General features: G+C 62.7%; 54 protein-coding genes and 1 tRNA gene (2 of these 55 only partly in view). 19 read left to right on the forward strand and 36 right to left on the reverse strand.

Annotated features, from left to right (window positions below; genetic code table 11):
- Positions 1-600, forward strand: the end of a protein-coding gene (locus BXE_RS16415) for an aromatic ring-hydroxylating dioxygenase subunit alpha (RefSeq protein WP_011255174.1). It extends 687 nt beyond the left edge of the window; only the last 600 of its 1,287 coding nucleotides appear in the window; its start codon lies off the left edge, out of view; it ends in the stop codon at positions 598-600.
- A 236-nt stretch (positions 601-836) separates the two neighbouring features.
- Here the strand turns inward: BXE_RS16415 and BXE_RS16420 are convergent, their stop codons facing one another.
- From BXE_RS16420 to BXE_RS16430, 3 genes are read right to left on the reverse strand one after another with little or no spacing between them, the layout of a single operon-like run.
- The gene (locus BXE_RS16420) at positions 837-2,126 is read right to left on the reverse strand and encodes an ISL3-like element ISPpu12 family transposase (protein ID WP_004574636.1); all 1,290 of its coding nucleotides are present in this window, start codon (positions 2,124-2,126) and stop codon (positions 837-839) included.
- Positions 2,127-2,147: 21 nt separating this feature from the next.
- Positions 2,148-2,660 (reverse strand): signal peptidase II, encoded by a 513-nt coding sequence (gene lspA / locus BXE_RS16425; protein WP_004863699.1) that lies wholly within the window; start codon positions 2,658-2,660, stop codon positions 2,148-2,150.
- A gap of 3 nt (positions 2,661-2,663) precedes the next feature.
- Complete coding sequence (locus tag BXE_RS16430) at positions 2,664-3,560, reverse strand: cation transporter (RefSeq protein ID WP_004574643.1); 897 nt, start codon at positions 3,558-3,560, stop codon at positions 2,664-2,666.
- A gap of 95 nt (positions 3,561-3,655) precedes the next feature.
- Here BXE_RS16430 and cadR point away from each other — a divergent pair, with 95 nt between their 5' ends.
- From cadR to BXE_RS16460, 6 genes are all read left to right on the forward strand, one after another.
- Entirely contained in the window at positions 3,656-4,063 is a 408-nt protein-coding gene (gene cadR / locus BXE_RS16435; RefSeq protein WP_011487781.1) for a Cd(II)/Pb(II)-responsive transcriptional regulator, read from the forward strand.
- A 298-nt stretch (positions 4,064-4,361) separates the two neighbouring features.
- Positions 4,362-5,624 (forward strand): anthranilate 1,2-dioxygenase large subunit AndAc, encoded by a 1,263-nt coding sequence (gene andAc, locus BXE_RS16440; RefSeq protein WP_011489367.1) that lies wholly within the window; start codon positions 4,362-4,364, stop codon positions 5,622-5,624.
- Between the two features lie 2 nt (positions 5,625-5,626).
- A complete protein-coding gene (andAd, locus tag BXE_RS16445; RefSeq protein WP_011489368.1) occupies positions 5,627-6,106 on the forward strand; it encodes an anthranilate 1,2-dioxygenase small subunit AndAd in 480 nt (159 codons plus the stop codon).
- Positions 6,107-6,203: 97 nt separating this feature from the next.
- Positions 6,204-7,181 (forward strand): PDR/VanB family oxidoreductase, encoded by a 978-nt coding sequence (locus BXE_RS16450; protein ID WP_011489369.1) that lies wholly within the window; start codon positions 6,204-6,206, stop codon positions 7,179-7,181.
- A gap of 204 nt (positions 7,182-7,385) precedes the next feature.
- A complete protein-coding gene (locus BXE_RS16455; protein ID WP_011489370.1) occupies positions 7,386-8,771 on the forward strand; it encodes an MFS transporter in 1,386 nt (461 codons plus the stop codon).
- Positions 8,772-8,874: 103 nt separating this feature from the next.
- Positions 8,875-9,177, forward strand: a complete 303-nt coding sequence (locus BXE_RS16460) for a YciI family protein (protein ID WP_029044453.1) — start codon at positions 8,875-8,877, stop codon at positions 9,175-9,177.
- A gap of 208 nt (positions 9,178-9,385) precedes the next feature.
- Here BXE_RS16460 and BXE_RS16465 read toward each other — a convergent pair whose 3' ends face one another.
- The 4 genes from BXE_RS16465 to uvrC all read right to left on the reverse strand — a co-directional run bounded on the left by BXE_RS16465 (position 9,386) and on the right by uvrC (position 14,785).
- The gene (locus BXE_RS16465; RefSeq protein WP_011489372.1) at positions 9,386-11,317 is read right to left on the reverse strand and encodes a tyrosine-type recombinase/integrase; all 1,932 of its coding nucleotides are present in this window, start codon (positions 11,315-11,317) and stop codon (positions 9,386-9,388) included.
- A gap of 226 nt (positions 11,318-11,543) precedes the next feature.
- A tRNA-Gly gene (locus BXE_RS16470) sits at positions 11,544-11,619 on the reverse strand.
- A 212-nt stretch (positions 11,620-11,831) separates the two neighbouring features.
- Entirely contained in the window at positions 11,832-12,425 is a 594-nt protein-coding gene (gene pgsA / locus BXE_RS16475) for a CDP-diacylglycerol--glycerol-3-phosphate 3-phosphatidyltransferase (RefSeq protein ID WP_038457506.1), read from the reverse strand.
- A 155-nt stretch (positions 12,426-12,580) separates the two neighbouring features.
- A complete protein-coding gene (uvrC, locus tag BXE_RS16480; RefSeq protein WP_038457504.1) occupies positions 12,581-14,785 on the reverse strand; it encodes an excinuclease ABC subunit UvrC in 2,205 nt (734 codons plus the stop codon).
- A 262-nt stretch (positions 14,786-15,047) separates the two neighbouring features.
- Here uvrC and earP point away from each other — a divergent pair, with 262 nt between their 5' ends.
- The 4 genes from earP to BXE_RS16500 all read left to right on the forward strand — a co-directional run bounded on the left by earP (position 15,048) and on the right by BXE_RS16500 (position 19,372).
- Positions 15,048-16,241 carry an elongation factor P maturation arginine rhamnosyltransferase EarP gene (gene earP / locus BXE_RS16485; RefSeq protein ID WP_011489375.1) on the forward strand — a complete coding sequence of 398 codons (1,194 nt, stop codon included), beginning with the start codon at positions 15,048-15,050 and terminating at the stop codon, positions 16,239-16,241.
- Positions 16,242-16,641: 400 nt separating this feature from the next.
- Positions 16,642-17,199 (forward strand): elongation factor P, encoded by a 558-nt coding sequence (gene efp, locus BXE_RS16490; RefSeq protein ID WP_011489376.1) that lies wholly within the window; start codon positions 16,642-16,644, stop codon positions 17,197-17,199.
- A 281-nt stretch (positions 17,200-17,480) separates the two neighbouring features.
- Complete coding sequence (locus tag BXE_RS16495) at positions 17,481-17,687, forward strand: CsbD family protein (protein WP_011489377.1); 207 nt, start codon at positions 17,481-17,483, stop codon at positions 17,685-17,687.
- Positions 17,688-17,989: 302 nt separating this feature from the next.
- On the forward strand, positions 17,990-19,372 hold the full coding sequence (locus tag BXE_RS16500) for a sigma-54-dependent transcriptional regulator (RefSeq protein ID WP_011489378.1): 1,383 nt from the start codon (positions 17,990-17,992) through the stop codon (positions 19,370-19,372).
- Between the two features lie 109 nt (positions 19,373-19,481).
- Here the strand turns inward: BXE_RS16500 and nagZ are convergent, their stop codons facing one another.
- From nagZ to BXE_RS16610, 22 genes are all read right to left on the reverse strand, one after another.
- The gene (nagZ, locus tag BXE_RS16505) at positions 19,482-20,510 is read right to left on the reverse strand and encodes a beta-N-acetylhexosaminidase (RefSeq protein ID WP_011489379.1); all 1,029 of its coding nucleotides are present in this window, start codon (positions 20,508-20,510) and stop codon (positions 19,482-19,484) included.
- A gap of 70 nt (positions 20,511-20,580) precedes the next feature.
- Positions 20,581-21,030: a holo-ACP synthase gene (gene acpS, locus BXE_RS16510; RefSeq protein ID WP_038458624.1), complete on the reverse strand. Its 450-nt coding sequence runs from the start codon at positions 21,028-21,030 to the stop codon at positions 20,581-20,583.
- Between the two features lie 26 nt (positions 21,031-21,056).
- A complete protein-coding gene (gene pdxJ / locus BXE_RS16515) occupies positions 21,057-21,821 on the reverse strand; it encodes a pyridoxine 5'-phosphate synthase (RefSeq protein WP_011489381.1) in 765 nt (254 codons plus the stop codon).
- Positions 21,818-22,738 (reverse strand): DNA repair protein RecO, encoded by a 921-nt coding sequence (gene recO / locus BXE_RS16520; RefSeq protein WP_011489382.1) that lies wholly within the window; start codon positions 22,736-22,738, stop codon positions 21,818-21,820. The genes pdxJ and recO overlap by 4 nt, the downstream gene beginning before the upstream one ends.
- A complete protein-coding gene (gene era / locus BXE_RS16525; protein ID WP_011489383.1) occupies positions 22,725-23,624 on the reverse strand; it encodes a GTPase Era in 900 nt (299 codons plus the stop codon). Before era ends, recO begins: the two co-directional genes overlap by 14 nt.
- 54 nt (positions 23,625-23,678) lie before the next feature.
- Complete coding sequence (rnc, locus tag BXE_RS16530; protein WP_011489384.1) at positions 23,679-24,965, reverse strand: ribonuclease III; 1,287 nt, start codon at positions 24,963-24,965, stop codon at positions 23,679-23,681.
- A 186-nt stretch (positions 24,966-25,151) separates the two neighbouring features.
- On the reverse strand, positions 25,152-26,045 hold the full coding sequence (gene lepB / locus BXE_RS16535; RefSeq protein WP_011489385.1) for a signal peptidase I: 894 nt from the start codon (positions 26,043-26,045) through the stop codon (positions 25,152-25,154).
- An 18-nt stretch (positions 26,046-26,063) separates the two neighbouring features.
- Positions 26,064-27,857 carry a translation elongation factor 4 gene (gene lepA / locus BXE_RS16540; protein WP_011489386.1) on the reverse strand — a complete coding sequence of 598 codons (1,794 nt, stop codon included), beginning with the start codon at positions 27,855-27,857 and terminating at the stop codon, positions 26,064-26,066.
- A gap of 264 nt (positions 27,858-28,121) precedes the next feature.
- On the reverse strand, positions 28,122-28,385 hold the full coding sequence (locus BXE_RS16545; protein ID WP_011489387.1) for a glutaredoxin family protein: 264 nt from the start codon (positions 28,383-28,385) through the stop codon (positions 28,122-28,124).
- Complete coding sequence (locus BXE_RS16550) at positions 28,382-29,905, reverse strand: DegQ family serine endoprotease (protein ID WP_011489388.1); 1,524 nt, start codon at positions 29,903-29,905, stop codon at positions 28,382-28,384. The genes BXE_RS16545 and BXE_RS16550 overlap by 4 nt, the downstream gene beginning before the upstream one ends.
- A gap of 35 nt (positions 29,906-29,940) precedes the next feature.
- A complete protein-coding gene (locus tag BXE_RS16555) occupies positions 29,941-30,984 on the reverse strand; it encodes a MucB/RseB C-terminal domain-containing protein (protein ID WP_011489389.1) in 1,044 nt (347 codons plus the stop codon).
- Positions 30,985-30,988: 4 nt separating this feature from the next.
- Positions 30,989-31,621 (reverse strand): sigma-E factor negative regulatory protein, encoded by a 633-nt coding sequence (locus BXE_RS16560; RefSeq protein ID WP_038458616.1) that lies wholly within the window; start codon positions 31,619-31,621, stop codon positions 30,989-30,991.
- 83 nt (positions 31,622-31,704) lie between these two features.
- Positions 31,705-32,304, reverse strand: a complete 600-nt coding sequence (gene rpoE / locus BXE_RS16565) for an RNA polymerase sigma factor RpoE (protein ID WP_006051939.1) — start codon at positions 32,302-32,304, stop codon at positions 31,705-31,707.
- A gap of 101 nt (positions 32,305-32,405) precedes the next feature.
- On the reverse strand, positions 32,406-32,891 hold the full coding sequence (locus BXE_RS16570; protein WP_233518770.1) for a protein YgfX: 486 nt from the start codon (positions 32,889-32,891) through the stop codon (positions 32,406-32,408).
- Between the two features lie 14 nt (positions 32,892-32,905).
- Complete coding sequence (gene fabF / locus BXE_RS16575) at positions 32,906-34,144, reverse strand: beta-ketoacyl-ACP synthase II (RefSeq protein ID WP_038458611.1); 1,239 nt, start codon at positions 34,142-34,144, stop codon at positions 32,906-32,908.
- 339 nt (positions 34,145-34,483) lie between these two features.
- Positions 34,484-34,723, reverse strand: coding sequence for an acyl carrier protein (gene acpP, locus BXE_RS16580; RefSeq protein ID WP_004197638.1), 240 nt, complete (start codon positions 34,721-34,723; stop codon positions 34,484-34,486).
- 151 nt (positions 34,724-34,874) lie between these two features.
- Positions 34,875-35,624 carry a 3-oxoacyl-ACP reductase FabG gene (fabG, locus tag BXE_RS16585; RefSeq protein WP_011489393.1) on the reverse strand — a complete coding sequence of 250 codons (750 nt, stop codon included), beginning with the start codon at positions 35,622-35,624 and terminating at the stop codon, positions 34,875-34,877.
- 100 nt (positions 35,625-35,724) lie between these two features.
- Positions 35,725-36,660, reverse strand: coding sequence for an ACP S-malonyltransferase (gene fabD / locus BXE_RS16590; protein ID WP_011489394.1), 936 nt, complete (start codon positions 36,658-36,660; stop codon positions 35,725-35,727).
- A gap of 110 nt (positions 36,661-36,770) precedes the next feature.
- A complete protein-coding gene (locus BXE_RS16595) occupies positions 36,771-37,760 on the reverse strand; it encodes a beta-ketoacyl-ACP synthase III (protein WP_011489395.1) in 990 nt (329 codons plus the stop codon).
- Positions 37,760-38,866, reverse strand: a complete 1,107-nt coding sequence (gene plsX / locus BXE_RS16600) for a phosphate acyltransferase PlsX (protein ID WP_011489396.1) — start codon at positions 38,864-38,866, stop codon at positions 37,760-37,762. The genes BXE_RS16595 and plsX overlap by 1 nt, the downstream gene beginning before the upstream one ends.
- A gap of 172 nt (positions 38,867-39,038) precedes the next feature.
- Positions 39,039-39,218 carry a 50S ribosomal protein L32 gene (rpmF, locus tag BXE_RS16605; protein ID WP_006051932.1) on the reverse strand — a complete coding sequence of 60 codons (180 nt, stop codon included), beginning with the start codon at positions 39,216-39,218 and terminating at the stop codon, positions 39,039-39,041.
- 101 nt (positions 39,219-39,319) lie between these two features.
- Positions 39,320-39,973, reverse strand: coding sequence for a DUF177 domain-containing protein (locus BXE_RS16610; protein WP_011489397.1), 654 nt, complete (start codon positions 39,971-39,973; stop codon positions 39,320-39,322).
- A gap of 248 nt (positions 39,974-40,221) precedes the next feature.
- Between BXE_RS16610 and BXE_RS16615 the strand changes: the two genes are divergently transcribed.
- Entirely contained in the window at positions 40,222-40,839 is a 618-nt protein-coding gene (locus tag BXE_RS16615; protein WP_011489398.1) for a Maf-like protein, read from the forward strand.
- Positions 40,836-41,555, forward strand: a complete 720-nt coding sequence (locus BXE_RS16620) for an SAM-dependent methyltransferase (RefSeq protein WP_011489399.1) — start codon at positions 40,836-40,838, stop codon at positions 41,553-41,555. Before BXE_RS16615 ends, BXE_RS16620 begins: the two co-directional genes overlap by 4 nt.
- A 97-nt stretch (positions 41,556-41,652) precedes the next feature.
- Here BXE_RS16620 and BXE_RS16625 read toward each other — a convergent pair whose 3' ends face one another.
- From BXE_RS16625 to BXE_RS16640, 4 genes are read right to left on the reverse strand one after another with little or no spacing between them, the layout of a single operon-like run.
- Complete coding sequence (locus BXE_RS16625; RefSeq protein ID WP_011489400.1) at positions 41,653-42,657, reverse strand: S49 family peptidase; 1,005 nt, start codon at positions 42,655-42,657, stop codon at positions 41,653-41,655.
- A gap of 34 nt (positions 42,658-42,691) precedes the next feature.
- Positions 42,692-43,093, reverse strand: a complete 402-nt coding sequence (locus BXE_RS16630; protein WP_011489401.1) for a Rieske (2Fe-2S) protein — start codon at positions 43,091-43,093, stop codon at positions 42,692-42,694.
- A complete protein-coding gene (locus BXE_RS16635; protein WP_011489402.1) occupies positions 43,090-43,749 on the reverse strand; it encodes an HAD-IA family hydrolase in 660 nt (219 codons plus the stop codon). Before BXE_RS16635 ends, BXE_RS16630 begins: the two co-directional genes overlap by 4 nt.
- Complete coding sequence (locus BXE_RS16640; RefSeq protein WP_038457492.1) at positions 43,742-44,767, reverse strand: RluA family pseudouridine synthase; 1,026 nt, start codon at positions 44,765-44,767, stop codon at positions 43,742-43,744. The genes BXE_RS16635 and BXE_RS16640 overlap by 8 nt, the downstream gene beginning before the upstream one ends.
- A 732-nt stretch (positions 44,768-45,499) precedes the next feature.
- Here BXE_RS16640 and BXE_RS16645 point away from each other — a divergent pair.
- The 6 genes from BXE_RS16645 (at position 45,500) to BXE_RS16670 (ending at position 52,993) form a co-directional block, all read left to right on the forward strand.
- Positions 45,500-48,790: an Rne/Rng family ribonuclease gene (locus BXE_RS16645; protein ID WP_011489405.1), complete on the forward strand. Its 3,291-nt coding sequence runs from the start codon at positions 45,500-45,502 to the stop codon at positions 48,788-48,790.
- A 189-nt stretch (positions 48,791-48,979) separates the two neighbouring features.
- Positions 48,980-50,089: a GTP 3',8-cyclase MoaA gene (gene moaA, locus BXE_RS16650; protein WP_011489406.1), complete on the forward strand. Its 1,110-nt coding sequence runs from the start codon at positions 48,980-48,982 to the stop codon at positions 50,087-50,089.
- A gap of 10 nt (positions 50,090-50,099) precedes the next feature.
- Positions 50,100-50,714 (forward strand): molybdenum cofactor guanylyltransferase MobA, encoded by a 615-nt coding sequence (gene mobA, locus BXE_RS16655; RefSeq protein WP_011489407.1) that lies wholly within the window; start codon positions 50,100-50,102, stop codon positions 50,712-50,714.
- 74 nt (positions 50,715-50,788) lie between these two features.
- Entirely contained in the window at positions 50,789-52,090 is a 1,302-nt protein-coding gene (gene glp, locus BXE_RS16660; RefSeq protein ID WP_038458605.1) for a molybdopterin molybdotransferase MoeA, read from the forward strand.
- 103 nt (positions 52,091-52,193) lie between these two features.
- On the forward strand, positions 52,194-52,469 hold the full coding sequence (locus BXE_RS16665; protein ID WP_006053283.1) for a hypothetical protein: 276 nt from the start codon (positions 52,194-52,196) through the stop codon (positions 52,467-52,469).
- The gene (locus BXE_RS16670) at positions 52,469-52,993 is read left to right on the forward strand and encodes a GNAT family N-acetyltransferase (RefSeq protein WP_011489409.1); all 525 of its coding nucleotides are present in this window, start codon (positions 52,469-52,471) and stop codon (positions 52,991-52,993) included. The genes BXE_RS16665 and BXE_RS16670 overlap by 1 nt, the downstream gene beginning before the upstream one ends.
- A 10-nt stretch (positions 52,994-53,003) precedes the next feature.
- Here BXE_RS16670 and BXE_RS16675 read toward each other — a convergent pair whose 3' ends face one another.
- The 3 genes in view from BXE_RS16675 to BXE_RS16685 are tightly spaced (at most 42 nt apart) and all read right to left on the reverse strand, a layout consistent with a single transcriptional unit that may run on beyond the window.
- On the reverse strand, positions 53,004-54,449 hold the full coding sequence (locus BXE_RS16675; protein WP_011489410.1) for a DNA recombination protein RmuC: 1,446 nt from the start codon (positions 54,447-54,449) through the stop codon (positions 53,004-53,006).
- Positions 54,446-55,435, reverse strand: coding sequence for a 2-hydroxyacid dehydrogenase (locus BXE_RS16680; RefSeq protein WP_011489411.1), 990 nt, complete (start codon positions 55,433-55,435; stop codon positions 54,446-54,448). The genes BXE_RS16675 and BXE_RS16680 overlap by 4 nt, the downstream gene beginning before the upstream one ends.
- 42 nt (positions 55,436-55,477) lie before the next feature.
- A protein-coding gene (locus tag BXE_RS16685) for a sodium:proton antiporter (RefSeq protein WP_011489412.1) crosses the window boundary here: on the reverse strand, positions 55,478-56,452 show its 3' portion. The gene runs 456 nt beyond the window's last position; only the last 975 of its 1,431 coding nucleotides appear in the window; its start codon lies off the right edge, out of view; the stop codon is at positions 55,478-55,480.

Raw genomic sequence — 56,452 nt, forward strand, 5'->3', positions numbered from 1 at the left:
GAGTCCGCGTCGATACAGCTCGACAGGACGGGGCGGCATTGCTTGCTGGCAACCGAACTCCACACCGACGAGGAAGCCGCGGAGCATGCCAGCCAGGCTCAACACGCCTATAACCCGGAGTTCACCCTGCGAGACAGCTCGGTCGTGCAGAGCCAGCGGGAATTCGACGACAACATCAATCTGGTGGTGCTTTCGATCTTCCCGAACCTGGTGGTGCATCAACTGGGTAACGCGCTCTCGACCCGACACGTCATCCCCATTGGAGAAGACGAGTTCGAGATGGTCTGGACGCAGTTCGGCTTCGTCGACGACGACGAGGAGCTCGAACAACTGCGCATAACCCACGGCAATCTGATCGGCCCCTCCGGTTACGTTTCCCTGGAGGACGGCGACGCCATGGAGCGCGTTCAGCGTTCGGTCAGTCACGACAAGGACAGTACGTCGTTCATGGGCATGGTCGACCAGAACACGCGCTCCATGGACTATTTCGCGACAGAGAATCCGATCAAGGGCTTTTGGCAGTACTACCAGCAGACGCTGGGCCTGGATGCCGACTTCCATATCCCTGAACCGAGCCAAGCGGCCTCGAGTGGCGCCTAGAGCAAAACGCGGCGCGTTGCGTTGAAGAAACCAAGAGCAAAGCAACGCGCTATAACGTAGATGGAGGAGAGACCGGTGAAGAAGAAGCTACTATGCCTCTTGTTGATGGCCAGCCTGGCGGGCTGGAGCGTGCACGCATCGTCCAAGACGCTGCGAATGTTAAGCGGCTGGGATAAAAGGGTATACGGATTTAATGGTTGATGGGGCACCTTCACCCCATCAATCTGATACCACCCTCAGATGGTTGATAGATCGACTCCGTAGTTGAGTTCCTCTGCGAAGTCCGGCAGTCCGTAACCGATGGTTTTCTTGTAGAAAGGAGAGACCTTCGCAGTCGGTGCCTTCTTCTTGTGCTTCGTGGTGTAGAGCATTCGTGCCCGCATCACCTCGAAGGAGTAACCGCGCCCTTCACGGTTCTTGTCCTTGGCCAGTCGGTTGATGGACTCCGTGTAAGCGTTGGTGACGGGCATGTCCGTCTCGAAGTAGGTCATGGTCTCTTCGCGCCAGTTTCCCACTGCCCTGACCAGATCGCTCCAGACTTCCTTTTGGCCCTTCGGGATGGTGGCTATCCACTCGTCCAGGGCGGCTTCTGCCTGGAGCCGTGTGGTGGCGTCCCAGATGCCGTAGAAGCGCTCCTTGTGCTCGTAGGCGGCCAGCAGTTGCGGGAACGCGCCTGTCCAGGTCTCCATGATGAGGCGCTCCCGGTCTGAGACTTCGTGAGCGCGTTTCAGCAGGATTTTCCGGTCTCCCTTGAGAGTCCGGCTCTGGGACGGTTTCAGCTCCTTTCTGAGGCCCTTGCGCACTCTCTCTAGGGCATCGTTGGCCATGCGCACCACATGGAACTTATCGACCACGATACGGGCCTGGGGCAGCACAGCCTTGACCGCTGCCCGGTAGGGGTTCCACATGTCCATGCTGACGATCTCGACCTTCTGCCGGTCTTTCAGCTTCATCAGGTAGTTGGTCACCACGTCCTGGCGGCGGGTGGCCAGCAGGTCGAGCAGGGTTCGCTCCTCAATGTTGGTCAGAATGCAGCGGTAGCGCTTGTTCAGGTATAGCTCGTCAATGCCCAGGATGCGGGGCGTCTCGAAGCGGTGCCAGCGCCCCAGGAACTCGGCGCGGGCGTTGAAGATGTCGCGCACCGTCTTCTCGTCCAGGCCGGTCTGTGCCGCCACAAAGGTGTAGGGGTGGTTGAAGGATTCCTTCTCCACGTACTCATGCAGCCGCAGTGTCATACGGAATCCGTCCACCATCTCCGGTAGCTGGGGCCTGAATGTTGTCTTGCAGGCCCGGCAGGTGTATCGGCGGCGGACCACCCAGAGAGTGACCCGCTTGCCGTGGATGGGCAGATCACGATAGGGAACGTCACGCTTGCCGAACCGTACGAACTCACCCTGCACGCCGCATTCCTCGCAGGCGATGGGATCGGGCACGTCCACCTGGAAGTGCATTTCGTCGTCGGTTGATTTGCAGCCCAGTACTTGGTATTGCGGCAGGTGAAGGATGTTGTCGGGAAGTTCGGTCATGGTGTTGTATAGGCGTAGGTGTCAGTCAGATCCATCCGGCTCGGCATTGGTGTTTGCTTTTTTACCCAACAAGCTGCTGGAAACGAAAAGTAAGGCACCGAGGACAATTGCAATATCAGCCAGGTTGAAGGCCGGCCAATGCCAGTCTCGCCAATAGAAATCAAAGGAATCCACAACATAGCCGCGAAAGACCCGGTCAATCAGGTTGCCCATGGCGCCACCGAGGATAAGACTGTAAGCGATGGCTTCTCCTTTATGACGATTTTCAAGGATCAGCTTGATCAGAAAAATCGAGACCACTACCGCGATTCCGATAAAAAAGTAGCGCTGCCAGCCTCCACCATTCGCAAAAAGACTGAATGCGGCACCGGTGTTCCATAGGTGCACCCAGTTAAAGAACGGGGTCACCGAAACATACTCGCCATAGGCCATTGATTGCTGCACCAGCCACTTTACAGCCTGATCAGACGCTGCCAGCAGGCCCGATATGGACAATAGGGCATACGGCGAGAGCTTTTTGCCAATAATGAGCATTATTTAACCCTTCAACGCCAAAATGCGTCTGGCACCGTTAAGTACAATGCCCCCCGCGATGGTGCCGATAATCAGATCCGGATAATTGGAACCGGTCCACGCGACCAGGGCGCCGGCGGTGATGACCCCCAGGTTGATCACCACGTCGTTGGCCGAGAATATCCAGCTTGCCTTCATGTGCGCCCCGCCTTCCCGATGTTTGGATATGAGCAGCAGACAACTGGTATTGGCAATCAATGCGACGAATGCGATAGCCATCATCACCAGCGATTCAGGCTCACTACCGAATACAAAGCGTCTCACCACCTCTACGAGCACGCCCACAGCCAAGATCAGTTGCAGTACACCAGCAAGATGCGCGGCACGTACCTGCATTTTCACGCTATGTCCAACCGCATAAAGGGCAAGCCCGTACACCGCCGCATCGGCAAAATTGTCCAGGGATTCTCCAATCAGGCCGGTGGACTGGGCGATCAGACCGGCAGTCATTTCCACCACGAACAGAAGTGCATTGATGCCGAGCAACCAGCGCAGGGTCCCGGATTCTTGCTTAGCAGAAGCTGCCGAAAACTCGGCGGCCTTGATGGTCTCCGGATTTGCAGCGACGGTTTCCTGAAGCGAGGCGCCTAGCCCCAAGGTCTTCAGTTTCGAGGTGACGGGCTCGACCTCGCCGTCATGCACGACCTTCAGCCGGCGGTTCGACAAGTCGAAGGACAGCGCCCGAATCTCCTCAAAGCCGTTCAGGGCTAGGCGAATCATTCGTTCTTCTGATGGACAGTCCATCTTCGGCACGGCATAAACACTGACCCATCTCCCTGGCGCCTCGGAGGAGGCCTGTATATCGGTATCCGCTGCGGACGTTGCATCACCGCCACAGGCGCCACCACAGGATTTGCTCATGATACGACTCCACTTGAACAATGTTGTGGTACCATTTAAAACTATAAAGCTACTATAAGGTCAATAGAGTAAAGAATCCGTTGGGGAGGAGGCTGATGCGCATTGGTCAGTTGGCGCAGTTGGTAGGGGTCGAAACACAGACGATCCGCTTCTATGAACAGCAGGGCTTGTTGCCGCCGCCTGATCGGCAGGACAACGGTTACCGTGTCTATACCGAGAAGCATGGTGAGGGGCTGGCCTTCATCCGTCGCTGCAGAATCCTGGGCCTGTCACTGGCTGAGATTCACGAACTACAGAGCTATCAGGACGACCCTCATCAGCCTTGTGCCGCCGTCAACGCCTTGCTCGATGATCACATCTCTCATGTGCGGTCGCAGATAACCGCTCTGCAAGCGCTTGAGAAACAACTCGTTTCACTGAGAGCGAGTTGCAACGATGACCGGGAAGTTGAGGCGTGTGGGGTTCTTGCTGGAATTAGCGAAGGAAACATGCACCAGCAGTAGGTGAAGCATCAACCAGATAATCCGATGAGATGCCGGTCTGTCTCACTCTCATGCAAAGGTAAGATCAACCATTTAATCCGCTTACCCCAATTAAGAAAGTACGCGCACGCGCTAAGGCCGGCCGCATGGCATGTCGCCTGGGGTCTTTCTATTTTCACCAGTTTCGGACTCTGGGGATATCCCTTGGATTTTCGCAATCCGGATTCTGATTCATATACATATTCGCGCAGCGGATAGCTGAGATGAGCAGGCGTTCCTAGACTCCATTCAACGCAATGTTGAAAAAGGAGACTAAGCCATGTCCGAAATGGTCGCCAAGCCGTCTGCGCATGCCGAGCGCACAGTGTCTTTTTTACAGCCCAATGGTTCCGAAGTGCCTTTTCGGGTCTTTAGTTCGCAGGAAGTGTATGACCGCGAGCAGGAGCGAATCTTTCGCGGTGCGACCTGGTCCTTCCTCGGCTTGGAGGCGGAGATCCCGAACGTGTACGACTTCAAGAGCACTTTCATCGGCGACACGCCGGTAGTCGTGACGCGCACGCCCGATGGGTTGTCATGCTGGGTCAATCGATGCGCGCACCGCGGCGCGCAGGTCTGCCGCGAGCTGCGTGGCAACGCCCGCTCCCATGCGTGCGTGTATCACCAGTGGGGCTATTCGGCAAAGGGCGATCTGCTGGGCGTCCCGTTCCGCCGGGGCCAGAATGGAATGGCCGGCATGCCGGCCGACTTCAAGACCGAAGAGCATGGTCTGCAGCAGGTGCGCGTCGCCAGCTACCGTGGGCTGGTGTTCGGCACCTTTCGCCAAGACACGCCGTCGCTGGAGGACTACATCGGTCCGATGATGCGCCCCTGGATTGACCGCATCTTTCACAAGCCGGTGGTCTATCTCGGCTGCACGCGGCAGTATTCCAAATCCAACTGGAAGCTGTACCTGGAAAACGTCAAGGATGGCTACCACGCGAGCCTTCTGCATCTGTTTCACACAACCTTCAACATCTACCGCGTGGGGATGAAGGTGCGCCAGATGGCGGATGTGGGCGGCCTGCACAGCCTCTTGACCTCGACCAAGCCTGAAGTCGATACCAATACCGCTGCGGCCTACGAGGCCCAGAAGGTGCGCACGATGAACAACAAGCTCGTGCTGGAAGACCCAACCCTGCTCGGGCAGATCCAAGAGTACGAAGAAATCACCACCAACAACATCCAGGCCATCTTCCCCCAATTGGTGATCCAGCAGATCCACAACACGCTGGCGGCGCGCCAGTTGCTCCCCAAGGGTCCGAACAACTTCGAGCTGATCTTTCATTTCTTCGGCTACGAGGACGATACCCCGGAGTTGCGCGAACTGCGCCTCCTCCAGGCCAACCTCGTCGGTCCCGCAGGCTACATCTCGATGGAGGACACGGAGGCCACAGAACTGGTGCAGCGCGCCACGCGCATGGATCCGGACAGCCATTCGTACATCGCTATGGCCCAGGACGTTCCAGAGGAGACGGACTCTTCGATCACGGAATACATGATCCGACGCTTCTGGACCAGCTACCAGGCATTGATGGGGTACTGAGCATGGATACGAACAACGCACAACTCTGGACCGAAATCGCAATCTTGCAGCACCAGTACGTGAGCGCGCTCGACAGCGGAAACCTTGAGGCGTGGCCGCAATTTTTCACAGAGGACTGTCGATACGAAATCATTCCAAAGGAGAACGTGGATGCAGGGCTGCCGGCGCCGGTCATCTACTGTCGCAATCAGAAGATGCTACGCGACCGGGTGACCTCGCTGCGCAATGCCAACATCTACGAAAGCCACACCTACCGGCACCTGGTTTCGGGCCTGGTTCTGACGAACGTGGCACAGGACACCGTGCAAACGACGTCAAGTTATGTCGTGGTCATCACCGGCCTGACTGGCGAGTCCTCTATCTATCAGGCGGGGGCCTACCAAGACGAAGTAGTCAAGGCGAACGGCGTTTGGCGTTATCGCGCCAAGCGTGTGATGTACGACACCTTGCGCGTACAGACTCTGCTGGCCACTCCGATCTGAGACTTGGCGGCGATGTTGAGAATGCCGATTTCCGTATGCAACCTCTCAATGCAGGCCGCCACTCAAACGGTGAGGCAATGACTATTTTGTGAGAACGATGAATACTGCCTTCCTTCCCGATCCTGCTTCATTGCGTGTTCGTGTCGTGCGCAAAGAGGCTCTAACAAAGGACATTGTCCTGATTGAGTTGGCCAGTGTGGACGGCCAGCCTCTTCCCACGTTCACCGCGGGGGCACACATCGATGTGCAACTGCCGGGCGGCCTGACGCGCCAATATTCGCTATGCGACACCGCTGCAGAAACCTACCAGATCGCCGTTCTCAAGGAGCCGCAGGGACGAGGGGGATCGGTGGCGATGCACGACCTTGTGCATGCAGGCAGCGAGCTCGTTGTCGGCACGCCAAGAAACCTCTTCGAGTTGAGTGCATCAGCCCAGAGCAGTCTCCTGCTTGCAGGAGGAATCGGAATCACGCCATTGCTTTGCATGGCGCAATCACTGGCGACTGCCCGCCGGCCGTTTTCTTTGCATTACTGCACTCGCTCTGCCGAAGCGACGGCCTTCCGCGGCGCGCTCGCGGCAGCGCCTTACGCGGCGCAGGTGCACCACCACTACGATGATGGCACGCCCGAGCAAAAGCTGGATCTGCCTGCTCTGCTGTCCTGCCCTCAGCCTGGGATGCATCTGTACACCTGCGGGCCATCCGGCTTTATGGATGCGGTCCTCGCAGCGGCGCGGGCCTCGGGCTGGCCCGAGTCTCAGTTGCACTACGAGTTCTTCAAAGCCGAGCCTCCGCAATCAGAGAACGATGGCAGCTTTGAGGTCCAGGTGGCGAGCACCGGCGAGGTCATCCCTGTAGCCGCCGATGAGACGGTGCTAATGGCTTTGGCCGCACACGGGATCGAACTGCCCGCCTCGTGCGAACAAGGCGTCTGCGGTACTTGCCTCACGCGTGTACTGGGTGGCGAACCCGATCACCGTGATATGTACCTCACCCCGGAGGAGCAGGCCCAGAACGACCAGTTCCTACCGTGCTGTTCCAGGTCGAAGTCCGCTCGTCTGGTGCTCGATATCTGAGTTCAGGAGCAATCGCGTAGCACGTGGCCACTGCCAGGCGATTGCCTTTGATCCAGAGTGTCCTGGTGGATCGAAAACGGAGCCTCGATCCGATATCGCGCGTCTGCGTTCAGTGCACCCCCAAAAGCAGGGACTGCAACAACGAAGAGGATGGGGTCGAAAAGGTCCTCATGAGCCCACGTAAATTCTTAACCGGAGAATCGGATGCGTACGATCAACCTTGCCTCCCTCACCGCGGACGCGAAATTCAACCGATTCCATCTCAGCATATTGCTGTGGTGTGCATTGATTATCGTCATGGACGGCTACGACCTTGCCGTCGCCGGAATTGCGCTACCGAGCATCATGCAGGCGATGTCGATCGAGCCGGCGCATGCCGGTTTAATGGTGAGTTCGGCGCTCTTTGGCATGTTGTTCGGAAATCTGCTCTTCGGCACGTTGGGTGAGCGCATCGGCCGCCCCAAAGCCATTGCGATCTGCGTGTTTTTGTTCAGCGCGTTCACGGCCGCGGCCGGCCTGACCAACGACCCCAAGACCTTTGCGCTGGCCCGCTTCGTGGCAGGCCTGGGCATCGGTGGAGTGATGCCCAATGTGATCGCGCAGATGACGGAGTACTCGCCAAAGCGCATGCGAGCCATGTTGGTCGCGCTGATGTTCAGCGGATATTGTGTTGGTGGGGTGCTGGCGGCAGTGCTTGGAAAATCGCTGATTGAGGTCCATGGCTGGCAGTCGGTCTTTCTCTTGGCCGCCGCGCCGATCGTGTTGATCCCGTTCATCCTCCGCAGCATGCCTGAGTCGGTGCCGTTCCTCATTCGGAGGAAGGACGCGCGCGCGTTGCAACAGCTCGCCGCGAAAATTGATCCCACGTACACACCCCATCAGGATGACACCTTTGTCGGCATCGGCGCCGAGCAAGCCGGTGCAACCGCGCCGGTCAGGCAGCTCTTCCAGGACGGTCGCACGCCGAGCACCGTACTGTTTTGGCTGTCATGCGTGATGTGCCTGTTCATGGTGTACGCGCTGAGCTCCTGGTTGACCAAGCTGATGGCTTCGGCGGGCTACAGCATCGGCTCAGCCTTGACTTTCGTGATCGTGATGAACCTGGGAGGAATTTTGGGCGCGATCGCTGGCGGCTGGCTAGCGGATCGGCTCCACATCAAGTACGTGCTCGCAAGCATGTATCTGATTGCGGCAGGCTCGTTGGCCATGCTGGGGCAGGAGGTCAGCACTAGCCTGCGTTATGTGCTGATCGGTCTTGCAGGCGGAACGACCATCGGTACGCAGATCGTAGGCTGCGCCTACGTGGGCCAGTTCTACCCGAACACGATTCGTGCAACCGGGCTGGGATGGTTCCTTGGTGTCGGGCGTGTGGGAGCCATTGTGGCGCCGATCGTGATTGGTGCGCTTGTGGGCGCCGAATTGCCTCTGGGGCTCAACTTCGTTGCCATCGGCATTCCAGGCTTGCTGGCGGCGATCTTGATCTTCTGCATTGACCATGCGAAGTCGGCATCGAATGAAAAGGAGGCGGCCAAGGAATCGTGGGCGACAGGGCGGCCTGCTGCAGGCGTGGTATTGGGCCGCGACTCTTGATCGCTGTGATCTAACGACTCTTCATAGAACATGCCCCACCACAGCTCCGAAAGAACTCGCCATGAATGCCAATCAGCCAGCATCGCCGGAAGGCGCGCCTAGTATTGCTTCTTTCTTCATCGTCATTGCAACCGATCATCCTGGCATGTCTGAAGTGCGTGCGCGGGTACGGCCGTCGCATCGCATTTGGCTGCGCGAGCATCCGGGCCACGCGATCAATGTTGTCCATGGGGGGCCGTTGCTGGACACGCAAGGCGCCATGGATGGCACGCTTCTCGTTGTGCAGGCGGCGCATATCGACGACGTGCACGCCTTCGTGGCCCACGACCCCTACGTACAGGCAGGTCTGTTTGCCGAGCTGTCGGTTCGCACATGGGAATGGACCTTGGGGCGGGGAACCTCATAAATCCTGGGTACAGGCCTCCTACCCGCCGCTCAAGGAACGGACATCCGGACGCGGAGGCGAAAAACCTTACCGGGAGGAATTGCAGTCGGTCTTGGCCGTCTGGTTGATCAGTTCGTTGCAATAGCCGCCCACGACGGGATTTAACGCACTCCTAGCGTCTAGGTAAACACGCGTTGCGGCACGCCGTTGGCGTCGAAGTCCTGGCTCGTCAGCACGGCGCTTCTTCGAGCGCATTCACGTGGCGTTGCAACTGGCGAACGAACTCGGAGAACTGGGGTGTCTCGTCTGTACTGGAGCGCTCGAACTCCTTATAGGGCGTGACGGCTTGCAATACTTTGCCCACGTTGGTCGGTGTGACGACATCGATGGCTGCACGGTTTCCGAGGTTGGAATGGGGCTTGGTCAACAGACGATACAGCGCCCAAGAATCTACATGCGGGCATTGGTTCATGAGCGCTTGGGCCAGCCGGCGCTTGAGCGGCACCAGTTGCCAGTCGGGAACGCGCTGCCCCCGGTTGCCCAAGCTGATGGACAGTAGCTTGCCTGCCTTCAGCTCGCGGTTGATCTGGTCTTTGGACTTCCCAGCCAGCTTCCCGAACAGCGCGACCGGCAGATTGTTCGGCGACTCGTACATGGCCAGCATTTCCTCACGCTCGCGCTGGATGGCAGAGACCTCCGACTCAGGAGCATGCGCCGGAGGCGGCGGCACCTGCGACAGGCGCTGGAACGTGATTCCGCCGCTGTTGGGGGTCACGACGATGGGCGTGGCCGCCACGGGCGGTGAGCCGGAGACACCGGGCTCGGCGACCGTCGGGGCCACGTCCACCGCTTCCTCCACTTCCGCCATCGCTGGCACCCCGTCGATACGGATGGTCAGGTGCGCGCTCGCAGCTTGCACTTCGCCCTGTTCGAGCAGGTCCAGGCGATCGGCCCAGTCCTGCATCATGCGGCGACGCGGCTCCACGTACTTGGCGTGGTTGTAGGCCGAACTCACCTTGTTGGGGTCGGAGTGCGAAAGCTGCGCGTCCACCCAAATCTTCGGGTAGCCGATCTCGTTGAGTGCCGTCGAGATGGTGCCGCGGATGCCGTGCCCGGTCAGGCGCCCCTCGTAGCCCATGAGCTGCACGGCCTTGTTGAGGGTGTTCTCGCTGATGCGTTTCTTGAGTTCGCTGCGGTGCGACAGCAGGTACTTCTGCGCCGGCCGCATCACGCCCAGGAGATAGCGCACGATCTCGATGGCCTGCAGGGACAGGGGCACGATGTAGGGCGGCACGTCCTGCGGCCGCTTGCCGGCCTTGCGCATTTCGTCCTGGAGTTGCTTGACGACCTCCGGCGGGATGATCCAAAAGCCCCGGTCGAGGTCGAACTGCTCGGGTTCGGCCAACCGCAGCTCGCCCGTGCGCACCCCCGTCAGGAACAGTAGCCGCACGCCAAGCTGGGTCTGCCAGCCCCGGGGGTTGTAGCGTCGCAGCTTCTGAAGGAACTCGGGCAGTTCGGGCAGGTGCAGATAGGGGTTGTGGGCCACCGGGGGCTTGGGCTCGGCCACCACGTCCAGGTCCGCAGCCGGGTTGACTTCCAGCCCCTCGGCGATGACCAAGGCATAGCGGAACATCTGGTTGAACCAGGTGCGGACCTTCTCGGCCGTGGTGAACGCCTTGCGCTTCTCGATCGCCGCCAGGACGCCCAGGAGCTGGGGCCGGCGAATGTCATAGATGGACATCTTCCCTAGGGTGGGCAGCACGTCCTTGTTGAAGATGCGCAGGATCTGCGAAAGCGTACTCTGGCGGCCTTCCTTGAGTTCCTTGCGGCGATGCTCGACCCAGGCATCGAAGACGTTCTTGAAGGTGTATTCGCCGGCCAGCTTGGCCGCGTGCCGACGCTGATCGCGTTCGATTTGGGGATCGATCCCCCTGGCGATCAGGGCCTGGGCCTTGTCCCGCTCGGCGCGGGCCTCGCGCAGGCTGAGGGCAGGATAGCCGCCCAGGGCCATGCGCTTTTGCTTGCCCAGCCAGGAGTAGCGGAACATCCAAGACTTGCCGCCTGCGGCAGAGACCATCAGGCTCAGGCAGTCGTTGTCGTAGAGGGTGTAGCGTTTGCCGGTGGTCTTGGCCTGCCGGACGATCAGATCAGAGAGTGCCATTTCGAGGCTCCTAAGTAATGACTTAGGCCCTATGCTCGTCATGGTTCCCGCTCAGCCCCAGCAACTATCCGGAAGCCGCCTCACCCGTATTCCTGTGCCTAGATTGGCGCCTAAAAAAGGCTGGCTGTGGGTGGATTTCCGTGGCGCTCGCTGGAATGAAAAAAGGGGCCGAAGCCCCTCTTTTCAACGACTTACAGACGTCAGTAGAAGTCTGTAGATCATAACTTGGAGCGGGAGACGAGGCTCGAACTCGCGACCTCAACCTTGGCAAGGTTGCGCTCTACCAACTGAGCTACTCCCGCATTCTGCTGCTTTTGCCGTGCTATCTGCTGCCTTGTTACTGCAACTACACTCTTACTGCCACCGACGTCTCAAACTGCGTGCATCGGAGAAACGAGATTATGGAGAAACGACTGAAACGTGTCAACCCCTTTTGCCAATCTCTTTTACTGAACAGATTTCACTCATGCGTCAGCGAAGTTCGGACACGCCTGAGGCATCTCCGTGACGCCAATCAGGCCACACCGCTGCGTTCGCGAATCTGCGGCCATGCGAGCTTCATGTAGTAGAGCATCGACCAGATCGTCAGGAACGCGGCCAGATAGATGAGCCACAAGCCCCACACGCGCGTATCGACCACCACGCCGCCGCCAAACCGCAGCGGACCATAAAACAGCAGCATGGGAATCGCGACCATCTGACAAACGGTCTTGAACTTGCCGAGAGAATTGACCGCGACGCTCTTCGACGCGCCGATCTGCGCCATCCACTCGCGCAGCGCTGAAATCGCGATTTCGCGCCCGACGATCACGAGCGCAATCGCCGAATCGATTCGCGCGAGCTGCACGAGCACCAGCAATGCGGCGGTCACCATCAGTTTGTCGGCGACCGGATCGAGGAACGCGCCGAACGCCGAGGTCTGATTCCACTTGCGCGCCAGAAAACCGTCGAACCAGTCGGTCAACGCCGCGAGAATGAAGATCGTCGCGGCCGCCAGATTGCGGTGCGCGGGGCTCATCATCATGTCGGGCAGATAGAACACGCCGACGACGAGCGGAATCAGGACGATCCGCAGCCAGGTCAGGAAAATCGGGAAATTAAACGGCATGGGCAGGCGCAGCGTCTGACGAGTGAGATGCAATTGTGCCGTGTCACAGGGCCTGCCACAAGCAAAGCGGCGCGCGGCTCCTCGCACGCACGCCGCTTTGCAGGAAATCGGCAGGGAATCAGCACAGAATCGGCGGCCGGCCGGACCCGCCGCGCTCAGTGCAACTGACGGTAAATCTGTTCCGCGAGCGCCTGCGAAATACCTTCGACGCTCGCCAGATCTTCGACACTGGCCGCGACCACGCCGCGTAGTCCGCCAAAGCGCGCGAGCAGCCGTTGGCGCCGCTTTGCGCCCACGCCTTCGAGTTCTTCGAGCCGCGAGGTCTGGCGCGTTTTGCCGCGCTTCGCGCGCATGCCGGTAATGGCGAAGCGGTGCGCTTCGTCGCGGATCTGCGCGACCAGCATCAGCGCGGCGCTTTCCTTGCCGAGTTCGAGCGGCGCGCGGCCATCGGCGAAAATCAGCGTTTCGAGGCCGACCTTGCGTCCCTCGCCCTTCGCGACACCGACCAGCATGCCGGTATCGAGACCCAGTTCCGTGAACACCTGGCGCGCGATTTCGACCTGGCCCTTGCCGCCGTCGATCAGCACGATGGTCGGCAGGACGCCGCCGGCCGCGACCGGCTCAGCGGCGTCCGGCGCAAGCGACGGGTCCGCGGCCGCGTCGCTTTGCAGTTCGGCGGCTTCGTCGGCGGCATTCGCGGCGGCTTGCGCGACCATCTTCTCGTAGCGGCGCGTGAGCACCTGGCGCATCGCGGCGTAATCGTCGCCGGGCGTGATGCCGGTGATGTTGTAGCGGCGGTATTCCGAGGACTGCATCTTGTGATGGTGATACACCACGCACGAGGCCTGCGTCGCCTCGCCCATCGTGTGGCTGATGTCGAAGCATTCGATGCGCAGATGTGCAAGATCGTCGCACTCCATTCCGAGCGTGTCGGTGAGCGCGCGCGTGCGCGCCTGTTGCGAGCCCTGTTCCGAGAGCAGGCGCGCGAGCGCGAGCCGCGCGTTCTGCTCGGCCATGACGAGCCATGCGCGCCGCTGTCCTTGCGGCTGGCGCAGCACGGTCACCTTGTGGCCGGCCTGTTCGATCAGCACATCGACCAGTTCGCGTGTGGCAGGCGCGTGGCTGACCACCAGCACAGGCGGCACGCGATTGCCCAGGTAATGCTGGGCAATGAACGCTTCGAGAACTTCGGATTCGATGCCGCCGGTTGCGCGGCCTTTGCGTGGCTTTGCGGAGTCGGAGTCGGAGTCCGCTCCGGACCCGGCTTCTTCGGGTTCGCCGTCCTGTTCGTCCTCGTCCTCGTCCTCGTCCTGTTCGTCTTCCGGCGGCATATCTCGCGCGATCGCCAGAGCATCGGCGGTGTCGGCCGGCTCCGCCTCGCCACCTACCTCCTCTTCAGCGAGCGAGACGGGACCGGTAGCGGCATCGGCCAATCGCTCGTCGCCGTCTTCCAGTCCGCCTTCATCCACCGTCAACGCGCTTTCCACATGCGCCGGAAAATACGCTTTGTCGCCCAGATGCCGTCCGCCGCGCACCATCGCGAGATTCACGCAGACACGGCCGCCCAGCGCGACCACCGCGAGAATATCGACGTCGCTGTCGCTGCCGACTTCGATCGCCTGCTGATGCAGCACCGTCGACAGCGAACTCATCTGGTTGCGCACCGCCGCCGCCTGCTCGAACTTCAGCTCGCTCGCGAACGCGTGCATCTTCTGTTCGAGCTCGCTCATCACCTCGCCCTGGCGGCCGAGCAGAAAGCGCGAAGCGTTGGCAACGTCGCGCGCGTAATCTTCTTCGCTGATGGCCGCGACGCACGGCGCGGTACAGCGGCCGATCTGATGCAGCAGACACGGCCGCGTGCGGTTGTTGAACACGGAGTCTTCGCAGGTGCGCAACTGGAACACGCGCTGCAGGATCTGGATGCTCTCGCGCACCGCCCACGCACTGGGAAACGGACCGAAGTACTGATTCTTCCGATCCACCGCGCCACGGTAGTACGCCATGCGTGGAAACTTGTGCCCGGTGAGCTTGAGGTACGGATACGACTTGTCGTCGCGAAACAGAATGTTGTAACGCGGCGCGAGCGCCTTGATCAGATTGTTTTCGAGCAGAAGCGCTTCGGCCTCGGAGCGCGTGACGGTCGTCTCGACTCGCGCAATGCGCGTGACCATCATCGCGATGCGCGGCGACAGTTGCGTCTTCGTGAAGTAGCTCGAGACGCGCTTCTTCAGGTCGCGTGCCTTGCCCACGTAAAGCACCGCGCCGTGCGTATCGTAATAGCGATAGACGCCGGGCAGATGCGGCAGTTGGGTGAGCACTTTCTTCGGCTCGAAAACGTCGGTTGCTTCGGGTTCAGTCATGCAGAATCGGTTGGGTGGGACGGTGTTGCGAAGCCTTGCCCCGCGTGCCGCGCGCATGGTGAACCGGAGTATGCCTCACGCGCGCAATCGTGAACGGGTGCTTTAGAATCGCCAGTTTAGAACATTCCACGCGCGTTCGAACCCGGTTGCCTCAAATCAGGCCGGGCGTCGGCGGCAGCTGGCGGCACCGCGGCGCAGTGCGTCCAGATAGCCCGAACCGCGCCACCCTATCCATCCGTTCGAATCCGCGTTCCAGGCCACCATGTCTTCCGCCACGCCCCTTTCCGGCCACGCCCCTGACGCGTCCACGGCGATCGCCTGCGATATCTTCTGCGCGGTGATCGACAATTTCGGCGACATCGGCGTGTGCTGGCGACTTGCGCGCCAGCTCGCGAGCGAGCACGGCTGGCAGGTGCGCGTGTTCGTCGACGACCTGCATGCGTTTCAGAAGCTGTGCCCGTCGCTGTCGCTGGAGCGCGCTCGCCAGACGGTGAGCGGCATCGTCGTCGAGCACTGGCACGAGCCGGCCCATGCGGGCGACACGCTCGAAGTGGCCGACGTCGTGATCGAGGCGTTCGGCTGTGAACTGCCGCCCGTCTACGTCGCCGCGATGGCGGCGCGCGAGCGCACGCCTGTATGGCTCAATCTCGAATATCTGAGCGCCGAGGACTGGGTCGCGGATTTTCATCTGCGGCCGTCGCCGCACCCGCGCTATGCGCTGACCAAGACCTTCTTCTTCCCCGGCCTCGGGCAAGGCACCGGCGGCGTGCTGAAGGAGCGGCATCTCGACGGCGCGCGCGCGGCTTTCGAAGCGTCGCCCACGGCGCGCGAGGCGTGGTGGCGGCAAGCCACCGGCCACGCGCCGCCGCCTGCCGAGGCTACCGTCGTCTCGCTGTTCTCCTATGAAAATCCCGCCGTCGACAGCCTGCTCGAACAATGGCGCGACAGCGCCGGCCCGGTCGTGCTGCTGGTGCCCGAAGGCCGCATTTCGGGGGCGCTCGCGCGCTTCTTCGGCCTGCCTTCGTTCGCGGCGGGCGCGCACGCCGTACGTGGGAATCTCAGCGCACACGCGCTCGCTTTTACCGATCAGCCCGGCTACGACGCGCTGCTGTGGGCAAGCGACATCAATTTCGTGCGCGGCGAAGACTCGTTCGTGCGCGCCCAGTGGGCCGCCAAACCCTTCGTCTGGCACATCTACCCGCAAGCCGACGACGCCCATCTGCCGAAGCTCGACGCGGCGCTGGCGCACTACGCGCGCACCTTGCCCGCCGACGCGCGCGACGCCCTTGGGCGCTTCTGGCACGCGTGGAACGGCGCGGGCACGCCGGACTGGGCGCAATTGCAGCGTCACTTCCCGGCGCTCCGACGCCGTGCGGCCGAATGGGCGGACGAACTGGCACAAGTAGGCGACCTCGCCGGAAATCTGGCCTTGTTCGCAAAAACTCAGTTAAAATAAGCGGTTATCCAACGGCCGACGACGCAAGCGCGGCCCGACCGCAGCGGCGAAATCCGGCAATTCGCTTGACCGGCTCGCCTATCCCGCCTCGAAAGATGCGAGACAGTCCCCACATCAAGGTGTGAACGACAGAAATGTCGGACCAGGACGTATGTTGCGGACGGCGCCACTCGTGTACACGCCCGCACAGGGTAAAAAAGCAGGTAACGGATTGCCGGGAATGACACCGGCCGCAGGTTGCGGCCCGGAAGTCGGTCCCGGCGGCAAGCCGGCCACGCTTCGTTCGCAACCCGCCGGGCCGCTTCAGGCGGCGCGGCACGCTGAGCGAGGCGCCGAAGCCGCTTGCGCCGTATGCCGTTGAGCAAAAGTTGAAGCTACTTATTTCGTACAGGACAGTTTTATGAAGACCGCACAGGAACTCCGCACCGGTAACGTCGTGATGATCGGCGCAGACGCAATGGTTGTGCAGAAGGCCGAATACAACAAATCGGGCCGCAACTCCGCCGTCGTCAAGATGAAGTTCAAGAACCTGCTGACCGGCGCAGGCATGGAAAGCGTGTACAAGGCAGATGACAAGTTCGACGTCGTTGTGCTGGAACGCAAGGAAGTCACCTACTCGTACTTCGCTGACCCGATGTACGTGTTCATGGACGCCGACTACAACCAGTTCGAAGTCGAAAGCGAAATGATGGGCGACGCCCTTCATTACCTCGAAGACGGCATGGCTTGCGAAGTCGTGTTCTACAACGACAAGGCCATCTCGGTCGAACTGCCGACCACGCTGGTCCGCGAAATCATCTACACGGAACCGGCTGTCAAGGGCGATACGTCGTCGGGCAAGGTGTTGAAGAACGCCAAGCTGAACACCGGTTTCGAATTGCAGGTGCCGCTCTTCTGCAACATCGGCGACAAGATCGAAATCGACACGCGTACGCACGAGTACCGCAGCCGCGCTTAAGCGCCCTGCTCGCCTGAATCCAGCGCCGCAACAGCGGCGCCGAGAAAAAATTGGCAAAAAAAAGCGCCCGGCCTGGGCGCTTTTTCTTTTTCTTGCTGCCGTGTATGGTTGAGGAAAACTTTACCGGCGGTCTTCTCGGAATTGCACAACGACACCCCGAATCTCCCATGCCCTGTCCAGTAAATCGTTGATTAATCTGATTAAATCATGTTGGCACAGTCCATGCTCATCTCGAATATAGGCCGGTACGGCTTTATTTTCTTCAACCCGGGAGATGCGTCATGAATAACGACATCGCTGCAGGCAAGTGGAAGCAGATGGTTGGCAAAGCCAAGACCGCATGGGGCGAACTGACGGACGACGAACTGACCAAGGCCGAAGGTCGCGCCGACAAGCTTGCGGGCCTGATCCAGGAGCGCTACGGCAAGACGCGCGAACAGGCGGAACTCGAAGTGCGCCGTTTTTTCGATAGCAACCGGGATTTCTGACAGCCCGAGTGAAGGAAATACAGGTGCCCGCCCAGGCTTGCAAGACGTCGGGAAGGGCTCCGCAGTGTGAGTGATAACACAAAGGACCAGAAGTACTTGAATCGAATCGCCGCCTGCTGCGCGATGCCGGACGTACCGCACAGTCAGCTCGCAGTCCGGCCGCTCCCGCACCGCGCCAGCCAAGGCTGCACACGTGGCGCTGATTCGCTCCACAGTACCGGCCAGCATCGCGCCCGTGGCGCGCGCCAACGTATCGGCGCAGCGCATTGGGTCTCCCATCCATCTAAAAAATTGCGCTCGCCATGCCACACGCCCTGATTGTTGAAGACGATCCAAACAGCCTGTCAGGCCTTTCCGCGATCCTCGCCGCCGACGGCTTCTCCGTCGACACGGCCACCACCATCGCGGAGGCCCGGACCGCATTGACGCGCTTCATTCCAGACGTCGTCCTGGTCGACCTGAATCTGCCGGACGGCAGCGGGCTCGATGTCCTGCAGCATCTGCCGGCGCATCCGCCCGGCGGCGACCTGCCCGTGATCGTGATGACGGGTAACGCGACCGTGGAAAGCGCGATCGAAGGTCTACGGCACGGCATCTGGGACTACCTTCTGAAGCCGGTGAATATTCCCCGCTTGCGCAGTCTGCTCGCGCGCATTCCACGTCCGTATGAACTGACCGAAGAAGTGCAGACGCTACGCGCGTCGCTGCGTCAGCTCGGCCGTTTCGGTTCCATGCTCGGCCGCAGCAGCGCGATTCAGCATGTCTACGACACGATCGAGCATATTGCGCCGACGGAAGCCGCCGTGCTGATTTCCGGCGAGGTCGGCACCGGCAAGCAGATGGCGGCGCGGACCATGCACGACATGAGCCGCCGTCGCAAAGGTCCGTTCGTCACGTTCGATTGCCGGACCGCCGGCAACCTGGGCGCGCATCGCTCGCTCGACAGCCTGCTGTTCGGTCACGAACGCGGCGCGTTTAGCGGCGCCGAGCAGCGCGAGCCGGGCCTGTTCGAACAGGCGAGCGGCGGTACGCTGTTCATCGACGAAATCGCCGACTTGCCGCGCGACCAGCAGGAAGCGCTGTTGCGTGCGCTCGATTCGCAGACCTTCATGCGCGTCGGCGGTACGAATCAGGTCGTGACGGACTTCCGGCTGATCGCCTCGACGCGCAAGGTGCCGCGCGCGGCGGTGGCCGACGGCAGCCTGCACGAAGACCTGGCGCTGCGCCTCGAAGCAGCCGCCGTGACGCTGCCGCCGCTGCGGGAGCGCGGCGAAGATCCGGCGCTGATCGCCCAGGCGATCGTCGACGAACTGAATCACGAGGGGACCACGCGCGGCACGCTGGAAACCGCCAAGCAGGTCGCGCCGAATTTTCTGCGCGAGTGTCTCGCGTATGAATGGCCGGGCAACGTGCGCGAGTTGCACGACCGCGTGCGGCGCGCGTATCAGGCGTCCGGCGACGTGCTGGAGTCGCTGCGCGCCGACGAGGCGGGCTCGGCGAACGGCCGCGATCTGAACGGCAGCCGTGTGCAGGTCACGGTGGGCACGCCGCTCGCGGATGTCGAGGAAATGCTGATTCGCGCCACGCTGGATGCGGTGGGCGGTACGCGTCACCGGGCGGCGTCGCTGCTCGGCATCAGTCCGAAGACGCTGTACAACAAGCTGCAACGCATGCGCTTGAACTGAGTGCTGGTCCGGCCGCTCGAGGATCGAGCCTCGCACGGTTAAAAAAACGGCACCTTGAAATGAAGGTGCCGTTTTTTCTGCCCGCCTGTTTCTCTGTCGCTTCAGCAACTCAGGCAAACGCGCTCCGTAACAACGCCTGCGCCTGCAGGTATTGCGGCTCGGCGACCAGCTTGCTCCACTTCAAGGCTTTGCCGCGCGGCCGCATGCGCTTGAGCCGCCGCTGCGATTCCTTCGAAGGCGTGAAGCGCAGCGCATCCAGCACCTTCTCCGCTTCGTCCGGCTGGTTGCAGATCAGCACCATGTCGCAGCCGGCTTGCAGCGCGGCGGTGGCGCCCTCGGTCAGCGTGCCGCCCTGGCGCGCGGCTTCCATGGAAAGATCGTCGCTGAAAATCGCGCCTTCGAAGCGCAGCTTGTTGCGCAGAATGTCCTGCAACCAGATGCGCGAAAAACCCGCCGGCTTCGAATCGACTTTCGGATAAACCACGTGCGCGGGAATGACCGATCCCAACGACAAACCGAGCCAGTCATAAGGCGCAGCATCGTCGCGCAGGATTTCGTCGAGCGAACGGTCGTCGATCGGCATGGCGACGTGCGAATCCGCCTGCGCGAAACCGTGCCCCGGAAAGTGCTTGCCGCAATTGCTCATGCCGGCCAGCGCGAGTCCGTGATTGAGGCTCTTCGCGAGCAAGGTCACCACGCGCGGATCACGGTGGAACGAACGGTCGCCGATCACCTGCGACTGCCCGTAGTTCAGGTCGAGCACCGGCGTAAAGCTCATGTCGATACCGCACGCGCGCAACTCCGCCGCGAGAATGTAGCCGACAGCCGTCGTCACTTTGGTGGCGTGCAGCACATCGCTGTCCCACAACGTGCCGAGCTTGCCCATTGCCGGCAGCACGGTGAAGCCGTCGGTACGAAAGCGCTGCACGCGGCCGCCTTCGTGATCGACCGCAATCAGCAGGTCCTCGCGGATCGCGCGGATCGAATCGGTCAATGCGATCAGTTGCGCGCGGCTCTCGTAGTGGCGCGCAAACAGGATCACACCGCCGGTCATGGGATGGGCAAGGCGGCGCTTGTCGTCGTCGTTCAGCGTTTTGCCGACCACGTCGAGCATCACCGGTCCGGGAATGGTTTTCATCGATTTCCGCTGGAAAAAAGCCTGAAGCAAAGGAAGACGCGGCCGGCGTGCGCCGCGTTCAAAGTATTTTTTATCCGGCGGCGCCGGGGGCCGCTGCTTGCGTTGATGACGCTGATGGCGCCGTCTCCACCGCTTCCGCGATCACGAACGACACCGCGTAATCACGCTCGTCGCTGACGGTGACGCGCGCCGTGATGCCGCGCGCGTCGAGCCATTCGGCCAGCTCGCCGGACGCGACCACCATCGGTTCGCCGCTCGGCTTGTTGAGCGTTTGCAGCGCGCGCCACGTCATCGGCCAGCGCATGCCGAGGCCGATCGCTTTCGAGAACGCTTCCTTCGCCGAGAACCGGGTGGCGAGAAATGCGAGCCCGCGCGCCGCCGAGCGGGCGTGCCGCGCGTGATAGACGCGCAGTTCATCCGGACCGAGCACCTTTTCGGCGAAGCGGCCATTGGTGCGCGTCATGACCGCGGCCACGCGGCTGACCTGAACAATATCCGTACCGATGCCGTAGATCGCCATGCGCGAGATCGCCGCCTCAGGTTGCATCAGGAGCGTGCGCCGAGACGCGCGGCGACCATGATCGCCTTCATCTCGCGTACCGCGTTGTCCCAGCCGGCGAAGATCGCGTGCGCGACGATCGCGTGGCCGATATTCAGTTCGTCGATGCCCTCGATCGCGGCAATCTGCTGGACGTTCGTATAGTGCAGACCGTGGCCCGCATTGACCTTGATGCCGAGCGTCCTGCCGAATTCGACGGCGTGCACGACGCGCTCGAATTCGCGCTGCTGTTCGGCGGGATCGTGCGCTTCGGCGTAGCGGCCGGTGTGCAGTTCGATCACCGGCGCGCCGGCTTCGTGCGCGGCGCGAATCTGCGTTTCGTCCGGATCGATAAAGAGCGACACGCGCGAATTCGCTTCAGCGAGCTGCCTGCACGCGGCACGCACGGCTTCGAACTGGCCGGCGACGTCGAGGCCGCCTTCCGTGGTCAGTTCCTGACGCTTTTCCGGCACGAGGCAGACGTCGTGCGGCTGCACTTCGCAGGCGATGTCGAGCATTTCCCGAGTGACCGCGCACTCGAGATTCATGCGCGTCTTCAGAAGTGGGCGCAGCTTGCGCACGTCGGCGTCGACGATATGACGGCGGTCTTCACGCAGATGCAGCGTGATGACGTCGGCGCCGGCCTCTTCGGCCATCAACGCAGCACGGATCGGATCGGGATACGAGGTGCCGCGCGCGTTGCGCAGCGTGGCGACGTGATCGATGTTCACGCCCAGGTCAATCACATTCGGCGACGTAAGAAAGAAGCTCATAAGTTCTGCAGGTCGATCAGGATCTGGCGCGTCGCGAGCGGCGTGCCGCCAAGGTAAGTGTTGAGCAGAAAGCGCATCAGCGTTTTGCTTTGCGCCACGGTCTGCGCTCGATGGTAATCGTCCTGTTCCATGTCGAGCAAGGTTTGCCCGGCGATTACCGGCCATTGCGCGGGCAGATCGTCGGCGGCTTCACGTACGCCGCGCTCGGGGTCGAACACGTAGCGGCCTTCGGCCAGCACCGCTTTGCGCGCGACGGTGCGGTCCAGCGCCATCGCGTAGCCGGTTTCGCGCAACAGCACGCGCTCGAACGAACGCAGCACCTGCACAGGCGGCTCGTCGTGCGCGAGACGCGTCATCGTGACGACGTAGTGATGGAACAGTTGCGGATGCGGGTCTTCGCGCGCGCAGAACTTGACCAGCAGTTCGTTGACGTAGAAGCCGCACAGCAGCGCACCGCCGGTGAGCGGCAACATGCCGCCGACCCACTCGGCGCCGGTCAGCGTGCGCACTTCGGATTTGCCCGACCATGACAGCGCGAGCGGCTGGAAGGTCTGCAACACGCCGCGCAGCGCGGAGTGCGGACGCTTCGCGCCCTTCGCGACGAGCGCGAGACGGCCATGATCGCGCGAGAGCACGTCGATGATCAGACTGGTCTCGCGATACGGATAGCTGTGGAGAACGAAGGCGGGTTGCTCTGCGATCCGGTAGTCGGATGCGGGGGTGCGCGGCGCGCGGCGGCCCGGCGTTTTACGCGGCTCGCCTTCGGCGCCTTGAGCACTTTTGGCCGATGAAGATTTTCTGGTGCTACGAGCAGGTTTGGACGCGGGTTTGGACAGATCGCGTGCCGGCGCGGCCGGCTCCGGGTCGTCCGGGTCGGCGTCGGAATTCAGCGTCATCCACGCGTCATTCGTACCCATACGCACGGAGCCCGGCTTCGTTGTCGGCCCAGCCGCTCTTCACCTTGATGAAGGTTTCCAGATACACCGGACCGTCGAACAGCTTTTCCATGTCGAGGCGCGCTTCGGTGCTGATCTGCTTCAGCTTCGCACCCTTCTGGCCGATGATCATCGCCTTGTGCGTGTCGCGGTCCACCATGATGGTCGCGAAGATACGGCGCAGGCGCCCTTCGGTTTCGAACTTGTCGATCAGCACGGTGCTCGTGTACGGCAGTTCGTCGCCGGTCCAGCGGAACACTTTCTCGCGCAGGATTTCCGCAGCCAGGAACCGCTCGCTGCGATCGGTCAGGTCGTCTTCGCCGTAGATCGGCGCGCCTTCCGGCAGGAACGGCTTGACGGTCGCCATCAGGCGCTTGATGTCGTCGGGATGTTTCGCCGACAGCGGCACGATCTCGGCGAACTTGTGCAGCGCGCTGACCTGCTGCATGAACGGGAACAGCGAGTCCTTATCGGACACGCGATCGAGCTTGTTCGCGATCAGCAGCGTGGGCACCGACGGCGGAATCAGGTCGAGCACTTTCTGGTCGTCCGGGCCGAAACGGCCGGCTTCGATCACGAACAGGATCGCATCCACGGAAGTCAGCGTGGACGTGACCGCGCGATTGAGCGAACGGTTCAGCGCGCCGCTGTGCTTCGTCTGAAAGCCGGGCGTGTCGACGAAAATGTATTGCGCGTCTTCGAGCGTATGAATGCCCGTGATGCGATGGCGCGTGGTCTGCGCCTTGCGCGACGTGATACTGACTTTCTGGCCGACCAGCGCGTTCATCAGCGTGGATTTGCCGACGTTGGGGCGGCCGACGATCGCGACCATGCCGCAGCGAAAACCAGTGGGAGTGGGAGCGTTCATATTCGGGCTACGGCAAGTTCAGATCGACACGCGCAATGGGCGCGCCGATGGCAATCAATGGCCCGCGTCGGCGACGCGCGTTTGCACCGCGTCGGCTACGCCGGGTTCGTGTTCGGTCGGCGCGGCTGCGCCCGCTGCAGGCGCGGCTGCGCCAGGCGTGGCCTCGCGGTTGCGAAGTTTGTCGACGCCGCGCGCGGCAGCGGCTTCCGGTTTGGCTTCGGCCACTTTGGCTTCGGCCGCTCTGGTTTCGGTCGTTTTCGCGTCCGCAGGCTTTGTATCGGGTTTTTCAGCGGACTTCTCGGCGGGTTTATCCGCCGCTGCCGCTCCGGCTTTATCCGTGGACCTGTCGCCCGTGTGGGCGGCCGGCTTCTCTGCTTTCTCGGCCTTGTCGGCGCGTTCGGCTTTGTCCTGCCCGCTGTACTCCACGTGCGCGGCGCGAATCACGGCCAACGGTGCGGCTGCGAGGCCCAGCATGGGGCGCTCGCCTGCCGGCTCGGCCGTGGCCGCCGCGCGGGCTTCACCGCGCCCCGCTCCACGCTCGCTCTTGCGATCCGGGCTGCGCAAATCCAGCGCGGCTTGCACGCCAGTGACGCCGGGCACGATCTCCGGCTCGACGTTCTTCGCCGCGCGGGCACTTTTCGAGCGCTTGGGTTTGGCGACCATAGCGGGCGCCGCGGCCATGACCTCGTCGAGCGCTTTCTTGGCGGCCGCCTGCTCCGCGGCGCGCCGGCTCGCGCCGGAGCCGGAGACTTTCACCTCCAGCTTCGGCACCGTGCATTCGACTTCGAATTGCTGATTGTGCGCCGCACCATGTGTAGCCACGACCGTGTAAGTAGGCAGCGCGATCTTGTGGCCCTGCAAATACTCCTGGAGCAGCGTCTTGGCGTCCTTGCCAAGCGTGCGCGGGTCGATGTGATCGAGAATCGGCACGTAAAGACGCTTGATGACCGTTTGGGCGGCCTCGAAGCCGCCGTCGAGGAACACCGCGCCCAGCACGGCTTCGAGCGTGTCAGCGAGGATCGAGGGGCGGCGGAAGCCGCCGCTGCGCAACTCGCCTTCGCCCAGCCGCAAGCCCTCCGAAATATTGAGGGCCTGAGCAATTTCGTAGAGCGACTGCTGTTTGACCAGATTGGCACGGACGCGCGACAGGTCACCCTCGTCCAGTTTGCCGAAGCGTTGGAACAAAAGCGCAGCCACCGCGCAATTCAGAACGGAGTCGCCAAGAAATTCGAGCCGTTCGTTATGCGTGGAACTGTGACTGCGGTGCGTTAAAGCCTGGCGCAGCAATTCCGCATTGCGAAATTCGTAGCGCAGACGGCTTTCCAACGGAGATAGGGGCATGGGCAGAGTATAACGCGGGCGCCTGACCCGGCGAAAACGCGGGACGGCCAGCGGAAAAAGCGTGGTGAAGCGAGGTTACCGCAGGATTTTAAAGTAGCGTGACAACACGCCGCGGTTCGTGTGACCTCCGTGAAGGTCCACTGCGGGCCAACCGCGCGGCGTGTCGTGCAATCAACGCATATGAACTCAGTTGAATGAGCCGATGCGTTTCAGATTGCTGAAGTTCATCCAGATAAAAAACGCGCGGCCGACGACATTGGCATCCGGAGCAAAACCCCAGTAACGGCTATCCGCGCTGTTATCGCGGTTGTCGCCCATCATGAAGTAATTGCCCGGCGGCACCTTGCAGATCACGCCGCGTGCGTTGTACGTGCAGTTGTCGCGATACGGATAATCTTCCGCGCCGACGATGAACGGCGGCACGGCGGGATTGTTCAGAATTGCGTTCTTGCGGCCGTCGAGATCTTCTTCGAACTGCTTCGCGTAGCCCATGCGCTCGTCGTCGAGATAATCGGGCAGCGGCGTTTCAGGTACCGGCTTGCCGTTGATCGTGAGCTGCTTGTCCTGATATGCGACGGTGTCGCCCGGCAGGCCGATCACACGCTTGATGTAGTCGACCGATTCGTCTTTCGGGTAGCGGAACACCACCACGTCGCCGCGCTGAAGCGGACGGCCCTCGGTGATCTTCGTGTTGCTGATCGGCAGACGGATGCCATAGTCGAATTTATTGACGAGGATGAAGTCGCCCACCAGCAGCGTCGGCACCATCGAGCCCGAAGGAATCTTGAACGGCTCGACAACGAACGAGCGCACCACGAACACCACCAGAATCACCGGGAAAAAGCTCGCCGAATATTCGAGCCACCACGGTTGACGCAGCTTGTCGTCACGCAGACGCGCACGCGTCTGTGCCGCGTTCTCGTCGGCGAAACGCTCGCCGATTCGTGCCTGCTGGCGGTCGAACTCGTCGACCGCGGCTTGCGCCGCGCGGCGCCGTTGCGGCATGAAAACCAGTTTGTCTGCGACCCATGCGACGCCCGTCAAAATGACGAGCACAAAAAGAATCAGCGCAAAATTCATAGGGTTCCGTTGTTCGTCTTATTTGTCTTCGACACGCAGAATGGCGAGGAAAGCCTCTTGCGGAATCTCGACCGATCCCACCTGCTTCATTCGCTTTTTGCCTGCCTTTTGCTTTTCCAGCAGCTTCTTCTTACGAGAAATGTCGCCGCCGTAGCATTTTGCCAGCACGTTCTTACGCAACGCTTTAATGTTTTCGCGCGCAATAATGTTCGCGCCGATGGTGGCCTGAATCGCCACGTCGTACATCTGACGCGGAATCAATTCGCGCATTTTCGACGCCACTTCGCGGCCGCGATACTGGCTTTGCGACCGGTGCACGATGACCGACAGCGCGTCGACCTTGTCGCCGTTGATCAGCATGTCGACCTTCACCACGTCTGCCGCGCGATATTCCTTGAACTCGTAATCCATCGACGCGTAGCCGCGCGAGATCGACTTCAGACGGTCGAAGAAATCGAGCACGACTTCGCCCATCGGGATCTCGTAGGTCAACTGCACCTGACGGCCGTGATACTGCATGTTGATCTGCGTGCCGCGCTTTTGCGTGCACAGCGTGATCACCGAGCCGACATAGTCTTGCGGCATGTACAGATTCACGGTGACGATCGGCTCGCGCACTTCTTCGATCTTCGACGGTTCCGGCATCTTGGCCGGATTCTCGACCATGATGGTCGTGCCGTCGCGCTGCAGGACTTCGTACACCACGGTCGGCGCCGTGGTGATCAGGTCCATGTCGAATTCGCGTTCGAGACGTTCCTGCACGATCTCCATGTGCAGCAGACCGAGGAAGCCGCAACGGAAACCGAAACCGAGCGCCTGCGACACTTCCGGCTCGTACATCAGCGAGGCGTCGTTCAGCTTCAGCTTTTCCAGCGAATCGCGCAGCGCGTCGTACTGGTTCGCTTCGACCGGATAGAGACCGGCGAACACCTGCGGCTTCACTTCCTTGAAGCCCGGCAGCGGCTCGGCGGCCGGACGGTTCACCAGCGTGACGGTGTCGCCCACCTTCGCCGCGGCCAGTTCCTTGATGCCGGCGATGATGAAGCCCACCTGCCCGGCCGACAGCGATTCGAGATTCTTCGACTTCGGCGTGAACACGCCGATATGTTCGACCGGATACTGCGCGCCGGTCGCCATCATGCGGATCTTGTCCTTGGGACGCAGCGTGCCGTTGACGATACGCACCAGCATCACGACGCCGACGTAGTTGTCGAACCACGAATCGATGATCAGCGCCTGCAACGGCGCTTCCGGATCGCCCTTGGGCGGCGGCACTTTGGCGACCAATGCTTCGAGCACGTCTTCGACGCCGAGGCCCGTCTTCGCGCTGCAGCGCGTGGCGTCGGTTGCGTCGATGCCGATCACGTCTTCGATTTCGGCGATCGCATTTTCGGGGTTGGCCGCCGGCAGGTCGATCTTGTTGAGCACCGGAATCACGTCGACGCCGAGTTCGATTGCCGTGTAGCAGTTGGCCACGGTTTGCGCCTCGACGCCCTGGCTCGCGTCGACGACCAGCAGCGCGCCTTCGCATGCGGACAGCGAGCGGCTGACTTCGTACGAGAAGTCGACGTGGCCCGGCGTGTCGATCATGTTCAGGTTGTAGACTTGCCCATCACGGGCCTTGTATGTCAGTGCGGCGGTTTGTGCCTTGATGGTGATGCCGCGCTCGCGTTCGAGGTCCATCGAATCGAGCACTTGGGATTCCATCTCGCGGTCGGACAGGCCGCCGCAGATCTGGATAATGCGATCGGCGAGCGTCGACTTGCCATGGTCGATGTGCGCAATGATCGAGAAGTTACGAATATGATCCATTCAGTACCGATCAAGCGAAAAAGGCGCGCTCGGACAATAGCGGAGCACGCCTTGTAAGTAGGTGAAAAACCTATCTATTTTAGCCGAAAAGGCTATCGCCCGGCGCATCTTGCGAAGCTCGGGCGGAAAAGACGGCTCAGCAACTATCTTGCATGGGACCAGAGCAAGGCGCCGACGCGTCAACTCTGGTGGAGGGGAAACGAGTGAAACCCGGCGTGGATGGCGCAGCCTCCCTGCTGCGTTCAAGCCCTTCTTGAGCCAGGCTCAGGATGCTGCGGCGAGCCGGGCGACGAGCGCGGCACGAACCCGCGCCGCGTCCACGTGATAGTGACACAGCTCGACGCCGTCACAGACCAGAACCGGCACCCGTTCGTTGTAGCGGGCTTCCAGCGTGGGATCGGTGTCGACGTCCACCACTTCCACCGTAGCGCCGAATTCGGCCAGCAAGGGTGCGAGCGCGGTGCGCATGTCGTCGCAAAGATGGCACCACGCGCGCCCGTAGAGCGTGAGCGGTGCCGCCTTCGTCATTTCTGGACGCTGCGCGGGCGGATCGGCACGAACTGCGTGTTATCGCCGCGGCGAACCAGCAGTGCCACCATCTTCTGCGAATCGAGGTGCGAACTCACGTCGTCGAACTGCTTCGCGCTCGTGATGTCCGTGTCGCCCACCCGCAGAATGATGTCGCCCTTTTGCAGGCCGACACGCGCGGCCGGACCGTCCACGGCGTCGATCTGCACGCCGTTGCGCAGCTTGAGCGCCTTCAGTTGATCGGCAGGGATATCGCTGACAGCCACACCCAGCACGTTCGTGGCGCGCTGCTTCGGCACCGGCGGCTTCTTCTGATCCGCCTTGACCGTCTTGTCCGGCTGCATTTCGGCGATCGTCACCGGCAGATCGCGTGTCTGGCCCTTGCGCCAGATCGTGATCGTCGATCTGGTGCCCGGCTTCGTGTCGCCGACCATGCGCGGCAGGTCCGTCGCGGTGTCGACCGGATGGCCGTTGAACTTCAGGATGATGTCGCCCGGCTGCACGCCGGCTTTGTCCGCCGGGCCGCCCGGTTCGACGCTGCTGACCAGCGCGCCTTGCGCCTTCGGCAAGCCGAGCGAGTCGGCCACGTCTTTGGTCACTTCGCCGATCGCCACGGCGATCCGGCCGCGCACGACCTTGCCCGACGCTTTCAACTGGTCGGCCACGCGCATTGCCTCGTCGATCGGAATCGCGAACGAAATGCCCATGAAACCGCCGGTGCGGCTATAGATCTGCGAGTTGATGCCGATCACTTCGCCCTGCATATTGATCAGCGGACCGCCCGAGTTGCCCGGATTGACGGCCACGTCGGTCTGGATGAACGGCAGATAGTCGCCCGTGTCGCGCCCCTTGGCGCTGACGATGCCGGCCGTCACCGTGTTCTCCAGCCCGAACGGCGAGCCGATCGCGACCACCCACTCGCCCACGCGAACCTTGTTCGAGTCGCCGATCGTAATGGTCGGCAGATTGGCGGCACTGATCTTCACGACGGCCACGTCGGTGCGATCGTCCACGCCGATCAGCTTCGCCTTGAATTCGCGCTTGTCGGTGAGCGTGACGTAAATGGTGTCCGCGTCGTCGATGACGTGCGCGTTGGTCATTACGTAGCCGTCCGCCGACAGGATAAAGCCCGAGCCGACGCCGCTGTTCTGTTCCTGATCGCTGTTGTCCGGCGAATCCTGGCTGCCGCCGCTACCGCCGTTGTCGCCGCCGCCGCGGGGCGAGCCCGGTGAACCCGGGGATTGGGGCGACTGCGGCAACGGAATGCCGAAGAAGCGGCGGAAAAACTCCGACATATCGCCGTCGTCCATGCCCGGCGGCAAACCGCTACGGGCACCGCTGTTCGACACGCGCGTGGTCGTGCGAATGTTGACGACCGCCGGCCCGACCTTGTCAACCAGGTCAGTGAAGTCGGGCAGATTGGCGGCGGCGGGAGCGGCCGACGCCATATGCGGCACGAGCGGCAAACACGCCGCTACCACCGCGGCCGCGAGGAATTTGCGCACCGAGAAAGTCGTCATATCGTAGCAAGCCGAGGGATTCAGGATTCGGGGGATTACTTCGGAGCTTTGTATTCTATGGCAGACGCAAATTGCTGCAATGTGGTCTGAGGCACTTCACCAAGCAGAGTAATCCAGAAGTCGCCGCGACGCTTGACGAGCACGTGCGTTGCGCCGCTGCTGCCCGCCCCTTCCTTGCGCGTGTTGTTCTCGACCGGCTCGACGAACACCGAAATGGCCGCGAGGCCGTCCGAGAACACCGCCTGATCCACCGGAATGGTCGGCTGGCCCGGATCGCGCGCAGCCATAGGACGGCGCAGTTCACGAATTTTGCGGAAGCCCGACACCGTCGGCGTGATCTGCCAGCCTTGCGCGGCCATGTCAACCGGCTCGACCGGCGGATGCACCACGGTCCACCCCGCCATATTACGAATACCGTTGACGATGCCGGCCTTGTCCACCGGCACGCCAATGCGAATCTGCGAAAACGACAGCTGCTCCAGCACCTGACCGCTCGGGTCGAGCGTCTGGGCACGCAGCAGAAGGCCGGTTTTCTTGTCAGCCCACAGCTTGTAGGCGAAGCGATAGGCGTCTTTCGGATCGAGCTCGATCACCTGGCTGTCGACACCGGCGACACGGTCGTCGCCAAGCAGCCTGGGTTGATAGACCGACAGCACCTGTTCGCCGCTCACGGCCAGCAACGCGGGGAACGAGTCCTTGTTCTGGCGCTTCTCGACAACGCACAGATGCCGCTCCGGCACGAACGTGTAGAGCTCTTCGTTATGGCGCAGCATTTTGCGCGGCTTGCCGTCGAGGCTTTCGAGCTGCTCGAATTCGCCGTCTGTACGCGTGGCATAGTGCGCAATGCGCGACGTCTGGACGAAATTGCCGCGCTGGTAGACGAACGCGCCCTCGTAATTTTGCTGCTGCGCGGCCTGATGGATGCGATCGAGCAGATCCGCGGCCGTGCGACGGGCGACGAGCGGATCGTCGGTTTGTGCAAAGACCCGCGGTGTGGCGGACAGCAATACGGCTGCGCAGAACAGAAATGCCGGCAGCCGCCCCCAGATAGTCGTTTTATTCAACCGCGGAGTCTGCATCAAACTATTGGCCTTGCGTAGAAACAGCGGCAGCGCGAATCAGCGGCATGGAGCCCGGCATGACCGGTTGCTGCGCGAATTGCTGGTGAGCTTCCAGATACTGGTCGAGACTCGCGTCGCGAATAATGTTGGCGTCTTGCGCGACCGGCTGCACGGTGGCCGCCGGCACCGAAGCCATAGCCACGCGCTGCAGCGCGTCGCCATGCGACTGGACCGACGCGAGTTGCGCCGTGCCCGGGCCGCCTGGCACGCCTTGCAGTTGCGGCACGACGATCCACGTCAGCGTGGCGGCCGCGGCTGCGACGGCAAAGGCCGGCACGACACGGCGACGCAGCGCCAGCAAACGGCGTGCGACCGGCATGGCGGTGGGCGCCAGCACGTGCGGCTCGTTGTCGAAGCGCGCGGCAAAACCGTTCAGGAAAGCGCTGCTCGTCGCCGGGCTGACCGCCAGATCGTCGGAACGCAGGGCGTCGCCGATCAGGTGATAGCTCGACCAGGCGGCGCGATCATGGCCGTCCAGTCCGGAAAGAAACGCGTCCAGATTCAGATGCTCTTCGCCGACCAGTTCACCGTCGACAAAAGCGGACAGACGCTCGCCGCGCGAGCTGGCTTGCAATTGCATCGAGACCGACCCCATGATGCTCCCCATCTTACAAATACCCCGTAGTGACACCACTAATCCAGATATCGCACCCGCGCCCCGCCCGGCAGGCTGGTCGTTCACCAGCGCTTGCCTTCAGGTGTGTCAAGTAACGGACGCAATTTTGCCGCAATGGCTTCGCGAGCACGGAAAATTCGTGATCTGACTGTGCCGATTGGGCAACCCATCATCTCAGCGATTTCCTCGTAGCTCAAACCTTCAATTTCACGAAGAGTAATGGCGGTGCGCAACTCTTCCGGTAAAACCGCCATCGCAGCATTGACCGTCTCAGCGATCTGCTTGCTCATCAACATCGACTCAGGCGTGTTGATATCCCTTAGTTGGTCCGCGTCCGAGAAAGTTTCAGCTTCTTCAGCATCTGCTTCGGTCGAGGTCGGCGCGCGCCGCCCTTGGGTCGCAAGGTAGTTCTTTGCCGTGTTGACGGCAATCCGGTACAACCACGTATAAAAGGCCGACTCCCCGCGAAACTGCGGCAACGCCCGGTACGCCTTGATAAAGGCGTCCTGAGCGACGTCTTCCACCTCGGCGGGGTCCCGCACGAGGCGTGAGATCAGCCGGAGGATCTTGCGGTGGTATTTGGAGACCAGAAGCTCGAACGCGGCCTTGTCGCCCTTCTGGACGCGCTCGACCAGCACCTGATCAATTTCTTTTTCGCTCACCTGATAAATCCGTTAACTATAGGGCGCATGGCGGGGGACCATTGTAGCGTTCCCGTCATCCGGGCACGTTACGCCGGTAACAGCGGTTACAGTCGTTACAGTCAGGCGCCGGCGCTACGTCTGCCCAACACCGCCAGTTCGCGGAAAATGGGGGCCGGGAGTGCATCGGCGGCGAGCAGTAAAGTGCGCGAACGGCCCCGCTCCGGCATCAGCGCCAGAATCAGCAAGCGGCCGCTCCACTGCGAACAGCCGGCAATGCGCCCTTGCGCCAGCAACGCGCCCGTCCGGCCCCAGGCGGATAACCCGTCCGGCCCGATTTTCAGCGCGACGGGTTGCGCACGCAGATACTGGAGCGCGCAAAGCACGAGCCACGCCCATACAGCGAGCGTCAACGGGACCGCTTGCCACGTGCCCAGATGCGACGCGAGGCAAGCAAAGACGGCCGATGTCGCAGTCAGAACGAAAACCCCCAATGCCGCCCACATGGCGACGGAGCGCCGCAGCGCAATGCGCTGCGGCGCTCCGTCGGGCGTTGCCGATTCAGGGGAGCGCGCCGGCCGACCCGGCGCCTTCGACTGGCGCGTCACCAACTATCAGGCGATCAGGCGCGTTTGAAGACCAGCGTGCCGTTCGTGCCGCCGAACCCGAACGAGTTCTTCAGCGCGACGTCGATCTTCATCTCCCGCGCGGTATTGGCGCAGTAATCCAGATCACAGGCCGGATCCTGGTTGAAGATGTTGATCGTCGGCGGCGACACCTGATGATGCACGGCCAGCACGGTAAACACCGACTCCAGACCGCCGGCGCCGCCCAGCAGGTGCCCGGTCATCGACTTGGTCGAGTTCACGACCATGTCTTTGGCATGATCGCCAAAGGCGCGCTTGATGCCGGTGGTTTCCGCCAGGTCGCCGAGCGGCGTGGACGTGCCATGCGCGTTCAGATAATTCACCTGATCGAGGTTGATGCCTGCGTTCTTCAACGCCGCCAGCATGCAGCGGCGCGCGCCGTCGCCGTCTTCCAGCGGGGCGGTCATGTGATAGGCGTCGCCGCTCATCCCATAGCCGCTGACTTCGGCGTAAATCTTCGCGCCGCGTGCCTTCGCGTGCTCGTACTCTTCGAGCACCATGACGCCGGCGCCCTCGCCCAGCACGAAACCGTCGCGATCCTTGTCCCACGGACGGCTCGCCGTGGCCGGATCGTCATTGCGTTGCGACAGCGCGCGCGCCGCCGCAAAGCCGCCGACGCCGAGCGGCGATACGGTCGATTCTGCACCACCCGCGATCATCACGTCCGCGTCGCCGTATTCGATCAGGCGCGACGCCTCGCCGATACAGTGCAGGCCCGTGGTACAGGCCGTGACGATAGCCAGATTCGGACCCTTGATGCCGAACTTGATCGACAGATGGCCGGAGATCATGTTGATGATCGACGCCGGCACGAAGAACGGCGAAATACGGCGCGGGCCGCGATTGAGCAGTTCGGTTTGCGTCACTTCGATCATCGGCAAGCCGCCGATGCCCGAACCAACCACCACGCCGATACGCTCCGAATTCTCGTCGGTGACTTCGAGGCCGCTGTCCTGCATCGCCTGGATGCCTGCAGCCACGCCGTAGTGGATAAACGTATCCATGTGGCGCGCTTCCTTACCGGGGATGTAGTCCTCGATATTGAAGCCCTTCACCTCGCCGGCAAAACGAGTCGAAAAGTTCGACGCATCGAACTTCGTGATATTGGCAATACCCGACTTGCCGGCGACCAGATTGGCCCAGCCGTCGGCAACATTATTGCCAACAGGCGAAATCAGCCCCAGGCCTGTAACAACAACACGACGGCGGCTCACGGTAACCCCTTTTTCATAGATGACAAAAGCAAAAGCCACAGCGGCCACAGGAATGTGCCCTGTGTGCCCTGTGGCTGTTAAGCGCCCCCACGCCCGGTGCTTCGCACCAAGCCACCCCGACGGGTGAAATCCCCCAAAAGGACTTCCTGCGGGGCGGAAAACGCGGGGCGGCCCGGCGTTTTCCTGAAAGTCGGCAATCGCGCGAAAAGTTGCGCTGTCAACATCGCTGGCTCCTGCACGGCGAAAGGCACGGCAAAAAGCGCCAACCCTGCTGGCGTCGGCAACCGACACGGCAGGGCGTCATACGCCGCCAACGCAGAAACGCAGGCGCGAATGACCTTAGGCCTTGACGTTTGCGCGAGCGTAGTCGATCGCTTGCTGAACGGTAGTGATCTTCTCGGCTTCTTCATCCGGAATTTCCATGCCGAATTCGTCTTCGAGGGCCATCACGAGTTCAACGGTGTCGAGCGAGTCGGCGCCGAGGTCGTTCACGAACGAAGCTTCGTTCTTGATCTCAGCTTCTGCAACGCCCAGTTGTTCTGCGACGATCTTCTTGACGCGCTGTTCGATATTGTCCATTACCCCTCCAAGGGAAAAGAAGTTCAAAAATACAGGTGCGCGCATTTTATCAGGTTTGACCCGGCAAAAAAGCGGCGCATCGGGTTGCTGTCAAGGCATGCGCCTTACGCATTTACAAACGCATCAAGGCGCGGATAGTAACCGAATTTGGTTACGACATGTACATTCCGCCGTTCACATGCAATGTCGTGCCCGTGATGTAGCCGGCTTGCGGCGACGCCAGAAAGGCCACGGCGTGCGCGATGTCTTCCGGGCTGCCGAGACGCCCCAGCGGAATCTGCGTCTTCAGCGCCGTTTGCTGTTCTTCCGGCAAGGTCCTGGTCATGTCGGTATCGATGAAACCCGGCGCGACGCAATTCACCGTGATGCCGCGACTGCCGATCTCGCGTGCAAGCGCGCGGGTCATGCCCGCCACACCCGCTTTCGCGGCGGCGTAATTGACTTGCCCCGGGTTGCCGGCCGAACCGACCACGGATGTGATGTTGATGATGCGGCCACCCTTCGCCTTCATCATGGGACGCAGCACTGCGCGCGACAGGCGGAACACCGATTTGAGGTTGGTGTCGATCACCGCGTCCCAATCGTCGTCCTTCATGCGCATGGCGAGTTGATCCTGCGTGATGCCGGCGTTATTCACCAGCACATGCAACGCGCCGAATTCCTTCACCGTACCGTCGATCAGCGCTTCCGCTGCGGCCGCGTCGTTCACGTTAAGCACTGCGCCTCGGCCGCTCGCACCGGCTGCGTTAAATGCTTCGCTGATGGCGGCCGCGCCGCTTTCGCTGGTTGCCGTGCCGATCACCGTCGCGCCCTGGCGCGCCAGTTCCAATGCGATTGCTCGCCCAATACCGCGCGAAGCGCCGGTCACGATTGCGATCTGCTTGTCGAGAGTCTTTTCCATCTGTCAGTCCGGATGCCCTTCGGAGGGCTGATTGATTCTTGATGCGCAGTCCTGACGCCGCCGCGAAGCGCCTGCTGCCAGACGCGGTGCGACGTTGCGTTCAGCCTGCCTTCACGAGTTTGAGCGTCTCTTCGAGCGAAGCCGGATCGAAGATCGAGGCACCGACCAGGTTGCCGTCGATACGCTTGGTCAAACCCGCAAGGACCTTGCCCGGACCACATTCGATCACGTGCGTGACGCCTTGAGCCGACATGGCCTGAACGCTTTCGACCCAGCGCACCGCGCCGGCCGCCTGGCGCACCAGTGCGTCTTTGATCGCGGCCGGTTCGTTGACCACGGCGACGTCCACGTTGTTGATGACCGGAATAGCCGGCACCTGCACGTCGACGCTCGCCAGGTACTCGCGCAACTGGTCCGACGCGGGCTTGAGCAGCGACGAGTGGAACGGCGCCGAGACCGGCAACGGCAACGCGCGCTTGGCGCCCTTCGCCTTCGCGACCTCGCAGGCCTTTTCGACCGCAGCCTTGTTGCCCGCGATCACGACCTGCGCCGGCGCATTGAAATTGACCGCTTCGACGACACCCGCAACCGACGCTTCAGCGCACACCGCGCGCACCGTATCGTCGTCGAGACCGAGAATCGCGGCCATTGCGCCTTCACCGACCGGCACCGCCGTTTGCATGGCTTGCGCGCGAAACCGCACGAGCGGTACGGCATCGCGAAACGCAATCGCGCCCGCCGCGACCAGCGCGGTGTATTCGCCCAGGCTGTGGCCCGCGACGATTGCCGGCTTCGGGCCGCCAGCCTGCAGCCACGCGCGATACATGGCGTACGAGGCAGTCAGCATGACCGGCTGGGTATTGGTGGTGAGGTTCAGATCTTCGGCAGGGCCTTCGGCGATCAGCTTGCCGAGGTCCTGATTGAGCGCATCGGAGGCTTCCTGAACCGTCTCACGCACGACCGCCTGATCGGCGAATGCGTTGAGCATGCCGACCGACTGCGAACCTTGCCCAGGAAAAACGAACGCAAATTTCATATCGTCCCCAAAATCGATGTTGTCAGATGTGGGTGGCGCGCCCGGTTGACGCGAGCGCGCTCAAGCGTAGTCGAGCGCCGCGAAGGGCGCTCGCCATCACGTCGCCGCTTTCAGTAGCGGATAACCGACGCGCCCCACGTGAAGCCGCCGCCGACGCCTTCGATCAGCACGTTCTGGCCGCGCTTGATGCGGCCGTCGCGCACCGCGACGTCGAGTGCGAGCGGAATGGACGCAGCCGACGTGTTGCCGTGCTCGCCCACTGTGACGATCATGCGTTCCTGCGGCAAACCGAGCTTGCGGCAGGTGCTTTGCATGATGCGGATATTCGCCTGATGCGGAATCAGCCAGTCGATCTGCTCAGCCGACAGATTGGCTTTCTCGAGCGCTTCGACCGCGACTTTTTCGAGCACGTTGACGGCGAGCTTGAACACGGCCTGCCCGTCCATATGCAGGAACGCGCTGCCGGATACCACACCGCCGTTCACGTTGCCCGGCGTGCAAAGAATGTTCGAATGGCTGCCGTCCGCGTGCAACGCGCTGGCAAGCACGCCCGGTTCGTCGGACGCCTGCAGGATCACCGCGCCCGCGCCGTCGCCGAACAGCACGCAGGTGGTCCGGTCCTTGAAGTCGAGAATGCGCGAGAAGGTTTCCGCGCCGATCACGAGCGCCGTACGATGCTGACCGCTGCGAATGAAGCTGTCCGCCGTCGCCACCGCATAGGCAAAACCCGAACAGACGGCCTGCACGTCGAACGCCGCGCCGTGGTTCCTGATGCCAAGCTTGTTCTGCAACAGGCACGCCGTGCTCGGAAACACGAAGTCGGGCGTGGAGGTTGCAACGATGATCAGGTCGATGGATTGCGGGTCGATATCCGCGGCTTCGATCGCGCGCTGCGAAGCGATGAACGCCAGATCGCTGGTCGTGACATCCGGTTCCGCGAAGTAGCGCGCGTGGATGCCGGTACGGGCGACGATCCACTCGTCGCTTGTCTCGATACCCTGCTCGGCGAGACGTTTCGCCAGATCCTGATTGGTGACGCGGTTGGGCGGCAGATAACTGCCCGTGCCCAGCACGCGGGAATAAATTGTCGATTGAGCCATTATGCCTTCGAGGATTGCGCAGCGTAGGGCTCGGCCGGCTGGCCTGCGATCGGGCTTGCGTGACCCGCACCGCTCGCGTCGCGCGCCGCCTGTTCGAGAGATCCCTCGTTCTCTTCCATCGCTCGCGCAAGGCGTTCCAGCACGCCGTTTTTGACGGCATCATACCCGCGTTTGATAGCCCACTCAAACCCGTAGGCATCCGCCGAACCGTGGCTTTTGATCACCAGCCCGCGCAGGCCGAGCAACGCAGCACCATTGTATTGCCGATGATCGACGCGTTTCTTGAAGCGCATCAATACCGGCAAGGCCAGCACCGCCATCACCTTGGTGAGCAAGGAGCGGCCGAACTCTTCCTTGATGATGTTGGACAGCATCTGCGCGAGGCCTTCCGACGTCTTCAGCGCGACATTGCCGACAAAACCGTCGCAGACGATCACGTCGACCGTGCCCTTGAAGATATCGTTGCCTTCAACGTTACCGTGAAAGTTAAGTGTACTCGCGCGCAGCAATTCGCCGGCACGTTTGATGGTGTCGTTGCCCTTGATGACTTCTTCGCCGATGTTGAGCAGGCCGATGGTGGGCCGCTCCTTGCCCTCGAGCGCGGACACGAGCGCATGCCCCATCTCGGCGAACTGCAGCAGATGCTGCGGCTCGCAGTCGACGTTGGCGCCCAGGTCGAGCATCATCGTGTAGCCGTTGGGGTTGGGCAGTGCCGACGCGATGGCCGGGCGTTCGATGCCCGACAGCGTTTTCAGCACGTAACGCGAGACTGCCATCAGCGCGCCGGTGTTGCCGGCGGAAATGCAGGCTTGCGCCTCGCCTTCCTTGACGCGGTTGAGCGCCACGCGCATGGATGAGTCTTTTTTCTTGCGCAGCGCGACTTCGACCGGATCGTCCATAGCGACGATCTCGGAAGCGGGCACGACGGTCAACGCCGGCAGGTCCTGAGCCTTCAACTTCTTCAACTGCGCACGAATCGCACTTTCAATGCCGACGAGCAGCAATTGCGCGTCGGGATGCGAACGGGCGAAGTTGACGGCAGCGGGAACGGTCACGGACGGGCCGTGGTCGCCTCCCATGCAATCTATCGTGAGCTTTACTGTCATGGAGTGCGACGAATTTCAGGCGCCCCGCATGGGATCGCAGCAAGCGTCAGAGCGCCAACTGCGATCGACACAAAAAAGCGGCAGTTGAATGCCGCCTTTTTGCCGAGCCGGGAAAATGTCAAGCGAGCCGATCGCCACGCGAAACGCCACAGGGCGCAACGCAGTGAAACGATTAGTCGTTCTTCGTCTTGACGACTTTCTTGCCGCGATAGTAGCCGTTCGGGCTAACGTGGTGACGCAAATGCACTTCACCCGTGCTCGGTTCCACGGCCAGCGGCGCTGCCGTCAGGAAATCGTGCGAACGGTGCATGCCGCGCTTGGACGGCGACTTCTTGTTTTGCTGAACTGCCATGACTAACTCCTAAAAATTTTTCGGATTCTAACACAGCCCGACCCGGTGTCCGCCACTGGCCGAATGGCCAATGCGCCCGCATCGCGCTCCAATGCAACTGTTCAGTGCTTCTTGTCGTCCGGCTCACCGCGCTTGAGACTCTGGAGCGCCGCAAACGGACTGGGCCGCTCGGGCTCGTCACCCTTGCCCGCTTCGTCCGGTGCGCTTTCGTCGCTCTCATCTTCCTCGCCTTCAGCACCGGCCACACCAGAAACGAGGCTCTCGTGCACTTCGGGGCAGACTTCGTGCTTGGGCACGAGCGGCAAGGAAAGCAGCAACTCTTCTTCGATCAAGTCGATGAGATCGAAATGGTTCGAGCCCACGATCACTTCGACTTCATCCTCGTCGAGCGGAAACTCTTCGGCTTCCGCCTCAGTGTTGACGACCCGATAAGTTGCGTCGACGTTGAATGCCTGCAGGTACGGCGTCATGCACCGCTGACATTCGAGCCATGCGGCGCCGTGAATCGCCAACCTCAAATAAGGCTGGGGACCCTCGGTGCCGTCGTCCTGCAATTCCGGCTGCGTCGTCCCTTCGGCTTGCCAGGTGAACGCGGTATCGCGGTCTGGCGCTTCTGCCGGGACTTCGTTTAACATGCGCGGCAGTTGCGAGACGCGCACGACACCCGCGGCCTGACGCCCACTCCGCGCAAATTCGAACAGATCGAGGTTATGCGGGTCGGGCAGACCTGCAGGGTTGCCAGGATGTTGAGTCATGTGCGCTCCTGCGTCGGCAAGGGTTTCGCCGAGGATATAACTGGTTTGCGAGACGACCTGCGAGCCCCATGCGTTGCGCACCGCAGCGTTACACGCCTGGCACACACCGAGACCCGCCTAGCGCAAGCATACCGATGAAAAGCCCGAAATCATATCCGTTTTGTCTTTTCGAGTCAAACACTTAAGCCCGTACATGCGCAAGCTTTGCGCCACCCTGTACGCCCCGCCTCCCTAGCCGTTGATTGCCCATGTCAGATTCCCTCAATCGCCCGCCACGCCTGATTCTGGCGTCGAGTTCGCCCTATCGCCGCGAACTGCTCCAGCGCTTGCGCGTGCCGTTCGATGTCGCCGTGCCCGCGATCGATGAGACGCCGCTCGCCGGCGAAACACCCGAAGTCACCGCGCTGCGGCTGGCACAAGCCAAAGCACGCGCGGTAGCCGGCGGACTGGGCGCAGGCGTTGCCGCGCTCGTGATCGGTTCCGACCAGGTCGCCACGTATGACGGCTTGCAGATCGGCAAACCAGGCACCCACGCCAACGCGCTGGCGCAACTCCAGGCGATGCGCGGCCGCGAAGTGCAGTTCCATAGCGCGCTGTGTCTGTTCGACAGCCGCTCAGGGACAGTGCAAGCCGTCGACGTGGTGACCCGCGTGCAATTCCGCGACCTGCCGGATGCCGCGCTGGAGGCCTATCTGCTGGCCGAAACGCCCTACGACGTCGCGGGCAGCGCCAAATCCGAAGGGCTCGGCATCGCGCTGCTCGAGGCCATTCATTCCGACGATCCCACCGCGCTCGTCGGCCTGCCGTTGATCGCACTGTCGCGCATGCTGCTCGCAGTGGGTTATCCACTATTGGGGGCCCAATGAGCGGCACGCTCTATCTGATCCCGAACACGCTGGGCGAAGGCGACGCCGAAGCGCTGGACGCCGTTCTGCCTGCGCCGGTACGCGCCCGCGCGGCTTCGCTTCACTACTACATCGGCGAAAACGCGAAAACCACGCGCGCGTTCCTGAAAAAAGTCGGCACGGAACGGCCGATCCAGGAAATCGAGATTCGCGAACTGAACGTCAACACACCGGCTGGAGAAATCGACAAGCTGCTCGCCCCGCTTCTGGCCGGCACCGACGCCGGCCTGGTTTCCGAAGCGGGCTGCCCGGCAGTCGCCGACCCTGGCGCCCTACTGGTGCGGCGGGCCCATGAACGCGGCGTGAAGGTCGTGCCGTTTGTGGGCCCGAGCTCGATTCTGCTGGCTTTGATGGCTTCGGGGCTCAACGGCCAGAGTTTTGCGTTCCACGGATACCTGCCGGTCGACGCCACGGAGCGGGCCAAGCGCCTGCGAGACCTCGAACAGCAGTCGCGCAAAGGCAAGCAGACGCAGATTTTCATCGAGACGCCCTACCGGAACCGGGCGCTGCTCGATACGTTACTGGCGACGTGCGCACCTTCCACGCTCGTTTGCGTGGCGGTCGATCTGACGCTGGAAACGGAGACGATCGTCAGCCGCACCGTGACTGACTGGAAGAAGAAACCTGCGATCGACCTGCACAAGCGGCCAGCTATTTTTCTGATCCTGGCCGTTTGATCGAGGCCGGAGAGAAATAACCGCGAAAGCCCCGTGCGATCGTCGATCGCGCGGGCTTTCGCAGGGCTTTTCGCCTGAGCCTCAGTGCCTCAGTACATCAACGCACGTTCAGCTTCCCGCCAAGGGCCATCGCATGAACCGCGCCGCTGCCGACGGCTGCGCCGAATTTGCGCGCAACGCGGTCCGTAATGCTCTCTTTCACCGTGTAATCGACGATATCCGGCGCCTTGAAGAGGTCGCGGGCCACATAATCCGTGTCGCCGAAGCCGTCCGCGAGACCGAGTTCGACGCTTTTTTGCCCTGTCCAGAAAAGACCGGAGAACATGTCCGGCGTTTCATGCAGCCGCTTGCCGCGCCCCTGGCGGACCGCGTCGATGAACTGCGCGTGGATCTGATCGAGCATGTCTTGCGCATGTTCATCCATCTTCGGCGTTTCCGGCGAGAACGGATCGAAAAAGCCCTTGTTCTCACCCGATGTGTGCAGACGCCGCTGAATCCCCAGCTTGTCCATCAGGCCGGTAAAACCGAAGCTGTCCATCAGCACGCCGATCGAACCGACGATACTCGCCTTGTCCACGTAGATCTTGTCGGCGGCCGCGGCCGCGTAATATCCGCCGGACGCGCACATGTCGCCGACGACGGCATACAGCGGAACGGACGGATACTTGGCGCGCAGGCGGCGGATTTCGTCGTAGATGATGCCTGCCTGCACCGGGCTGCCACCGGGGCTATTGCAACGCAGGATCACGCCAGCCGTGCCCGCGTCGTCAAATGCGCTTTCTAGCGCAGTGTTGATATCTTCGGCGTTTGCGTTCGTATCCGCTGAGATTTCGCCGTCAAGCGTCACCATAGCCGTATGACGGCCGGTGGCAGCGACCTTGTCGCCCGAAAAATCGATGGCGGCCCAGATCGCCAGCAGCAAGATGACCAGAAACACGAAGCGGAAAAAGATTCGCCAGCGCCGTGCCGCGCGCTGCTCGTTGATCGCGGCAAGCGCAATGCGCTCGAGCGCCGCGCGTTCCCAGCCGGGTTCATCGGCAGGCGTGCGGGGGCGGCCTGTCAGGGACGGTTCCTTCGGCTCGGGAGTCAAATTGTCGGACATGCGGTGCAGTGGAAAGGTCGAAGAAGAGGAAAAATCAGGGGGTGGCGGGGCGCAGTTCGCCGTCAGGCAGCCAGAAAACGGCGCGGCCTTCCGGCGTATCGCGCTCGTCCACCTGGACGGGCCGCAATCTGCCGCCGCGGCACGGACCGCCGACGCATTTGCCCGTATCCGGCGCGTAAATCGCGCCATGTGTGGCGCACATCAAGTATAAACCGGACGATTCGAAGAACTGGCCCTCGGCCCAGTCCAGTTCCATTGGGACGTGGGCGCAGCGGTTCAGGTAGCCGTATGCACGGCCATCATAGCGAACAAAAAACACGACGACGTCGCCGCCGCCGAGTTTCGCCTCACGACGCACGCCCGTGCCGCCGTCGACCAGTTCCGCCGACGCGCAAATGCGAACCGCCTTCGCCGCTTCTGTCGACTGCTCGCTCATGCGTTCTCTCGCAGCCAGCCCGACAGCACACCGACGCTCGATGCAACGAACTTCGGCGCTAACGCGCTCAACGACCCCTCAGGATGCGCCCCATATGTGACACCAATGCCCGCGACGCCCGCATTGATCGCCATTTGCAGATCATGCGTGGTGTCGCCGACCATCACCGTGCGCGCATTGTCCTGCCCCAGTTCGCGCGTCAATTCGTGCAGCATGGCCGGGTGCGGCTTCGAGAAAGTCTCGTCGGCGCAGCGGGTACCGTCGAACAGGCTCGTGAGGCGCGACTGGTCGAGCGCGCGATTCAGCCCGACGCGGCTCTTGCCGGTCGCCACGGCCAGCAGATAGCCCAGATCGCGCAATTCCTGCAGCATTTCGCGCACGCCGGCGAAAAGCTCGGTGGTTTGATCCTTGACCAGATAATGGAAGCGATAACGCTCGGCGAGCTGCGGATAGTCCGCCGGATCGAGTGTGGGCGCGGCAATCTGCAGCGCGTCGCGCAAACCGAGACCGATGACGTAGCTGGCCGCCTCGTCGGCCGGAACCGGCAAGCCGAGATCGCGGCACGCCGCCTGGATGCTGCGCGTGATGTGCGCGGTCGAATCCATCAGCGTCCCGTCCCAGTCGAAGACAATCAGGTCAAATTGCTCTCTAGCCATGCGGTGTCGTCTCCGGGTGTGACCCATTTCGTGATTCGTTGAGCTGCGCGATGAAGCTGCGGCATTCGGGCGGCAGCGGCGCCTCGAACTGCAGCGGCTCACCGGTTGCCGGGTGCGTGAGCTTCAGCCGGTACGCGTGCAGGAACATGCGCTTCAGACCAGGATTGGCGTTGGCGCGCGCCAGCGCCTTGTTCAGCGCGAAGTCGCCATATTTGGCGTCGCCGACGATCGGCAATCCCAAATGCTGCAAATGAACACGAATCTGATGCGTGCGCCCCGTCTTCAGTTCCGCCTCGAGCAGCGCATACTCCGGCCAGCGGTCGATCAGATTGAAAACCGTGTGCGACGCGAGGCCGTCCGGCTGAACGCGAACACGCCGTTCGCCGTCCGCGGTCAGGTATTTGTGCAACGGCTCCCTGACCGCGCGGCGGCGGCCCCAGTCACTCGCCCACTCGCCGTGAACGCAAGCATAGTAGCGCTTATCCATTTTGTTCTCGCGAATCTGCTCGTGCAGATTGACGAGCGCCGAGCGCTTTTTGGCGAGCATCAGAATGCCGGAGGTCTCCCGATCCAGCCGATGCACCAGCTCGAGGAATTTCGCCTGCGGACGCGCCTCGCGCATCTGCTCGATCACGCCGAACGCGACGCCGCTGCCACCGTGCACGGCCACGCCGGCAGGCTTGTCGATGACAAGCAGATGCTCGTCTTCAAAAATGATCCTGAAATGAGCGGCAGGCACCGGCGCCTGAGCGGCCGCTTCACTGGGCTGGGCGACGCGAATGGGCGGCACACGCACCAGATCGCCCAGTTCGAGACGGTACTGCGCGTCTATCCGGCCCTTATTCACGCGCACTTCGCCGCTGCGCAGGATACGGTAAATATGGCTTTTCGGGACACCTTTGCAGACACGTAACAGGAAGTTGTCGATGCGCTGTCCGGCCGCACTGTCGTCGATCTCGATCATCGAGACCTGGTCGCTTGCGACCGATTTCTGGGATATTTTGCCTAACTCTTTCATTCTGAATATAATTTGCCCAGCAGTCTGCGGCGGCCGGCGCAGTGTTCGGAATTCGGGCGGATTGCGCAGGCGCAAGCGATAAACCGTTATTTTACTTGCGCCGGGGTCTGGTTGCTCACCCTGAAAATGAGATGCAACAAGTTGCACGCACGAGGTCAGTGCCCGGCAGGGACGGCGCCCACAGGCGCGTTCGGTCAAGGTCGGCTTCGACGGTAACGGAATTTTGGTAAAAAAGAATTTAACTTTCAGCTTCGGTATCGGGCGGTATGACGCCCTGCTGTACGAAGCTGCAGGTTGCGAAAATACGGCGTGCGCCCGAGGCGTCTTGTAGAAAGTACAAGACATGGCGACGTCAAAATGAGGCGAGACACCCCCAGCAGGAAAAGACGCGCCGACTGCGCGAACTTCCCGCTGCGGCACGGCCGCAGCCTTCGACCCTCCGGTCACGCGCCCAGTTGGCGCACCGGCGCGAGTGGACGAAGTCTCATGAAGGTCTGCCGGCAGAACCCGCGGCGTGTCGGGTCGTTATTTGAAGCCGTGTTCGCATGTGCCCTGCGGCACCGCGCCCATTTTTCAATGGGCCGGGCCCTCTCAGGCAATTCTCCCGCCAGTTTTCCCGCTCCAGCGTGCTTGTGAAAACACAATAAGGCGCGGCATGCCGCTGCCCGCTTCGCTCTCGCGGCTGACAACCGCGCAGCGGAGAGGCTGGCTAAGCCGCTCTGGAGCCGTTCAATGAAACGAATGTTGTTCAACGCGACGCAGCAGGAAGAACTGCGCGTCGCCATCGTCGATGGGCAAAAACTCATCGATATCGACATCGAAACCGCCGGGCGCGAACAGCGCAAAGGCAATATTTACAAGGGCATCATTACCCGCATCGAGCCTTCGCTCGAAGCCTGTTTCGTCAACTACGGCGAAGACCGCCACGGCTTCCTGCCGTTCAAGGAAGTCGCCCGCCAGTATTTCCGCGACGGCGTCGACATGCGCTCGGCGCGCATCCAGGACGCCCTCCGTGAAGGCCAGGAACTGATCGTTCAGGTCGAAAAGGAAGAGCGCGGCAACAAGGGCGCAGCCCTCACCACCTTCATCTCGCTCGCCGGCCGGTATCTGGTTCTGATGCCGAACAACCCGCGCGGCGGCGGCGTGTCGCGCCGGATCGAAGGCGACGACCGTCAGGAACTTCGCGAAACCATGGCGCAGCTGCAATTGCCGGAAGGCATGAGCATCATCGCGCGCACGGCCGGCATTGGCCGCAGCGCCGAAGAGCTGCAGTGGGACCTGAACTACCTGATGCAATTGTGGCGCGCCATCGAAGCCGCGTCGCAAAGCGGTTCGAGCGGCCAGCCGATGCTGATCTATCTCGAATCGAGCCTCGTGATCCGCGCGATTCGCGACTATTTCCAGCCGGATATCGGCGAAATCCTGATCGACACCACCGAAATTCATGACCAGGCACGCGCCTTCATGGATATCGTGATGCCGGACAATGTCAGCAAGGTGAAGCGGTATCACGACGACGTGCCGCTCTTCTCGCGCTTCCAGATCGAACACCAGATCGAAACCGCGTATTCGCGCACGGTGCCGCTGCCCTCGGGCGGCGCGATCGTGATCGACCACACCGAAGCACTGGTCGCGATCGACGTGAACTCGGCCCGCGCCACCAAGGGCGCCGACATCGAGGAAACCGCCGCGCGCACCAACCTCGAAGCTGCCGACGAAGTCGCCCGCCAGTTGCGCCTGCGCGATCTGGGCGGCCTGATCGTGATCGACTTCATCGACATGGAATCGGCCAAGAGCCAGCGCGAAGTCGAGCAACGCCTGAAAGACGCGCTCAAGCACGACCGTGCGCGCGTCCAGATGGGCAAGATCTCACGTTTCGGCCTGATGGAACTGTCGCGTCAGCGTCTGCGTCCGGCGCTGTCCGAAGGCAGCCATGTGACCTGCCCGCGCTGCAACGGCACGGGTCATATTCGCGATACCGAATCGTCCGCGCTGCAAGTGCTGCGGATCATTCAGGAAGAAGCAATGAAGGAAAACACCGCGGCAATTCATTGCCAGGTGCCGGTCGAAGTCACTGCCTTCCTGCTGAACGAAAAGCGCGCTGAAATCAACAAGATCGAGTCGCGTTTCAAAGTCAATGTCGTCCTGATTCCGAACAAGCATCTCGACACGCCGCATTACAAGCTCGAGCGTCTGCGTCACGACGACGCGCGCCTCGACGAACCGCGCGCTTCGTGGAAGATGGCCGAAGAAGCGGCCCGCGAACTCGAATCGGAAACCGGCTACAGCAAGCGCACCGAAGAAGTGAAGCCGAAGCAGGAAGCGGCGGTCAAGGGCATCACGCCTGAAAAACCGGCGCCGAGCGCGCCGGTTCGACCGGTCGCCGCCCCGGCTCCGGTCGCGGTCACGCCGGCGAGCGGCGGCTTTATCGGCTGGTTGAAGAATCTGTTCGGCATGCAGCCGGCGGCACCGGCGCCCGCTGCGCCGGCTACGACCGACAAACAGACGCGTCCGCAGCGCAGCGAACGCACGGAGCGCGGTGAGCGCACCGGCGAACGCGGCGGCGAGCGCAACCGCAACCGCCGTGGCGGCGCAGGCGGCCGCGACGCAGCGGGCCGTGGCGAAGGCACGACCGCCACCGGCGGCCGTCCGGTTCAGGGCCAGCAGTCGTCGCAGCGCCGCGAGGAACGCGAACCGCGTGAAGCGCGCGAAGGGCGTGAAGCACGCGAGCCGCGTGGCAACCGTGAGCCGCGTGAGGCCCGCGAAGGCCGTGAACCGCGCGAAACGCGCGAAACGCGTGAACCACGTGAAAGTCGCGAGGGCCGCGAGAACCGCGATCGCGACAACCGCGGCAACGAGCGTGCGGAAACCGTCGAGGGCGCACCGCGCGCCGAACGTGGCGAGCGTCCGGAGCGTGGCGAACGCCGTGAACGGGGCGAACGTGCCGAGCGCGGCGAACGCCGCAAGCCGCAAGCGGAAGCCGCGGACGCACTGACCCAGAGCGACGCGCAAACGGCGGAAGAACTGGCGCAAAACCAGACCGCCTTGGGCGAAAACGGCGCGCCGGTCGATCAGGAAGCCGTGGCGCGTGAAGGTGAAGAGCGCCGCCGCCGCCGTCGCGGCCGTCGTGGCGGCCGTCGCGAGCGCGAAGAAGACGTGAACGGCAACCTGGCAGCGGACGTCGCGGAAGCTGAAGGCGAGAACGCCGCCGTGACCGACGAAGCGCAGGTGCTCACCGCACGTCAGCCCGTCGAGCGCAAAACGGAAGCCAACGAGGCGAAGGACGTGACACCGGTGGAGGTGGTGGTCGCTGCTGTCGCGACTGAAACCGCCGTGGTCAGCGAACTGCACGCTGCGACCGAAACGCCGGCTCTCGCCGTCGAGAAGGCAGCGAAGGCGGAAGCGGTTGTCCCGGTGGCGCAAGCGCCGGCGGCTACGGCAGTCGCCGAGCCGGTTGCCGAAACGGTTGCGCCGGCCGCTGCCGCGCCGGTCGAAGCCGCGCAAGCTGTGCCGGCCGCCAGCGAAACGGTTTCGCCGGCTGAACCGGTCGCACGTGTCGAAGCGCCGGCTCAGGCCGAGCCCGAAGCGCCGGCAGTTACGCCGTCGCCGGTCGAAGCGCACGCCGCGCCGGCTCCGATCGAAACCGCGGCTCCGGCGGCGGTGGTCGAAGCACAGGCCATTCAGCCTGCGCCGCATGCCGGGATCGTTGAAGCGCAGCCGGTCGTGGCCGGCGCTGCAACGGTGGTCGAGCCGGTAGTGGCCGAATCCGCGCCGGTAGCCGCCGTCGCGCCACAGGCACCGCAGCCAGCACGTCATGACGCCGTGTCGGCGGAAGCTCTGAAGCCGGTGCTGGAACAAGCCGGTCTCGTCTGGGTGAACACCGACGCCGACAAGCTGCGTGCGGCTCAGGAAGCGGCTGCGCAGACCGTCAAGCCGGCTCGCGTAGTACGCGAACGTAAATCGTTGCCGCCGCTCGACAGCGCGCCGATGCAACAAGTGGAAACGGGCAAGCACGCGCAGTAAGCGGCCTCGCCCCGCCCCCCGGAAAGCCCGCCTTCATGGCGGGCTTTTTTATGCGCGCCGCGGCCCGCGCGCGCCGTGCTATGCCGCTCCCCGTATACCCCGACACGGCCAGGGGTGCCACTGCCGCCGGAGGCATTTCCGATAGAATGAATGTCTGGCTTTGATTTAAAGCACTAACCGAAGCAATTCATGTCCCGACGCATCATCCCTGTTGCCGATCTCAGTGCCGTGCCGGTGATTGCCGGCCCCGTGCAGACGCCCAGCGGCGCGCTGCACGACACGCTCGCGCGCCCGTTGCGCGATCTGCGCATTTCGGTCACGGATCGCTGCAATTTCCGGTGCGTCTACTGCATGCCCCGCGCGGTGTTCGACAAGGACTACACGTTCCTGCCGCACAGCGCGTTGCTGAGCTTCGAGGAAATTGAACGGCTGGCGCGGATCTTCGTCGCGCATGGCGTCGAAAAAATCCGTCTGACGGGCGGCGAACCGCTGCTGCGCAAGAATCTGGAGTTCCTGATCGACCGGCTCGCGCGCCTGACCACGCCGGCAGGCCGCCCGCTCGATCTGACGCTGACCACCAACGGTTCGCTGCTGGAGCGCAAGGCACGCAGCCTGAAGGACGCCGGTCTGACCCGCGTCACGGTGAGTCTGGACGCGCTCGACGACACACTGTTTCGCCGCATGAACGACGCCGACTTCGCCGTTGCCGACGTGCTGGACGGCATTGCCGCCGCGCATGCGGTAGGCCTCGCGCCGGTCAAGGTGAACATGGTCGTCAAACGCGGCACCAACGACGGCGAAATCGTGCCGATGGCGCGTCATTTCAAAGGTTCGGGCGCGGTACTGCGCTTTATCGAATACATGGACGTCGGCACCTCGAACGGTTGGAATATGACCGAAGTGCTCCCGTCCGCCGACGTGGTCACCCGCATCGCCGAACACTTCCCGCTCGCGCCGCTCGAAGCGCACAGCGCCGCCGAGACCGCCCAGCGCTGGGGTTATGTGGACGGCGGCGGTGAGATCGGCGTGATTTCGAGCGTGACGCGCGCCTTTTGCGGCAGTTGCACGCGAGCGCGTCTTTCCACCGAAGGCAAGCTCTATCTGTGCCTGTTCGCGTCGGCGGGGCACGACCTGCGCACGCTGGTGCGCAACGGTTCGGGCGATGCCGATATCGCCACTGCCGTCGCCGAAATCTGGCAAGGCCGCGGCGACCGCTATTCGCAACTGCGCGGCAGCCAGTCCGCCGATTCGCGCGTTCGCGACGGCCGCCGGGTCGAAATGTCGTACATCGGCGGCTGAGCGGCGGCGCATGAAACCTGCACGCGAACACATTACCGGCCTTTTGCTCGCTGGCGGCCGCGGCACACGCATGGGCGGTGCCGACAAGGGCCTGCAAACGCTGCACGGCGAGCCGCTCGCCGCCCACGTGCTCGAGCGCCTCGCGCCGCAAACCGGCGCCCGGCTGATCAGCGCGAATCGTCATCTGGAGGCTTACGCCGCACTCGGTGCGCCGTTCGGCGCCACGGTCGTGGCCGATACGCTGGCCGGATTTCCAGGCCCGCTGGCAGGCCTGCTCGCCGGCTTGCGCGCAGCCGGAACCGGCTATGTGCTCAGCGCGCCCTGCGACTCGCCGTGGCTGCCCGCCGAACTGGCCGAGCGCCTCGCGCACGCGCTGGACTCCAACGGCGCCGACATCGCCACGGTCAGCACCACCGACGCGCACGGCCGGGTGTCCCTGCATCCGGTCTTCGCGCTGTTGCGCAGAGATCTCGCGGACGATCTATCGGCCTTTCTGGAAGCCGGCGAGCGCAAAGTCCGCACGTGGTACGCGCGCCACAAGACGGTGGAAGTCGTCTTTACCGACGAGCGCGCGTTTTACAATATCAATTCGCTACAAGAACTCGCCGACCTCGAACGTGATTGAGGCCCCGGTTGAAATTCCGCTCCGGCCGCGCGGCAACTGCCGCTGCCGCCCCCGGCCGCGACGTCCAGCTCTTCATGACCACGCTTAACGAATTCTCCCGCTGCGTCGCGCAGTACGATCCTCACGCGCTACCCGTCCCGGCCGCTCAGGCGATTGTTCGCCAGTGGGCCGCACCGGTCACGGCCATTGAACGCGTGCCGCTGCGCGACGCGCTCGACCGCGTGCTCGCGGCCGATATCGTGTCGCCGATCGACGTCCCCGCCCACGACAACTCCGCGATGGACGGCTACGCGTTCAACCGCGCGGCACTCGCCGGCGGCGGCGCCGGCGTCGAGCTGGCCGTGGTCGGCAAAGCGCTGGCCGGGCACCCGTTCACGGGCCGCGTCGAAACCACACAATGCGTGCGCGTCATGACCGGCGCCTGCATGCCTGCCGGCTGCGACACGGTCGTGCCGCAGGAACTCGTCGAGCGCGCCGCCGGCGCCAGTTCGATCCGCTTCGCCGCCAACGCCGTGGCGGCCGGCGCGAACCGCCGCCTCGCCGGCGAAGATCTCGCACGCGGTCATATTGCGTTGCGGGCGGGCCGCATCATGCGCGCGTCGGACCTCGGTTTGCTGGCCTCGCTCGGCATCGGCGAAATCAGTGTCAGGCGGCGTTTGCGCGTCGCCTTCTTTTCGACCGGCGACGAATTGCGCTCGCTCGGCGAACCGCTCGGCCCGGGCTGCGTGTACGACAGCAACCGCTACACGCTGTTCGCCATGCTGCGGCGCCTGAATATCGACACGCTCGATCTCGGCGTGGTGCGCGACGAGCCGGCCGCGATGGAAGCCGCCCTGCGCAGCGCCGCGGCGAGCGCCGACGTGGTGCTGACCTCGGGCGGCGTCTCGGTCGGCGAGGCGGATTTCACCAGGCAGCTGCTGCAGACTTTCGGCGACGTCGCCTTCTGGAGTCTCGCCATGCGGCCGGGCCGCCCGCTTGCCTTCGGCCGCGTCTGGTCCGGCGAACGGCCGGGTCTTGGGCTTCCCGCGTTATTCTTCGGTTTGCCGGGCAATCCGGTCGCCGTGATGGTGACCTTCTATCAGATCGTGCGCGAAGTGCTGCTGCTGATGTCGGGCGCCACACCGCAACCGCTGCCGGTCATTCACGCCGTGAGCCGGCAGGCGATCCGCAAACGCGCCGGCCGCACCGAGTTCCAGCGTGGCGTCGCCGAACCGGACGCGCACGGACAATGGCATGTCACGCCAACCGGCTCGCAAAGCTCGGGCGTGCTGAGTTCGATGAGCGAAGCCAACTGCTTCATCGTGCTCGGACACGATGAAGGTGAGATTGGCGAAGGCGAACGCGTCGCGATCATGCTGTTCGACGGTCTCATCTGACGCCCGGCTCGCGGCACGCTCTCACCAGCGGTGAACAGGCAGTCAACAGGCGGCTCATTTACAGCTTCACCCATTACCACTACGACACACGGGTTTGACTTACATGAAAAAACAGATCTCGTTCATTGCACCGGGACAGACGGCCAAAGCACTGATCCTCGTGTACCTGACGTTTTCGGTACCGATCGTGCTGCTGGGCGTACTGGTCGCGTTCGTGCGCTATGGCTCGGTGGAGCTGAGCACGGTGTTCAGCGCGCTGCTGCTGAATGCGATTCTCGGCTTCATCCTGCTGTGGATCGCATGCCACGCATACAACTGGGTTGCGTCGCGCTTCGGCGGTATTGAAATCCAGCTGACCGACGCCCCGGAAGAAGCGTAATGCCCGCGACGATCCGTGCCGCCACGCCCGCGGATACCGGCGCGATCTTCGCGCTGACGTACGAGCTCGCGGAATTCGAAAGCCTCACGCATGTGTTCGTCGCGACCGAAGAAGGCCTGCACGACGCGCTGTTCGGCGCGCGGCCTTCCATCGAGGCGCTGGTCGCGGAAAACGAAAGCCGCATCGTCGGCTATGCGCTGTTCTTCCACAACTACTCGAGTTTCGTCGGCAAGCGCGGACTGTATCTCGAAGACGTCTATGTACAACCCTCGCAACGCGGCAGCGGTCTGGGCACCGCATTGCTTCGGCGCCTCGCCGCACTGGCGGTGGAACGGCAATGCGGGCGGTTCGAATGGACCGTGCTGGACTGGAACCGGCAGGCCATCAGCTTCTACGAAAAGATGGGCGCGACCGTCATGCCGGACTGGCGCGTGGTGCGCCTGACGGGTAACGCGCTCGAACAGCTGGCGGCGGGGGCTGACGCAGGTCAACCTCTCGCGCCTGCCCCATCACCTCTGCGTTAACCCAGTACCCTCATTGCTCTTCGGGTTCCACACCCGACAGCGCGTCGCCGAGCAACCCGCTCGCTTCCTCGCCAGGCAATGCCTCGACGTCGCGCAATCTGCGGCTCATGACACGGGTGCGCGTTTCCGCCGCCTCGATGGAACGCGTGACGGTTTCCAGTTGCGCCTTTGTTTTGGCCAGCACATCACCGAACTTGCCGAACTCCGTTTTCACCGCGCCGAGCACCTGCCACACCTCGCTCGAGCGCTTTTCGATCGCGAGCGTGCGGAAACCCATCTGCAAGCTATTGAGCAAGGCGGTCAGCGTGGTCGGCCCCGCAATCGTCACACGGTAGTCGCGTTGCAGCAGGTCCGTGAGGCCCGGCCGACGCAATACCTCTGCGTATAAACCTTCGGTCGGCAGGAACAGCAACGCGAAATCCGTGGTGTGCGGCGGCGACACGTACTTCTCGGCGATCGTGCGTGCCTCGGCGCGAATCCGCGCTTCGAGCGCGCGTGACGCTTCTTCCACCGCGACCGGATCGGCGCGCTCCTGCGCTTCGATCAGACGCTCGTAGTCTTCGCGCGGAAACTTGGCGTCGATGGGCAGCCAGACCGGCGTGGCCGCAGCGCCAGCCTCCGCGCGCCCCGGCAGCCTGATCGCAAACTCGACGCGCTCCGTGCTCTTCGGCACCGTCGCGATGTTCTTCGCGTACTGATCCGCGGTGAGCAGTTGTTCGAGCAACGCTTCCAGTTGCACCTCGCCCCACGTGCCGCGTGTCTTCACATTGGTGAGCACCTTCTTCAGATCGCCGACGCCCGCCGCCAGCGTCTGCATCTCGCCCAGACCGCGATGGACCTGCTCGAGCCGGTCGGACACCAGCTTGAACGACTCACCCAGACGCTGTTCGAGCGTGGCGTGCAGCTTTTCGTCGACGGTGCGGCGCATCTCCTCCAGCTTGACCGAGTTGTTCGTCTCGATATCCTTCAGCCGCTGTTCGATGGTCGCCCGCACCTCGGCGAAACGGCGATCGTTCGCCTCCGTGAGCTGGCCAAGCTGCAGGCTCAGCGTGTCGCCGAACTGTTTGAGCGAGCGGCCCTGCTCGTCGCGCGCCTGCTGGGCCTGCGCCTGCAGACTGTGGCGCACGGCGTCGAGCTGCTGCGCGAATCCGTCGATCTTGCCGCCCTGCACCGTCGTCATACTGCTGAACTGCGCGGCCAGCGTCTGCTGAAAATGCGCAAAGCCGCTGCTCTGCTCGGTACGCGACACGCGCGCGGTCTCGGCGATGTCATTGCGCAGTTGCCGTTCGAGGCGCTCATAGGCGTGCGCCTGCGCGTCGGTCGCGGCGTCCATGCGCTCGCTGAGCAGTTCGAAGTGTTCGCGGTTCCCGGCGCTATGACCGCGCATCAGCAAAGCCAGCGCGATGACCAATGCGACCGCCAGCACCGCGACGGCCGCCACCAGAATCATGGTCATGAACGCGCCTTGCCGATAACCCCGGGATTGACCGGATTCGGCGGCCGGCCCGCGCGCGGGCCTTCACCCAGCCCCGCGATCAGATTGTCCGCGGCAAGATTCGCCATAGCGCGGCGCGTGGCTTCGGTCGCGCTGGCAATGTGCGGCGTCAGCACGACATTCGGCACGCTCAGGAGGTCCCGATTCAGATTCGGCTCGCCTTCGAACACATCGAGACCGGCTGCTGCGATCTGCTTCGAGCGCAATGCCTCGACGAGCGCCGCGTCGTCGACAATGCCGCCGCGTGCGATGTTGGTAAGCGTCGCGCTCGGCTTCATCAGCGCGAGTTCGGCCGCGCCGATCGTGTGATGGTTTTCCTTCGTGTACGGAAGGACGAGCACGACGTGATCGGCGCGCCGCAACAGATCCTGCTTCGACACATATCCGGCGTTCAGCTCGGCCTCGATCTCCGGCGCGACGCGCGAACGATTGTGATAAATCACCTGCATGTTGAAGCCCTTCGCACGGCGCGCCAGCGCCTGGCCGATCCGGCCCATGCCGATCACGCCGAGCGTCGAGCCGTACAGATCGCTGCCGAGGAAACCGTCATACGTCCACTTCTGCCACTTGCCCGCGCGCAGCCAGTGCTCCGATTCGGCGATGCGGCGCGCCGCCGCCATCATCAGCGCCCAGCCGAAATCCGCCGTCGATTCGTTCAGCACGTCCGGCGTGTTGGTGCCGAGCACGTTAGCCGCGTTGAAGGCGGTCATGTCGAAGTTGTTGTAGCCCACCGCCATATTCGACACCACGCGCAGGCGCGGCGCCGCCGCGAGCACGGCAGCGCCAATCGGCTCGCCCGCGGTCAGCGCGCCGTCTTTGTCCGCGAGACGGCGTGTCAGTTCGTCAGCGGACAATACGTCGCCCTGATTCCAGTCGACGTCGAAATACTGTTTGAGCCGTTCGATCACATCGGGAAAGATCGGACGGGCGACGAGGATCTTCTGCATTGCAATTCTCCGTGTAGCGCGTCGAGTTCGATTGCCTCGACGTCAGAAAAAGAGCCAGCCGGTGACGAGGAAAAGCGGCAACAACACCGCGGCGGACCAGCCCAGATACGCGAAAAAACCCGGCATGCGAACGCCGCGCGACTCGGCGATCGCTTTCACCATGAAGTTCGGCGCATTGCCGATATACGTGTTCGCGCCCATGAACACCGCGCCCGCGGAGATCGCCGCGAGCGTGGTGGCGCCGGTGGTCATGAGCGCCTGCGCGTCGCCGCCGGCCAGGTTGAAGAACACGAGGTAAGTCGGCGCGTTGTCGAGAAACGAAGATAGCAGCCCGGTCGTCCAGAAGTACATCAGGTCGTGCGGCCGGCCCGATGCGTCGTTGACCAGATGGACGATGCCGGCGAAGGCCCCCGCCTCGCCCGCCCGCAGGATCGTGATGACCGGCGCGATCGTCACGAAGATGCCGGCGAACAGTTTGGCCACCTCTTCGATCGGCGCCCAGTTGAAGTCGTTGCCCGCGCGAGCCGCGCGCGGCGTGAGCGCCAACGAGAGCAACGTGACGCCGATCAGCGCGCCATCGCGCACGGCATTTTGCAGCGCGACGTGCGTGCCGAACACGTCGAACTCCACGCCCGGCTTCCATAGTCCGCTCAGCAGCACGAGCGCGACCACCGCGGCCAGAAGCACGAAATTGATCTTGCCGTCGATGCCGAGCAGCGACGAGTCGGGCGTGGGATCGAGAAAGCGCGAGCGCTCTTCTTCGCGCCGGTGAAAGTAGTACGAATCGAGCGCATGGAAACCGATCAGCAACACCCCGCAGACGAACAGCATCGGCAGCGCCAGATGCGTGGTGGTCCAGAAGAAACTCACGCCCTGCAGAAAGCCGAGAAAGAGCGGCGGGTCGCCCAGCGGCGAAAGCGAGCCGCCCGCGTTCGCCACCAGGAAGATGAAAAACACGACCACATGCACCACGTGCTTGCGATTGTCGTTGGCGCGCAGCAACGGGCGGATCAGCAG

Source organism: Paraburkholderia xenovorans LB400, assembly GCF_000013645.1.
GTDB lineage: Bacteria > Pseudomonadota > Gammaproteobacteria > Burkholderiales > Burkholderiaceae > Paraburkholderia > Paraburkholderia xenovorans.

What these genes read in the sequence shown, in the direction of transcription:
- BXE_RS16545 (WP_011489387.1), bottom strand. Translation starts at nt 28,385, where the DNA reads ATGACGAAGGCGGCACCGCTCACGCTCTACGGGCGCGCGTGGTGCCAT.
- andAd (WP_011489368.1), top strand. Translation starts at nt 5,627, where the DNA reads ATGGATACGAACAACGCACAACTCTGGACCGAAATCGCAATCTTGCAG.
- BXE_RS16430 (WP_004574643.1), bottom strand. Translation starts at nt 3,560, where the DNA reads ATGAGCAAATCCTGTGGTGGCGCCTGTGGCGGTGATGCAACGTCCGCA.
- BXE_RS16420 (WP_004574636.1), bottom strand. Translation starts at nt 2,126, where the DNA reads ATGACCGAACTTCCCGACAACATCCTTCACCTGCCGCAATACCAAGTA.
- BXE_RS16450 (WP_011489369.1), top strand. Translation starts at nt 6,204, where the DNA reads ATGAATACTGCCTTCCTTCCCGATCCTGCTTCATTGCGTGTTCGTGTC.
- lspA (WP_004863699.1), bottom strand. Translation starts at nt 2,660, where the DNA reads ATGCTCATTATTGGCAAAAAGCTCTCGCCGTATGCCCTATTGTCCATA.
- pgsA (WP_038457506.1), bottom strand. Translation starts at nt 12,425, where the DNA reads ATGCCGTTTAATTTCCCGATTTTCCTGACCTGGCTGCGGATCGTCCTG.
- BXE_RS16675 (WP_011489410.1), bottom strand. Translation starts at nt 54,449, where the DNA reads ATGACCATGATTCTGGTGGCGGCCGTCGCGGTGCTGGCGGTCGCATTG.
- fabG (WP_011489393.1), bottom strand. Translation starts at nt 35,624, where the DNA reads ATGGAAAAGACTCTCGACAAGCAGATCGCAATCGTGACCGGCGCTTCG.
- BXE_RS16550 (WP_011489388.1), bottom strand. Translation starts at nt 29,905, where the DNA reads ATGACGACTTTCTCGGTGCGCAAATTCCTCGCGGCCGCGGTGGTAGCG.
- rpmF (WP_006051932.1), bottom strand. Translation starts at nt 39,218, where the DNA reads ATGGCAGTTCAGCAAAACAAGAAGTCGCCGTCCAAGCGCGGCATGCAC.
- BXE_RS16640 (WP_038457492.1), bottom strand. Translation starts at nt 44,767, where the DNA reads ATGAAAGAGTTAGGCAAAATATCCCAGAAATCGGTCGCAAGCGACCAG.
- nagZ (WP_011489379.1), bottom strand. Translation starts at nt 20,510, where the DNA reads ATGAAAACCATTCCCGGACCGGTGATGCTCGACGTGGTCGGCAAAACG.
- pdxJ (WP_011489381.1), bottom strand. Translation starts at nt 21,821, where the DNA reads ATGAGCTTCTTTCTTACGTCGCCGAATGTGATTGACCTGGGCGTGAAC.
- BXE_RS16680 (WP_011489411.1), bottom strand. Translation starts at nt 55,435, where the DNA reads ATGCAGAAGATCCTCGTCGCCCGTCCGATCTTTCCCGATGTGATCGAA.
- uvrC (WP_038457504.1), bottom strand. Translation starts at nt 14,785, where the DNA reads ATGACTGAACCCGAAGCAACCGACGTTTTCGAGCCGAAGAAAGTGCTC.
- BXE_RS16670 (WP_011489409.1), top strand. Translation starts at nt 52,469, where the DNA reads ATGCCCGCGACGATCCGTGCCGCCACGCCCGCGGATACCGGCGCGATC.
- lepB (WP_011489385.1), bottom strand. Translation starts at nt 26,045, where the DNA reads ATGAATTTTGCGCTGATTCTTTTTGTGCTCGTCATTTTGACGGGCGTC.
- acpS (WP_038458624.1), bottom strand. Translation starts at nt 21,030, where the DNA reads ATGGCGATCTACGGCATCGGTACGGATATTGTTCAGGTCAGCCGCGTG.
- mobA (WP_011489407.1), top strand. Translation starts at nt 50,100, where the DNA reads ATGAAACCTGCACGCGAACACATTACCGGCCTTTTGCTCGCTGGCGGC.
- lepA (WP_011489386.1), bottom strand. Translation starts at nt 27,857, where the DNA reads ATGGATCATATTCGTAACTTCTCGATCATTGCGCACATCGACCATGGC.
- moaA (WP_011489406.1), top strand. Translation starts at nt 48,980, where the DNA reads ATGTCCCGACGCATCATCCCTGTTGCCGATCTCAGTGCCGTGCCGGTG.
- BXE_RS16495 (WP_011489377.1), top strand. Translation starts at nt 17,481, where the DNA reads ATGAATAACGACATCGCTGCAGGCAAGTGGAAGCAGATGGTTGGCAAA.
- BXE_RS16455 (WP_011489370.1), top strand. Translation starts at nt 7,386, where the DNA reads ATGCGTACGATCAACCTTGCCTCCCTCACCGCGGACGCGAAATTCAAC.
- BXE_RS16595 (WP_011489395.1), bottom strand. Translation starts at nt 37,760, where the DNA reads ATGGCTCAATCGACAATTTATTCCCGCGTGCTGGGCACGGGCAGTTAT.
- BXE_RS16555 (WP_011489389.1), bottom strand. Translation starts at nt 30,984, where the DNA reads ATGCAGACTCCGCGGTTGAATAAAACGACTATCTGGGGGCGGCTGCCG.
- BXE_RS16630 (WP_011489401.1), bottom strand. Translation starts at nt 43,093, where the DNA reads ATGAGCGAGCAGTCGACAGAAGCGGCGAAGGCGGTTCGCATTTGCGCG.
- era (WP_011489383.1), bottom strand. Translation starts at nt 23,624, where the DNA reads ATGAACGCTCCCACTCCCACTGGTTTTCGCTGCGGCATGGTCGCGATC.
- BXE_RS16560 (WP_038458616.1), bottom strand. Translation starts at nt 31,621, where the DNA reads ATGGGGTCGGTCTCGATGCAATTGCAAGCCAGCTCGCGCGGCGAGCGT.
- acpP (WP_004197638.1), bottom strand. Translation starts at nt 34,723, where the DNA reads ATGGACAATATCGAACAGCGCGTCAAGAAGATCGTCGCAGAACAACTG.
- earP (WP_011489375.1), top strand. Translation starts at nt 15,048, where the DNA reads ATGTCTTCCGCCACGCCCCTTTCCGGCCACGCCCCTGACGCGTCCACG.
- BXE_RS16615 (WP_011489398.1), top strand. Translation starts at nt 40,222, where the DNA reads ATGTCAGATTCCCTCAATCGCCCGCCACGCCTGATTCTGGCGTCGAGT.
- BXE_RS16465 (WP_011489372.1), bottom strand. Translation starts at nt 11,317, where the DNA reads ATGGCACTCTCTGATCTGATCGTCCGGCAGGCCAAGACCACCGGCAAA.
- BXE_RS16645 (WP_011489405.1), top strand. Translation starts at nt 45,500, where the DNA reads ATGAAACGAATGTTGTTCAACGCGACGCAGCAGGAAGAACTGCGCGTC.
- rnc (WP_011489384.1), bottom strand. Translation starts at nt 24,965, where the DNA reads ATGCCCCTATCTCCGTTGGAAAGCCGTCTGCGCTACGAATTTCGCAAT.
- efp (WP_011489376.1), top strand. Translation starts at nt 16,642, where the DNA reads ATGAAGACCGCACAGGAACTCCGCACCGGTAACGTCGTGATGATCGGC.
- glp (WP_038458605.1), top strand. Translation starts at nt 50,789, where the DNA reads ATGACCACGCTTAACGAATTCTCCCGCTGCGTCGCGCAGTACGATCCT.
- BXE_RS16610 (WP_011489397.1), bottom strand. Translation starts at nt 39,973, where the DNA reads ATGACTCAACATCCTGGCAACCCTGCAGGTCTGCCCGACCCGCATAAC.
- plsX (WP_011489396.1), bottom strand. Translation starts at nt 38,866, where the DNA reads ATGACAGTAAAGCTCACGATAGATTGCATGGGAGGCGACCACGGCCCG.
- BXE_RS16500 (WP_011489378.1), top strand. Translation starts at nt 17,990, where the DNA reads ATGCCACACGCCCTGATTGTTGAAGACGATCCAAACAGCCTGTCAGGC.
- BXE_RS16665 (WP_006053283.1), top strand. Translation starts at nt 52,194, where the DNA reads ATGAAAAAACAGATCTCGTTCATTGCACCGGGACAGACGGCCAAAGCA.
- recO (WP_011489382.1), bottom strand. Translation starts at nt 22,738, where the DNA reads ATGGGTACGAATGACGCGTGGATGACGCTGAATTCCGACGCCGACCCG.
- andAc (WP_011489367.1), top strand. Translation starts at nt 4,362, where the DNA reads ATGTCCGAAATGGTCGCCAAGCCGTCTGCGCATGCCGAGCGCACAGTG.
- BXE_RS16635 (WP_011489402.1), bottom strand. Translation starts at nt 43,749, where the DNA reads ATGGCTAGAGAGCAATTTGACCTGATTGTCTTCGACTGGGACGGGACG.
- fabD (WP_011489394.1), bottom strand. Translation starts at nt 36,660, where the DNA reads ATGAAATTTGCGTTCGTTTTTCCTGGGCAAGGTTCGCAGTCGGTCGGC.
- cadR (WP_011487781.1), top strand. Translation starts at nt 3,656, where the DNA reads ATGCGCATTGGTCAGTTGGCGCAGTTGGTAGGGGTCGAAACACAGACG.
- BXE_RS16625 (WP_011489400.1), bottom strand. Translation starts at nt 42,657, where the DNA reads ATGTCCGACAATTTGACTCCCGAGCCGAAGGAACCGTCCCTGACAGGC.
- BXE_RS16620 (WP_011489399.1), top strand. Translation starts at nt 40,836, where the DNA reads ATGAGCGGCACGCTCTATCTGATCCCGAACACGCTGGGCGAAGGCGAC.